The 53,198-nt window shown below is 42.2% G+C and carries 41 protein-coding genes, 1 tRNA gene and 1 pseudogene; 18 read left to right on the top strand and 25 right to left on the bottom strand.

Annotation, left to right across the window (positions count from 1 at the left end; translation table 11 throughout):
- Positions 1–35: 35 nt before the first annotated feature.
- Entirely contained in the window at positions 36–2,249 is a 2,214-nt protein-coding gene (locus OSCI_RS22045) for a molybdopterin oxidoreductase family protein (protein WP_007357373.1), read from the top strand.
- A gap of 229 nt (positions 2,250–2,478) precedes the next feature.
- Here OSCI_RS22045 and OSCI_RS22040 read toward each other — a convergent pair whose 3' ends face one another.
- Positions 2,479–2,904 (bottom strand): DUF4351 domain-containing protein, encoded by a 426-nt coding sequence (locus tag OSCI_RS22040; protein ID WP_007357372.1) that lies wholly within the window; start codon positions 2,902–2,904, stop codon positions 2,479–2,481.
- A 44-nt stretch (positions 2,905–2,948) separates the two neighbouring features.
- Positions 2,949–4,364: an NB-ARC domain-containing protein gene (locus OSCI_RS22035; protein ID WP_007357371.1), complete on the bottom strand. Its 1,416-nt coding sequence runs from the start codon at positions 4,362–4,364 to the stop codon at positions 2,949–2,951.
- Positions 4,365–4,588: 224 nt separating this feature from the next.
- Between OSCI_RS22035 and OSCI_RS22030 the strand changes: the two genes are divergently transcribed.
- Together OSCI_RS22030 and OSCI_RS22025 are read left to right on the top strand one after the other, a co-directional pair.
- Complete coding sequence (locus tag OSCI_RS22030; RefSeq protein ID WP_007357370.1) at positions 4,589–5,680, top strand: hypothetical protein; 1,092 nt, start codon at positions 4,589–4,591, stop codon at positions 5,678–5,680.
- A gap of 7 nt (positions 5,681–5,687) precedes the next feature.
- Positions 5,688–7,205: a WD40 repeat domain-containing protein gene (locus tag OSCI_RS22025; RefSeq protein ID WP_019487901.1), complete on the top strand. Its 1,518-nt coding sequence runs from the start codon at positions 5,688–5,690 to the stop codon at positions 7,203–7,205.
- A gap of 113 nt (positions 7,206–7,318) precedes the next feature.
- On the opposite strand, the gene OSCI_RS22020 is transcribed toward OSCI_RS22025, so the two are convergent.
- A complete protein-coding gene (locus OSCI_RS22020) occupies positions 7,319–7,630 on the bottom strand; it encodes a DUF4926 domain-containing protein (protein ID WP_007357368.1) in 312 nt (103 codons plus the stop codon).
- Between the two features lie 131 nt (positions 7,631–7,761).
- On the opposite strand from OSCI_RS22020, the gene OSCI_RS22015 reads away from it, so the two are divergent.
- Positions 7,762–8,097, top strand: a complete 336-nt coding sequence (locus tag OSCI_RS22015) for a DUF6883 domain-containing protein (RefSeq protein ID WP_007357367.1) — start codon at positions 7,762–7,764, stop codon at positions 8,095–8,097.
- Between the two features lie 8 nt (positions 8,098–8,105).
- Positions 8,106–8,330 (top strand): DUF4926 domain-containing protein, encoded by a 225-nt coding sequence (locus OSCI_RS22010; RefSeq protein WP_007357366.1) that lies wholly within the window; start codon positions 8,106–8,108, stop codon positions 8,328–8,330.
- 78 nt (positions 8,331–8,408) lie between these two features.
- Here OSCI_RS22010 and OSCI_RS22005 read toward each other — a convergent pair whose 3' ends face one another.
- On the bottom strand, positions 8,409–8,678 hold the full coding sequence (locus tag OSCI_RS22005; RefSeq protein ID WP_007357365.1) for a hypothetical protein: 270 nt from the start codon (positions 8,676–8,678) through the stop codon (positions 8,409–8,411).
- Positions 8,626–8,964, bottom strand: a complete 339-nt coding sequence (locus OSCI_RS22000; protein WP_007357364.1) for a DUF6972 family protein — start codon at positions 8,962–8,964, stop codon at positions 8,626–8,628. The genes OSCI_RS22005 and OSCI_RS22000 overlap by 53 nt, the downstream gene beginning before the upstream one ends.
- Positions 8,965–9,196: 232 nt before the next feature.
- Between OSCI_RS22000 and OSCI_RS21995 the strand changes: the two genes are divergently transcribed.
- The 3 genes from OSCI_RS21995 to OSCI_RS21985 all read left to right on the top strand — a co-directional run bounded on the left by OSCI_RS21995 (position 9,197) and on the right by OSCI_RS21985 (position 14,304).
- On the top strand, positions 9,197–10,885 hold the full coding sequence (locus OSCI_RS21995; RefSeq protein ID WP_007357363.1) for a potassium channel family protein: 1,689 nt from the start codon (positions 9,197–9,199) through the stop codon (positions 10,883–10,885).
- Positions 10,886–11,184: 299 nt separating this feature from the next.
- Positions 11,185–12,963 (top strand): N-acetylmuramoyl-L-alanine amidase, encoded by a 1,779-nt coding sequence (locus OSCI_RS21990; RefSeq protein WP_007357362.1) that lies wholly within the window; start codon positions 11,185–11,187, stop codon positions 12,961–12,963.
- A 153-nt stretch (positions 12,964–13,116) separates the two neighbouring features.
- Positions 13,117–14,304 carry a CapA family protein gene (locus tag OSCI_RS21985; protein ID WP_007357361.1) on the top strand — a complete coding sequence of 396 codons (1,188 nt, stop codon included), beginning with the start codon at positions 13,117–13,119 and terminating at the stop codon, positions 14,302–14,304.
- 2 nt (positions 14,305–14,306) lie between these two features.
- Here the strand turns inward: OSCI_RS21985 and OSCI_RS21980 are convergent, their stop codons facing one another.
- The 5 genes from OSCI_RS21980 to OSCI_RS21965 form a co-directional block, all read right to left on the bottom strand.
- Positions 14,307–14,822, bottom strand: a complete 516-nt coding sequence (locus OSCI_RS21980) for a DUF29 family protein (RefSeq protein ID WP_007357360.1) — start codon at positions 14,820–14,822, stop codon at positions 14,307–14,309.
- A 63-nt stretch (positions 14,823–14,885) separates the two neighbouring features.
- Positions 14,886–15,110: a hypothetical protein gene (locus tag OSCI_RS21975; protein WP_007357359.1), complete on the bottom strand. Its 225-nt coding sequence runs from the start codon at positions 15,108–15,110 to the stop codon at positions 14,886–14,888.
- Complete coding sequence (locus OSCI_RS29210) at positions 15,103–15,297, bottom strand: hypothetical protein (protein WP_148288938.1); 195 nt, start codon at positions 15,295–15,297, stop codon at positions 15,103–15,105. Before OSCI_RS29210 ends, OSCI_RS21975 begins: the two co-directional genes overlap by 8 nt.
- Before the next feature lie 69 nt (positions 15,298–15,366).
- Positions 15,367–15,591, bottom strand: a complete 225-nt coding sequence (locus OSCI_RS21970) for a hypothetical protein (protein WP_007357357.1) — start codon at positions 15,589–15,591, stop codon at positions 15,367–15,369.
- Between the two features lie 259 nt (positions 15,592–15,850).
- Entirely contained in the window at positions 15,851–17,965 is a 2,115-nt protein-coding gene (locus OSCI_RS21965) for a TIGR00300 family protein (RefSeq protein WP_007357355.1), read from the bottom strand.
- A gap of 438 nt (positions 17,966–18,403) precedes the next feature.
- On the opposite strand from OSCI_RS21965, the gene OSCI_RS21960 reads away from it, so the two are divergent.
- The 3 genes from OSCI_RS21960 (at position 18,404) to rplC (ending at position 19,953) form a co-directional block, all read left to right on the top strand.
- Positions 18,404–18,475: transfer RNA gene (locus OSCI_RS21960), tRNA-Gly, on the top strand.
- Between the two features lie 147 nt (positions 18,476–18,622).
- On the top strand, positions 18,623–18,769 hold the full coding sequence (locus OSCI_RS30270) for a hypothetical protein (RefSeq protein WP_155523436.1): 147 nt from the start codon (positions 18,623–18,625) through the stop codon (positions 18,767–18,769).
- A gap of 548 nt (positions 18,770–19,317) precedes the next feature.
- A complete protein-coding gene (gene rplC / locus OSCI_RS21950; RefSeq protein WP_007357352.1) occupies positions 19,318–19,953 on the top strand; it encodes a 50S ribosomal protein L3 in 636 nt (211 codons plus the stop codon).
- Positions 19,954–20,144: 191 nt separating this feature from the next.
- Here the strand turns inward: rplC and OSCI_RS21945 are convergent, their stop codons facing one another.
- From OSCI_RS21945 to OSCI_RS21935, 3 genes and pseudogenes are all read right to left on the bottom strand, one after another.
- Positions 20,145–20,447: a hypothetical protein gene (locus OSCI_RS21945; RefSeq protein ID WP_007357351.1), complete on the bottom strand. Its 303-nt coding sequence runs from the start codon at positions 20,445–20,447 to the stop codon at positions 20,145–20,147.
- A gap of 938 nt (positions 20,448–21,385) precedes the next feature.
- Complete coding sequence (locus OSCI_RS21940) at positions 21,386–22,453, bottom strand: DUF6745 domain-containing protein (protein ID WP_007357349.1); 1,068 nt, start codon at positions 22,451–22,453, stop codon at positions 21,386–21,388.
- Positions 22,454–22,660: 207 nt separating this feature from the next.
- Positions 22,661–23,973 (bottom strand): annotated as a pseudogene (locus OSCI_RS21935) (valine--pyruvate transaminase).
- Between the two features lie 470 nt (positions 23,974–24,443).
- Between OSCI_RS21935 and OSCI_RS21930 the strand changes: the two are divergent.
- Positions 24,444–25,712: an ATP-grasp domain-containing protein gene (locus OSCI_RS21930; protein WP_007357348.1), complete on the top strand. Its 1,269-nt coding sequence runs from the start codon at positions 24,444–24,446 to the stop codon at positions 25,710–25,712.
- An 80-nt stretch (positions 25,713–25,792) separates the two neighbouring features.
- Here the strand turns inward: OSCI_RS21930 and OSCI_RS21925 are convergent, their stop codons facing one another.
- The 4 genes from OSCI_RS21925 to OSCI_RS21910 all read right to left on the bottom strand — a co-directional run bounded on the left by OSCI_RS21925 (position 25,793) and on the right by OSCI_RS21910 (position 30,544).
- Positions 25,793–27,190, bottom strand: a complete 1,398-nt coding sequence (locus OSCI_RS21925) for an MATE family efflux transporter (protein WP_007357347.1) — start codon at positions 27,188–27,190, stop codon at positions 25,793–25,795.
- Positions 27,191–27,328: 138 nt separating this feature from the next.
- On the bottom strand, positions 27,329–28,033 hold the full coding sequence (locus tag OSCI_RS21920; RefSeq protein ID WP_007357346.1) for a Coq4 family protein: 705 nt from the start codon (positions 28,031–28,033) through the stop codon (positions 27,329–27,331).
- A 200-nt stretch (positions 28,034–28,233) separates the two neighbouring features.
- Positions 28,234–29,154, bottom strand: a complete 921-nt coding sequence (locus tag OSCI_RS21915) for a zinc-dependent alcohol dehydrogenase (RefSeq protein WP_007357344.1) — start codon at positions 29,152–29,154, stop codon at positions 28,234–28,236.
- 1,006 nt (positions 29,155–30,160) lie between these two features.
- Positions 30,161–30,544: a hypothetical protein gene (locus OSCI_RS21910; RefSeq protein WP_007357342.1), complete on the bottom strand. Its 384-nt coding sequence runs from the start codon at positions 30,542–30,544 to the stop codon at positions 30,161–30,163.
- Positions 30,545–31,063: 519 nt separating this feature from the next.
- Here OSCI_RS21910 and OSCI_RS21905 point away from each other — a divergent pair.
- Positions 31,064–31,612 carry an NYN domain-containing protein gene (locus OSCI_RS21905; RefSeq protein WP_007357340.1) on the top strand — a complete coding sequence of 183 codons (549 nt, stop codon included), beginning with the start codon at positions 31,064–31,066 and terminating at the stop codon, positions 31,610–31,612.
- Positions 31,613–32,289: 677 nt separating this feature from the next.
- On the opposite strand, the gene OSCI_RS21900 is transcribed toward OSCI_RS21905, so the two are convergent.
- From OSCI_RS21900 to OSCI_RS21890, 3 genes are all read right to left on the bottom strand, one after another.
- The gene (locus tag OSCI_RS21900; protein WP_019487216.1) at positions 32,290–34,074 is read right to left on the bottom strand and encodes a mechanosensitive ion channel family protein; all 1,785 of its coding nucleotides are present in this window, start codon (positions 34,072–34,074) and stop codon (positions 32,290–32,292) included.
- Between the two features lie 30 nt (positions 34,075–34,104).
- A complete protein-coding gene (locus OSCI_RS21895) occupies positions 34,105–34,524 on the bottom strand; it encodes a ketosteroid isomerase family protein (RefSeq protein WP_007357338.1) in 420 nt (139 codons plus the stop codon).
- A gap of 353 nt (positions 34,525–34,877) precedes the next feature.
- Entirely contained in the window at positions 34,878–35,837 is a 960-nt protein-coding gene (locus OSCI_RS21890; protein WP_007357337.1) for an orange carotenoid protein N-terminal domain-containing protein, read from the bottom strand.
- Positions 35,838–36,109: 272 nt separating this feature from the next.
- Here OSCI_RS21890 and queG point away from each other — a divergent pair, with 272 nt between their 5' ends.
- Together queG and OSCI_RS21880 are read left to right on the top strand one after the other, a co-directional pair.
- The gene (queG, locus tag OSCI_RS21885; protein ID WP_007357336.1) at positions 36,110–37,063 is read left to right on the top strand and encodes a tRNA epoxyqueuosine(34) reductase QueG; all 954 of its coding nucleotides are present in this window, start codon (positions 36,110–36,112) and stop codon (positions 37,061–37,063) included.
- A 196-nt stretch (positions 37,064–37,259) separates the two neighbouring features.
- Positions 37,260–37,892 (top strand): HAD-IA family hydrolase, encoded by a 633-nt coding sequence (locus OSCI_RS21880; protein ID WP_007357335.1) that lies wholly within the window; start codon positions 37,260–37,262, stop codon positions 37,890–37,892.
- Between the two features lie 7 nt (positions 37,893–37,899).
- On the opposite strand, the gene OSCI_RS21875 is transcribed toward OSCI_RS21880, so the two are convergent.
- Complete coding sequence (locus OSCI_RS21875) at positions 37,900–38,745, bottom strand: SWIM zinc finger family protein (protein ID WP_007357334.1); 846 nt, start codon at positions 38,743–38,745, stop codon at positions 37,900–37,902.
- A 163-nt stretch (positions 38,746–38,908) separates the two neighbouring features.
- Positions 38,909–42,238 (bottom strand): DEAD/DEAH box helicase, encoded by a 3,330-nt coding sequence (locus OSCI_RS21870; protein ID WP_007357333.1) that lies wholly within the window; start codon positions 42,236–42,238, stop codon positions 38,909–38,911.
- Positions 42,239–42,551: 313 nt separating this feature from the next.
- Between OSCI_RS21870 and OSCI_RS21865 the strand changes: the two genes are divergently transcribed.
- From OSCI_RS21865 to OSCI_RS21855, 3 genes are all read left to right on the top strand, one after another.
- Positions 42,552–44,696 (top strand): polyribonucleotide nucleotidyltransferase, encoded by a 2,145-nt coding sequence (locus OSCI_RS21865; protein ID WP_007357332.1) that lies wholly within the window; start codon positions 42,552–42,554, stop codon positions 44,694–44,696.
- A 247-nt stretch (positions 44,697–44,943) separates the two neighbouring features.
- Positions 44,944–47,199, top strand: a complete 2,256-nt coding sequence (locus OSCI_RS21860; protein ID WP_007357331.1) for a hypothetical protein — start codon at positions 44,944–44,946, stop codon at positions 47,197–47,199.
- Between the two features lie 82 nt (positions 47,200–47,281).
- On the top strand, positions 47,282–48,256 hold the full coding sequence (locus OSCI_RS21855; protein ID WP_007357330.1) for a glycosyltransferase: 975 nt from the start codon (positions 47,282–47,284) through the stop codon (positions 48,254–48,256).
- Positions 48,257–48,388: 132 nt separating this feature from the next.
- Here the strand turns inward: OSCI_RS21855 and OSCI_RS21850 are convergent, their stop codons facing one another.
- From OSCI_RS21850 to OSCI_RS21840, 3 genes are all read right to left on the bottom strand, one after another.
- Positions 48,389–50,476 carry a HEAT repeat domain-containing protein gene (locus OSCI_RS21850; RefSeq protein ID WP_007357329.1) on the bottom strand — a complete coding sequence of 696 codons (2,088 nt, stop codon included), beginning with the start codon at positions 50,474–50,476 and terminating at the stop codon, positions 48,389–48,391.
- Positions 50,477–50,826: 350 nt separating this feature from the next.
- Complete coding sequence (locus OSCI_RS21845; protein WP_007357328.1) at positions 50,827–51,720, bottom strand: hypothetical protein; 894 nt, start codon at positions 51,718–51,720, stop codon at positions 50,827–50,829.
- A 700-nt stretch (positions 51,721–52,420) separates the two neighbouring features.
- On the bottom strand, positions 52,421–53,198 hold a 778-nt coding region (locus tag OSCI_RS21840), incomplete at its 5' end, for a response regulator (RefSeq protein WP_157135585.1).

Raw genomic sequence — 53,198 nt, 5'->3', positions numbered from 1 at the left:
TACCAATTACCAATTACCAATTACCAAATTAGAATATGGAAAGTATTAAAACTCTATGTCCCTATTGTGGTGTGGGCTGTGGTTTAGAGGTGTCGTCGCCAACAAAACCAGGTCAGAGTTGGAAGGTGAAAGGCGATCGCGAACATCCCTCTAGTATGGGTATGGTTTGCGTCAAGGGAGCAACAGTCACAGAATCTATTCAGCGCGATCGCCTGCTTTATCCGATGATGCGTGACTCCCTAGATGAACCTTTCCGCCGCGCTAGCTGGGATGAGGCTTTAAATGCAATTGTTAACCGCATTCAAACTGTACGCGCTACTAGCGGCCCAGATGCTCTTTGTATGTATGGTTCGGGTCAATTTGTGACTGAGGACTATTATGTTGCTCAGAAACTAATCAAAGGTTGTCTGGGAACTAATAATTTTGATGCCAATTCTCGGCTCTGTATGTCTTCAGCGGTTGCTGGTTATGTGCAGAGTTTTGGTGCTGATGGCCCGCCTTGTTGCTATGACGATCTAGAGTTAACTGATTGTGCTTTTATCATTGGTAGCAATACCGCAGAATGCCACCCAATTATTTTTAATCGACTGGCAAAATACCATAAGAAAAATGCCGATGTTAAAATGATTGTGGTCGATCCGAGGCGGACTCCTACCGCTGAAGCGGCGGATTTGCACTTAGCAATTAAACCGGGAACGGATATTGATTTGCTGAATGGGATTGCTTATATATTACTACAATGGGGTGATGTTCACGCTCCGTTTATTGATGAATGTACGACTAATTTTGCGGCTTTTACGGAGGTAATTAAATATTATCCACCGCAATTTGTAGCGGACAGATGCGGCATTTCTGTGGATGAATTGAAGACGGCGGCCCGCTATTGGCAAGAATCCAAGCGAATTTTATCGCTGTGGTCGATGGGGATGAATCAGTCTTCTGAGGGGACGGCGAAGGTGCGATCGCTAATTAATTTGCACTTGATGACTGGTCAAATTGGTAAGCCGGGATGCGGCCCTTTTTCTCTTACTGGCCAACCAAACGCGATGGGGGGACGGGAAGCGGGGGGATTATCTCACATATTACCGGGATATAGGTTTGTGAGAAGCGAGAAACATCGAGCCGAAGTTGAGGAGTTTTGGGGGTTGCCGGCGGGGAGTATTTCACCGATTCCGGGCCGCACGGCTTGGGATATGATGACGGGTTTAGAAACGGGGGAAGTTGAGTTTCTATGGATTGCAGCCACTAATCCGGCGGTGAGTATGCCAGATTTGGAGCGGACTAAGGCGGCTTTGAGGCGATCGCCTTTCACGGTGTATCAAGAGGCTTATTATCCAACGGAAACAGCACCTTTTGCTCACATACTGTTACCAGCGACGCAGTGGAGTGAGAAGACGGGAGTAATGACTAATTCCGAACGCCGAGTAACTTTGTGTCCTGCTTTCCAGCAACCGCAGGGAGAAGCTTTGCAGGATTGGCAGATTTTTGCTGAGGTGGGCCGTCGCTTGGGTTTTGGGGATCAGTTTACTTTCCAGACTTCCGCTGAGGTACATAGTGAGTTCGTGCAGTTGACGCGGGGGCAGCCTTGCGATATGTCTGGGATGAGTCACGATCGCCTACGTGCGGAAGGGCCAATGCAGTGGCCGCTTTCGGAGAAGGAAGAAGGAAGAAGGAAGAAGGAAGAAGGAAGAGGGGAGAAGGAAGAAGGGAAAGAAGATAGCGATCGCAAGTTGGCTGCAAGTGAGAGACTTTACACGGATTGGCGTTTTCATACGCCTGATGGGAAGGCGAGATTTGCAGCTTGTCATTCGCGAGGGTTGGCGGAACCACCCGATCCGAATTATCCTTTGGTGTTAACTACTGGCCGACTTTACGGACACTGGCACACATTGACGCGGACGGGTAGAACTGAGAAGATTAATCAAATGCACCCCGATCCGTTTATTGAGATTCATCCCAGGGATGCGGAGGAATTGGGGATTGAGAATGGGGTGATGGTGGAAGTGCGATCGCGCCGAGGAGTTTGTCGGTTTCCTGCTAAGATTACGAAAGCGATCGCGCCTGGGACGGTGTTTGTACCGATGCACTGGGGTAGTTTGTGGGCCGATGGTGCCGAAGCAAATACTCTCATGCACCATGAGAGTTGTCCCGATTCTAAACAGCCAGAGTTAAAAGCTTGTGCCGTTCAATTAGTACCAATTCCAGTGGAAGTTGTAGGGGAGAAATCGTTGTTAATGGTGAGTGATTAAATAAGAAAGTCAGGACTTATGCAAAGAAACCGGGTTTCTATGAAAAATCTCCGTTTCTCAACTAGAAATCTCCGAAGAAACCCGGTTTCTGACTTAGCCTGTGTGCGTATTTGAAACTTTTGGATCGGGGAAATGGGGTCGCGGCAATCCTCCTGCCTCTACCGTTGTATAACTTTGGAGAATTGGTATAAGGTGGGATTCCCACCTTACAAATTATATCGGTCTGTGTCTATTGGTTTTGCCGCTCTAACCAAGTAGTTAAATCTGTGAGTTGAGAGAAGTCTAAAAGTGCCTCAGCTAGTTCTTCCAATTCAGTTAGGGATAATGATTGAATTTGAGTTTGGAGCTCAGGTGCGATCGCGCCTAAACGTCTAGTGAGTAAGCGCATAATCAGCGATAAGGCCTCCTCTTGCTTTCCTTGTGGAATTCCTTGTTGAATTCCTTGTTGAACTCCTTGTTGAACCCCTCGTTCCAATCCTTCTTCAAGGATTGCTTGATAAGTTACAGATTCCCGCATAAGATCGTTCCTAAATAGTTGGCGAATCAAATCTCTTTCAAACCGCAGACCGGCGAGAATATCGGCACAGGTTAACAGATTCCGCCGCTCATCGATTGGCTCAATTTTAGCAACTTCTTGGGCAACTTGTGCGAGCAAGGATGCCGGGGAGTCGCTGCGATTGCAAGCCTCTGGTATTGTTATTATTTTGATAACATTAGGTTTTTAATGTACTCCCTAAATACAGGTTGAAGTGTGAAAAGTGTTCGCTCACCTTGTTTGATTTTTTTTATCAAGCAACGCCGTCCCAAGGATTGCACATTTTTTAATAATTCCGATGGGGATAATTCCAAATTTACTGTACTTTTTGATATTTCAATTGGTTCGACTTCGCTAGCTAGCCAAGACATCACCTTTTTTTCTGAGTCAGATAAGCGATGGAAATGCTGCTGCAATAGGGGTTCTAAATCGCCTAAAAATAGTGTATCGTAAGATAATAACTCTGAAACGCTGCCGTTAAATAAGTCTTGAATCATAGCGCCCACTATATTTAACCAGGATGGATTACCTTGATAAATGTCAATCAATTCTAACCATCTCTCCGGTTCTAGTAAACCTTTTTCTCTGAGAATTTCTTGAGCTTCGGTTCCTAAACCATTCAATTGTAATGTCCTACAGGCTTGGTTTTGGCTTTCTAAGGCCACTATTTCTCTGGGTTTTTCCCAACTTAATAATATTAAGCAACTGTGGTGGGATGATTCTGCTAGTTGTTTGAAGAATGTGCCGTAATTTTCATATCCAGGTTGGTAATTGCCTGCGAGTTGTCCGCTGCTGAAAATCATTTGTACGTCATCGAGTATTACAAGACAGCGGTATGAACGTAAATATTCTAGTAGGGGCAATCCCCCTGTGGTTGCCCTTTCTTCTGGGGCGGGCACGGGGGCACCGCCCCTACTGAGGAATTGAATTAGGTTTGTTTCGAGTGTTTGGAGGGTTGGGGTGTTGTGGAGGCTGCGGTAAATAATATAATCAAATTCAGTTTTTATCTGTTCTATTAGTTGGATGGCGAGGGCAGTTTTGCCAATTCCGCTTAATCCTAATATGGTGATGAGACGAGTACGATCTTCTACAATCCATTGTTTGAGTGTGGTAAGTTCGGATGTGCGGTTATAGAATATGTTTGAATCTGGTGCATCGGATAAGTCTATGTGAAGTTGTTTAGGAGTTTGTTGGGAGTTTTGGGGAGAGGTGGGCGATCGCTCTTTTGTTACCTCTGAATGACATCGATCGCTACAAACATTAATTTTGCTATTATTAATACTATTAACAATATGATTATTAGAAAATTCTATTCGTTTCAAAAACGATCTAAAATTAGATTGACTAACATTTTCTCCTAACACATCTGACAGCAGTTTCCATAACTTCCAAGCAGCTTTTCTGACATGATCGTTACTAAATTTATAGTCTTCTGCTATTTCTGGATACTTTTTACCTTGCGAAGTAGCTTCTAATATAGATATTTGTAGAGAGTCAAGACGTTTTCCTGTTTTAGCAAATATTTCGTCATCGATCCATTTTACCGATTCTTCAAGCTCCATAAATTTAGGTGCAGTCATATTTGGGTCTAACACAGTACCAGTTTACCACACTTTTTGATATTTGAGGAACTAAATACCACTTTTTCCTATTAACTCCCATTAAATCCCAAATTTTATCTTGGCAAATTACCCATTAAATTCAATTGTTATATCGAAAGTATTTGATAACATTGATTAAGATATATGCAGCTCAGCTAAAAACAACAGCTATCCGCAAATAAACTTATTAGGCAGTAAAATCCATGCAGATTTATCGAATTATTATGTTGGGGCCTCGCGGTTCTGGCAAGACCGTGTATTTGGGAAGTATGTTTCAGAAGCTGTCCAGTCAAGGGGAATGGGGATTTTTCCTAGAGATTGGTGCTGAAAATCGCAAGAAACTGACTGAAATCTACACCGAAGTTGCTACACAAACGAAATGGCCTCGAGGGACGCTTCGGGAGGAAGTCTTAGAATGGGTTTTTACCTGCTCCATCAACAGAAATAGAACTAAATACTCAGCTTGCCAGTTTATCTATCTCGATTACGCAGGCGGTAGAATTACTGAAGCCGATATGGAAGATGGTTCTGATTTTAATCGAAAGATAGAAAGTGCTGATATTCTACTGGGATTGTTAGACGGAGCTAAAATTTGTGCTCTGATGCGTCAAGAACAGGAAGGAGTAGTATGGGTTATCAATGAGTTAAAAAATATACTTGATATAATGACGGGAGGTATTGCAAAACCAGTTCATTTTGTCATTAGCAAGTGGGATATTGTTGAAAGTAGTGGATATTCTTTGAAACAAGTACGAGAGAAATTATTAGAATCTAGTGACGCATTTCAGAATCTAGTTACCACCCGTAAACAAGATGGATTTCTAACCAGATTGATTCCTGTTAGTTCCGTTGGGAAAGATTTCGCTAAACCTGTACCTGGTGGCGGTATGGAAAAAATTCCCGGAAAACTGCCTAAACCATTTCAGGTAGAAGTTCCCTTAGCTTGTGTTTTACCGGATTTGATCCTGAATCAAAAAAGAGAACTTGATAAAAGGGCTTCAGAAGAAAGGAAGCGATCGACTAAAGTTGAAGCAGACCTTTCTGGTGTGGAAAAATTCAGTCAAAATTTGCCAGGATTCTTAAGAGGTTTTCCTGGGATTAAAAATTGGGCAGGATCTGCCGAACAAAAGAAAAGAGAAGCGGCTGAAAGAAGTGAGGAATTACGTCAGCAACAAAAAGCTGCCTTGGACAAAATAGGCGATGAAAGAAGCGCTCTTGAATCTGTTGTCAACAGCTTTATCTTGATCCAAAACCAACTTTATATAAGTTTCCCCGATTCCGATCTATCTTCGTAATATCTTTATGAAAAATTTAGATTGTTGGCCTTTTTTAGTTAGCGCTAATCGCCACCTTGACTATAGAACAATAGTTGCCCCTGACTTTATGTGTAAAGTTGGTGATGCCAATACTATTGCCAACACAGCAGGCGGTAATCTAACAGCAGAAAATGTGTCTTTCTACCGAGAAATACATAAATCTAAAGTTGGAAAATTAACCATAGTATTTCGAGTGATTGAAACAACCTTTGAAGACATGGGCATTGAAGGGAGTGGAGTTTTAAAAGATTCATTTGGTCGAGAAATTTTGTTAATTGAAGGAATTGTTATTAAGGGATTACTCCCAGATGTGATAGTTTCCAAAGATACTATCGAAATGGCTCACGGAATGATTATTCAACCTTATCGTGAATTTTGGGAATGTACAAGGGTTGAACCTGCTACAGCTTCAGTATGTTTTAGCCTACCACAAGATAGTTCTGAATCTTGCCTACAATATCAGAAACTAGATCCTTATGGTGTTGATATCCAGAAACCAGAGGAACCAGACAAACCTAAAGCGCCAGTTTTTCCAGAGGTAGATCCGCAGAAAAAAAGCAGTAAAAGTCAAGGCTGGAGAAACCAAAGGACTAATTATCTTGATGGTGAAGTTACATCAGTGACATTTTTACCCAAAGGCAATTCTATTGCGATTAGATACGAACACCAACAAACAATTATTATCAAAAATTTAGGGACTAACCAAGATACTTTTTCTGCCAAAGAAGATATTATTGGATTCGGCTATCCTCATCCTATTGCAATTAGTCCTAATGGTCAGTATATGGCTACTGGAATCATTCAAAAAATCGGATATGGTGTCATAAAATTATGGAATATTGAAGAAAAAAAAGAGCATAAAGAAATTCATGGACATAAAAACATTGAGTTCAGTAGAATTATACCCGTAGCTTTTACTCCAGATAGCGAAATGCTAATTAGTGGCAGTAAAGATAAAATAATTTTTTTCTGGGATGTTAAAACCGGTGGCAAAAGAGGCCAACCAATTGAGAACTTTGTAAGTGAGATTAGGGCTATAGCTGTTAGCCCAGACGAACATAGCTCTATTTTTGTCATTGGGGATGGTGAGGGAAATATTCAGTCTTATAATTGGAACAGTAGAAAAAAGATTAAAAGTTTTCCAGCGCAGGGTTTGTCTAATGGCTTACCTATTAATTCATTAGCTTTTAGTCCTGATGGTAGAATACTTGTCAGCGGTGGCGATGACAATAGTATCAAACTTTGGGATGTCGATAGTGGTAAAGAATTGAATAGCGGAAAACACTCAGCTAGAGTCAGAACAGTTGCTTTTAGCCCTGATGGTAAATTAATTGCTAGTGGAGACGATAGCGGTATAATTGAAACTTGGGATGTTAAAACTATGGAAAATGTAGTTTTACCTAAACATCATAATGTAGTAACATCACTTACTTTTAGTCCTGATGGTAAAACTTTAGCAAGCGGTAGTAAGGATAGAACAGTTAGGTTTTGGGAAAGAGTTTAGAAAAGAGTCATAGTGTATCCCTACGAATCTATCTCAAATTACACTTTTATGTAAGCGATCGCCCCTCCCATTCCAACTTATGAAAAAGTGCGATCGCGCTTTCTCCAAACAAACTACCGCCGATACAAAGAACAAGCAAATTCTAACACTTCTTCCTGAGAGCGATCGGGTAAATGATTAATAATTGCTGTAATTTTCTCCGAACTTGACAGCCAGCTTTTTGTACTAGCTTTCCAAACCACAATAAATTGCTCCTCTGATAACGTACACAAAGCTAAAGTTTCTCCTTCATTATTGGTAAACTCCACTTCATAATTGCCATCATAGTAGCACTCTACTATTGCCCCTTGATTTCCTGAATAGACACGATCTTCAGGCAAATCTACTAACAATTCAACAACATCAAAAAGTTCAGGCTGTATCATTTCCGCTTCCTTAGATATAAAGTTGTCAATCTAGCAATATTACTATTTATCCCCAAGCGCGATCGCTCCCATCCTTGACCGATCGCCTCAAATCTGGTTAACATAGACATAATCAGCTCTGGAGAGAGTCATTGAAACTGCCCAATTATGAAAGAGCAGTGGCTCCTCAAAAGAAAATTACCGAATATCTGCTCTCACTTACCCACCGGGACGGGAAAAGCAAAGCCAAATTTTTTTTGCGGTTTGGCTTCTCCGTCGATGCTTGGGAAATCATGGCAACTGCCTTGCTGCGTCATGCTGCTGAGCATGAATTAGCTAAAATTGAAGAATCGCCTTTTGGCACTCGGTACGTTGTTGAAGGAGAAATCCTCGCAGCAGATGGCAGAAAACCCTTTGTGCGTTCTGTCTGGTTTATTGAAACCGGAGGCGAAATTCCCAGGCTAATAAGTGCCTATCCACCAGATTAAAAAAGAAAATGATTCAAGAACTTGACAGCGTTGTTTTAACAACTGACATCCCAGAACAAAACTTAAGCCAAGGCGATATTGGCACCGTTGTTTTAGTACATCAAGGTGGCGTAGGATATGAAGTAGAATTTGTTACTTTGACCGGGAAAACAGTAGCTATTGTCTCACTCTTTAGTTCACAAGTCCGTCTGATCCGTGACAGAGAAATCGCTCACGCTCGAATGTTAGCTTGAAAATTATCTAAATTTCACCTCATCCCCAAGCGCCGCAGCTACGCCAGCCGCAGGCATCGCACCTTCAACACCAATTATTCAAACTAACTCCGACACTCTCAATCGCCCTTCTATCGGTTCATATTCATCCTCCAAAAGCCAATACTGTGCCTCATCATAACTCTGACTAGAAAACACAACTTTATAACCCTCAGCCGGATCGTAGATTCGACAATTTCCCTCAGCATCACTTAGTAACAAAAGCAGATAAGGCGGTGAAAGGTTTGGATCGATCCATACCTCTGTAAACTCCCAATTATTCTTCACTAGGTCGGCTTCGAGGGGTAACGTGATATCGGTTTTCAGCATCGACTTTTATCTCTCCATAATAAAGTAAAAGGCGGCTACTATTCGGGTCAACTCTATAACCAATTGATTCAACAAAAAACATACCATAACGATCGTAGCCCCGAATCGTACCTGTAAATTCTCCATCTTCTATTATGGCTTGAGCTACCTGATTCATAGTAGCCTCATCATTAAAAATATGGGCAGCACGTCCTTTATTAAGCAATCTTCTCATTTGTGGCGTGTCTGGCAAGTGTTTAGCAATGTGCCTGCTGTCAAGAGTGATTTGGCGATTAATTCCGCTCATTAATTAATTGCTGAACATACAAGTATCATTAAATCACGCGATCGCGCCGCAAAACTTTTAGCGAAAAACTACTTAAAATCATCACTTGAGCTCCTATTAAAATCAGCCCACCGCCATTTTGAATCAAAATGTCTAATAGTATTTTTAGCTACAATCTTCCAAGTACCAACACTGGATAATAGTAAATTGCACAATCTAGGCAACTCCTAGATTGTATTGCAACGAACTTTCTATGAAACCTCGAATCATAGTTTGCGGCTTAGGTCGCACAGGGTACAAGATTTTCTGTTTGTTGAGACAGCAAGGAGCGATCGTTGTTGGTATCAGCGATCGCCCTTTGAGATGTGAAGGTTCCGATGTCGTAGTAGGCAACTTACAAGCAGCCTCAAGTTTATTGGCCGCCGGCATTCAAAACGCTCACACCCTCGTTTTAGCGGGAGATGACGATGCCGTAAATTTGGCAATTTTGATGCAAGCAAGGATTCTCAATCCTAAAATTCGCATCATTAACCGCCTCTTCAATACCAGCCTGGGCGATCGCCTAGACCATACCCTGCCGGAGCATACCACAATGAGCGTTTCCTCCTTAGCCGCTCCCGTGTTTTCCTTTGCAGCTCTTGGCAATCAAGCAATTGGACAGTTGCGCCTATTTAACCAGACTTGGCCGATTCACGAAGAATATATCGATGAAAATCATGCCTGGAAAGGTCGAAAACTGAGGGATTTATGGGAAGATCGATCGCGAATGCTGATCTATTATCTGCCAGCGGATAATAAAATTGACCTAGTATCGGCGGTTCTAGCTCATGGATATTTACAGCAAGGCGATCGCCTAATTATTGCCACTCAACCCAGCGTGCGATCGCGCCGCAAAACTTTTACTCAAAAACTACTTAAAATCATCACTAATATACGGCGACTTCAGCAGCAAACTCAATCAGCCGTCAGCGTCAGCATCACTCTTTTACTAATAATTCTAGCAGCCACATTCACATATACAACTGTAAATTTTCATGTTTCCATAGTTGATGCTTTCTATTTTTCCGTCGGCATGATTACCGGAGCTGGCGGCAACGATAAAGTAGTAGAAAATGCCCCAGATAGTATTAAAATATTCACGGTAATCATGATGTTAGTTGGGGCAGGAATGATCGGCCTCTTCTACGCACTCCTCAACGATTTTATATTAGGAACCCGCTTAAGAGAATATTGGGATGCTGCGCGAATTCCCCAACGAAATCACTATATAATCTGTGGTTTGGGAGGGATAGGAGTACAGATTGCTAAACAACTACAAGCCAACGGCCATGAAGTTGCAGTCATAGACAGCGACTCTAACAATAGATTCCTCAGCACTGCTCGCTCCTTAAAAATTCCCGTAATTCAAGGAGATGCAAGTTTATCTTCAATCCTAGAAGAAGCTAATATTAAACAAGCTGAAGCTTTATTAGCAGTTACTAGCAGCGATATGTCAAATTTAGAAATTGCCTTAAGCGCTAAAGGATTAGCTCCCAAACTGCCAGTTATTGTTCGCAATCAAGACCCACATTTTGCACTCATGGTGCAACAAGTCTTTGAATTTGAAGCCGTATTAAGTCCGACAGAAATAGCCGCTCCTGCCTTCGCTGCGGCAGCAATTGGAGGGCGGATTTTTGGTAATGGGATGACATTAGATAGTCTCTGGGTTGCCTTAGCAACATTAATTACACCAGGGCATCCCTTTTGCGGCCAACGCATTCAAGATGCTGCTATGTCTGCTGATTTTGTACCTTTGTATGCCGAAACTAATTGCCAAACAATTCACGGCTGGGATTTGCTAAACTTTTATCTTAGTGCTGGGGATGTCTTGTATTTGACTATGCCAGCTAATAGACTAGAGCAATTGTGGAGATCCGTTTCTACGGAATTAATTAGAAATTGAAAAAGAAGGGAAAAAATAGGGTATTTTAGTAGGAATTACACAAAGAAACCGGGTTTGTGTGAAAAATCCTTGGTTTCTTAACGAGAGTTTACAAAGAAACCCGTTACACAAAGAAACCGGGTTTGTGTGAAAAATTCTTGGTTTCTCAACGAGAGATTTACAAAGAAACCCGGTTTCTGACCTCAATGTGTGTAAATCCTGTGTAGAATTCTTTAAGAACACGAGGGAATAAATTCCCTTGCGTCGTTTTTCCTCTCAGGTCTGAAGACACTGAGTTTCCAAACTCCCATCCTTTTTTTATGAGAAAAATTTTAGGATTATTGGTATTGGCAATAATTGTGGCGATCGCATCCGTAGCCGTAGCCGCGCAACCTTTATTTGTCGCCTATCCTCCAGCTAATCACGAAACGACTGCCGATCGCATTTTCTTAATCGGCACAGCACCAGCACAAGGACAGGTATTTGTCAATGGTAAACCCATCGAAAACCGCAGTCCAGCAGGACATTTTGCTCCGACTTTCCCCTTGCAGGCGGGACAAAATAGCTTTAGTTTGCGCTATGAAAATCAGGAAGTAAAAATCAAGGTAACGCGCAAGTCAAATCAGCCAGAAGTGCCTGTAGGTGCGACGTTTGCCCAAGCTTCGCTGATGCCATCACAGGATATAGCGAGAATGCCTGGAGAGTTAATTTGCTTTAGCGCGATCGCACCTCCTAACGCGCAGGTTTCAGTAAAATTGGCGGGTGACACGATTCCTTTAATGGCGCGATCGCAAGTGGATTTGCCAGATAATAAGGCTGTATTAGTTGGGGGGAATTCCCCCGAAAAAAGCGCGATCGGACAGTATCAAGGTTGCGCTCAAATATCCTTAGAAACGGGAGAAAAAGCTAAACTAGATTTAGGATTACCCCAATTTCAACTAACAGTAAACGGTCAAACTGTGACTCAACAAGGTACTGGCAAGATTACAATTTTGTCTCCGACTCAATTTGAAGTAGCGGAAGTAACCGCAGATGCAGGTGTCGCTAGAACGGGCCCCAGTACGGATTTTTCGCGCTTGACACCCCTGCCCAAGGGAACTAGGGCCGCGATCGTATCCCGCGAGGGAGAGTGGCTACGATTGGATTATGGAGCCTGGATTAAAGCCTCAGAAGTGCGGATTCTCAAAGATGCAGTGCCAGTGCGATCGCTAATTCGGAGTGCCAGTGCGCGTCAAGTTGGCGAGTGGACAGAGGTGCGATTCCCCTTAGAAGTAGCAGTGCCAGTAGCCGTGCAACAGGGAGAAAGAACCTTTATCCTAACATTATATAATACCACCGCTCAAACTGACATTATTCGCCTCGATGATGACCCAGTAATTTCGCGCTTAGACTGGCAACAAATATCTCCCCAACAAGTACAATATACTTTCAATCTCAAATCTGCTCAACATTGGGGTTATAAGTTGAGATATGAGGGGACAACTTTAATCCTATCTCTGAAACATCCACCTGTAGGGGCGAAAATTAGTACAACAGAAAAGCCACTAGCAGGAATTAAAATACTCCTCGATCCGGGACATGGCGGCCCGCAAGATATGGGGGGTATCGGGCCAACAGGTTATCGTGAAAAAAGTGTGGCTTTGATTATCTCAAAGTTGGTACGAGAACAATTAGTAAATCGGGGTGCGAATGTGATTATGACGCGCGAGGAAGATATCGATTTAGATTTGCCGCCAAGGGTAGAAATGATTAATAAACAAGAACCTGCGATTGCCATTTCTTTGCATTATAATGCTTTACCAGATAACGGCGATGCGATTAAAACTAAAGGAATTGGAGCTTTTTGGTTTCATCCCCAAGCGCACAGTTTAGCAATATTTTTGCACAACTATTTAGTTGAAAAATTAGATCGCCCGACCTATGGCGTATTCTGGAATAATTTAGCAATGACTCGTCCCGCTGTCGCTCCATCTGTATTAATGGAATTAGGATTTATGATTAATCCAGTAGAGTTTGAATGGATTGTAAACCCGACAGAACAGAAAAAGTTAGCAAATGCGATCGCGCAAGGAATTACCGAATGGTTTGCTACTCGATAAAAAATAGGAATTATGCAAGCTTTACGTAACGCCACTATCTTGGCGATTATTTTACTACAAGTGAGAACGGCGTTACGTAAGTTCTCAAAAAAATAAAATTTTCCTAATAATCTTGGCGATTGCTATACAATTCCTAAAACTGCTAAAAATAAGATGAAACTCAGATATTCATTATTAATAATTGCCATTCTTTTTCTTCCCGGATGCAATCTCTCCCAAAATTCCGATCGCACACCAATCTCAAAGAATAGTCCATCCTCTCAACCTTCCGTTCCCGTCAAACCGCAATCTTATACCAAAGAAGCTAAACTAATTGCTGTTGGCGACATTATGATGCACAAAAGTCAAACGCAATCGGGTTATGATTCGCAGAATAAAACTTATAAATTCGATAGCTTTTTCACAGAAGTCAAGAAAATTCTATTAACTGGAGATTGGGTAATTGGCAATTTAGAGACAACCTTAGCGGGTGAAGATGCAGGAGGATATACGGGATATCCACTGTTTAATGCACCCTCACAATTGGCAGATGCTATCAAAAATGCAGGTTTTAATATTTTGACAACCGCTAATAATCATTCCTTAGATAGAGGAGAAAAGGGAGTAATTAATACTATAAAAAATGTGCGCGATCGCGAACTTGACTCAACAGGTACAGCCGCATCTGCCAAGGAAGCAGAGAAAATTTTAATAGTTACTAAAAATAATATTTCAATGGCAATATTAGCCTATACTTACGGAACTAATGGCATCCCCATTCCCAAAGGTAAAAACTATCTTGTCTCTCTAATCGATGAACATAAAATCGTTAAAGATATTGCCAAAGCGCGAAAGCAGGGAGCCGATTTAGTTACAATTAGTTTGCATTTTGGCGAAGAATATCAGCGTCAACCAAATGCTCAACAAAAAAAACTCGTTGATAGCTTAGTAAAAGCTGGTGCGGATATTATTCTCGGTAGTCATCCCCACGTTGTCCAGCCTTATAAAATCTTTGAATTACCTAGAAAAGATGGTAGTATTAGAAAAGCAGTGGTAATTTATTCAATGGGTAATTTTATTTCTGGTCAAATTGGGAATTATAAAGATTTGGGAGTGATTTTTACCGTAAATATCCGCAAAAAATTCCCAGAGAAAACCATAGAAATTGGGAAAGTGGAAGCAATTCCTACTTGGGTACATCGTTACAGCCAAAATGGAAAATTGAATTATCGGGTTTTGCCATTAGAAGCTGTTGTGAATAATAAGAACGATAAACTTCTTGCAAAGACAGAATATGCAGCTTTAGAGAAAAATTTGCGGACAATGAACAGTCATCTTGAGTCTGGGAGTAGCAAAAAATAATATTAACTCTCTAAATTCCAATCTTCACCCCCAGGCAAATGCGACAAATATTCATCGATCGCATCTTCCAATTCCTGTCTAGAATAAGAGTAGGTCAAATCAAGAAACTTATTAGCAATCAAAATAATTTGCCCTCTATCAACTCTTTGAGAAAGTTGAACGCGGCTTAATTTCCCTTCTAGCACTTCCCTACTAGCCTCGCGAATTGCTGCTTCTAGTTCATCTTCTAGAAAAGGCTGCCACTCATCCACGTTGATGTAGTAAGATGTTTTATTATCCTTAAGATTTAGCTTTTTAATACCTCTAACAGAATTAGCAATAGAAGCAGCCCAAGAATTTGTTAACCGCTGTTCAACTTGGTTCTTAATTAAATGAATTAGTAAAATTAGTAAAAAAGACCCAATATTCCGCAAAGTTGCCTGTTTACTCATTCCCTCTAACTCATCAACAATTGCTAAAGCATCGTCATAGCGACTTTCTAAAATACAATTTTTGAGGTCTATTAATTCCTGTACCATTATTTTTCACCATCAATAATTTTAGTGATTTTGTAAAGTGGGCAATGCCCACCTTACTTTTACTTATTGCCTTGCTTTATCCATGATCTGAGCCAACTTCACTTTCAAGTTTTTAAATTCTCCTGCTCGATCTCTTAATGTATTTGGATCGTCTTTAATTCTCTCATAGTGTTCCATCATAGCTAAGTGCCGTACATATTCATTTTCCTCACCCAAATGTTCTAGAGCAAAATCAATCAATTCATCATTTGTTAGCTGTTTGAGTTGTTCTTTAATATCTTCAGACATATTCTATATCTCCATTAGGATTGATGTAAACAATCATACGTTGGTCTGGGAATTGCCGGGGTTGAATCACCATGTACAATTTTCCATTGGGGAAGATATCAACTAACCGAATAAAGCATTTTAGCTGTACAGTTAATTGGTGTGTAGTCACATATAGTGTGCGAAGTTGTTCTGGTGTTGGCTCCATTATAATCAAGTTGATTTCAAAAAGACAATATCACGAGTGTAAGGTGGGTAATTCCCACCTTACTATTAGTTATTGCTTTGCTTTTTCCATTATCTGAGCCAACTTCAATCGCAAACCTTTATCTTCTCCAGGCAGATCGGTTATTGTGTTTGGATCGTCTTTAGTTCTCTCATAGTGTTCCATCATTGCTAATTGCCGTACATATTCATTCTCCTCTCCTAAATGTTCTAGGGCAAAATCAATTAATTCATCATTTGTTAGCTGTTTGAATTGCTCTTTAATATCTTCAGACATATCGCTTACCTCCATTAGGATCGATGTACAGAATTATGCGTTGGTCTGCGAATTGCCGGGGTTGAATCACAATGTACAAGTTCCCATTGGGGAAAATGTCAATTAACCTAATCAAACATTTGAAATCTGCTGTTAATTCGCGTCCCTTCAGATATAGCCATCGAAGTTGCTCTGGTGTTGGCTCCATTATAATGCAGTCGATTTCACAAAGACAATATCACGAGTGTAAGGTGGGTAATTCCCACCTTACTAACTCAATCTACATAGTTTGAGCTACATGATAACGACTGGTCAATTTATCCAATTGATTCACCAACAAACTGAGGAATAATCCGACATCCGTCACCACACCAATTGACTCAATGGAACCGCGATCGCTTAATTTTGTAACTACCGCTGGGTTAATATCAACACACACCATCTTCACTCCTGCTGGTGTCATATTCCCCACACCAATTGAGTGCAACATTGATGACAACATCAAAATCATGTCCGCACCACGCAATAACTCAGCATATTCTTCCTGAGCCTTAATTAAGTCCATTTGAGTATCAGGAAGTGGCCCATCATCGCGAATAGAACCTGCCAGAGAAAATGGCACATTATTCTTGATACATTCGTACATCACACCGCTAGTAATAAATCCGGCTTCAACAGCTTTGGCAATACTGCCATAACGCCGGATCGAATTAATTAGTTTCAGGTGGTGTCTGTGTCCGCCGCGAACAGCAATGCCGCGCTTCATATCAACACCTAAAGATGTACCCATCGTGGATTGTTCCATGTCATGAACTGCGATCGCATTTCCACCTAACAATGCTTGCACGTAACCTTCACGAATTAAATGTGTTAAGTGTTCGCTACCGCCAGTGTGAATTACCACTGGCCCTGCTGTCACGACAACTTTACCGCCGCGATCGCGAATTTGCCGCAATTCCCACGCTACTTGTTCCACTACCAATTCTACGCGGCGTTCGCTAGAAACGCTGCCCGACATAAAGCTAAATTCTTGAGAGTTTCGTTGTTCCCGCGATTCAGCTTTGCGGATTGTGCGGATACCAACAACATCAACAACTACTTTTTCACCTACTTTTAAATCCCGCAAAATTTTACACTTCGCAGTAATTCCATTTGGGGTTTCAGTAATGGCAATTGCGCCATCCATCCGCTGATTTCCAACTCTGATCCACTCACCGTTTACCCGCACCTCAGTCGGATAAATTGTACTAACATAAAAGTCATCTGGCCCTACGCCATCTTGGATAACAGGCTCTAAATTGGCATCGCAAACTTCTTGCGGTGGTGGTACTGCACCTAAGTCAATTAATAGGCTGATAATTTCTTCCATCACCTCGTGGGAAGGAGCCGAAACTTTAACGTCAGCCGATGAAGTGCTTTGACGTTGCTCTCCCAGATTGAAATTCAAGACTTGGAAACTGCCGCCATTTTCGACAACTAAATCTAAGGCTTGGCTAATTAATCCAGAGTCTAGTAAGTGACCTTCCATGCGAATTGTGCGGCTTTCTACCATCACATTTGCGGAGCGATCTTCCTGTACTGGTTCTGTTACCCGTAGTGTCAAGCACTTAGCCGCACCGCCAGCTTTTAGAAATTCTGTCAATGGGGTTTCAATTACTTTAAAACCTGCATTTCCTATGCGGTTCTTCAGAGATTCGCTCACCTTATTCATTACTACAACTTTGTCAATGTTGACAGCATTGCAGGCGAAGTTAATGGCATCTGCTTCTTCAATAGCAATTAACTTTTCTGGTGTTACCCGCATTTCAATTACTTTGTTAGAGTAGGAATCAAATGCAGGTGGGTAGTAAAGTAAATAGCCACCACTAAGGGGACAAAAACAGGTATCTAAGTGATAGAATCTTTCATCACTTAAACGCAGTGAGATTACTTCGATGTTCAGCCATTTTGCCAAGTAGGGATGGGAGTCGAGCTCGGAACGGAAGCCGTATCCGGCCCACAACCAGCGGCCTTCGCGATCGAGTAAAGCGTCACCTGCACCTTCAAAGGGTAGGTCTTTGGGGAGTTCGTGGACGGTGTAGCCTTTGCTTTGGAACCATTCTTTGAAGTAGGGTTCTTCGCCTTGGCGTTCCTTGTGGTAGAAGCGACTGAGGACGAATGTGTCCCCTAAGACGAGGCCGGCGTTGGCGGTGAAGACCATATCGGGCCAACCTTTTTGGGGGGTTACAAGGTCTACGATCGCATTTTCTTTGAGAATGTGGTACAGTTTTTCCCACTGCTCGACGGCGCGATCGCGCGATGATTTATGGACGTTCCCCTCCATCCAAGGGTTAATCACATAATCCACGTCGTAGTGGTCGGGGGCGCACATGAGGAAACGAATTGAATCTGTCATAATCTGGTTAAGGTGAGGTAGACGCTACAGACGGATGTTGGCAGAACTTTGTATAAAGACTACGCGCATCACTCCTAGCTTTAGGGGTGCAAAGTCTGGCGGCAGAAAGGCTAACTTTCTACTATATCATGCCAGAGGATCGTGGCACAAGATGGCTTGGTAGGTGAAGGCATAAACGAAAATGCTTATACAGCAAGCTTTTTAGTCATTGGTGTTTTACTTTTTTAAGTGAATTTACTTAATTTAGGGCTTACGCATTATTTGCGTAACGCCACCATCCTGGCGGTTGATTTAGCACCAGGATAGCGGCCTAACTATTGCGTAAGTCGTGTTAATATAAGTTGCCAGCCAGCCATTAGATGTAAAGCATAATATTTTTTAATCTACTTGTATTACGTTCAGGCAATCAGGTAAAATCAAATAATCTAAGAGGTGAGCGCGGATGTAATTCAGTGGTAGAATGTCAGCTTCCCATGCTGAACGTCGTGGGTTCGAGTCCCATCGTCCGCTTATTTAATTAGGGTTTCGCGGGGTGCGGATTTTTTTGATCTGAACTTACGCAAAATATTTGTAACGCCGCCATCCTGGCGGTAAATAAACCGCCAGGATGGCGGCGTTACAGAGAAAGCTTAACAAGCTGATAGAGGATTTGTGAGAATGGGAGAAACATCTGAAGTTGCGATCGCCTGGTGGTCAAGTCAAACACTCAGTATCATTAAAAGTTTCTTGCAAGATGCGATCGCATCCCAGCATAGTCTTAATCCTAGTCATTGCGAACGTAGTAAAGCAATCCCAAGGCATTGAGATTGCTTCGCGGAGTTCGCAATGACCGGAAATTGCTACGTTAAAATAATAGTTACTCCAGCCAGCACCCTTCACCTACAAGCGATCGCACCCTTCAAAAAAGATTTACAAAAGGCTAGACAAAACTTAAGATCGCATATATAATCAGAAATTGTCGCCAAAAAACAAAAGCTGCCAACTTCCAAAGCGAGTCAAAAGCTCAAAGCCAGGAAACACAAGCAAACCGGAGCGAACCAGCTTGCGAGCTGACTCCCATTGTGAAAGCAGACCAAATTTAGGATACTGAACAGCTTGCTGCTCAAGTCCAGGCACCAACAGACAGCACCGAAGTAAACCTCGGTCACAAAACACCTTAAGCGTTGCTAGTCTAAAACCTTGCAAGACTTCCATTAAGATTGACCCCAAAAAAAATTAGGGTCAAACATTTGGTTGAGTTAATAACTTGTAGACATATTCTCAGTAATATTTCTACATCAGAGCAAGCGGACTCGTGGAACACTACCAGTCCGAAACTGTTGTACTGCGTAAAAAAAATAGGGAGACAAACCGTGTCTGTCGGTATTCTCGGCACAAAACTAGGCATGACTCAAGTATTTGACGAACAGGGAAGAGCCATTCCCGTCACCGTCATTCAAGCAGGGCCATGTACAGTAACTCAAATTAAAACAAAACAGACCGATGGCTATGCTGCCATCCAAGTCGGTTACGGCGACGTGAAAGCCAAGGCCCTCAACAAGCCAGAACTAGGACACCTAGCCAAATCAGGAGCAACCCCAGTTCGCCACCTGCAAGAATACCGCTTGGAAGATATCGGTGAATTTCAACTAGGCCAACAAGTAAAAGCCGACCTATTTACACCAGGTCAAATCGTCGATGTCATCGGTACTAGCATCGGTAAAGGCTTTGCCGGCTTCCAAAAACGGCATAACTTCAAACGCGGGCCAATGGCTCACGGTTCCAAAAACCACCGTCAACCAGGTTCCATCGGGCCCGGAACCACACCTGGTCGCGTCTATCCCGGAAAAAGGATGGCAGGACGCTTAGGTAACGTGCAAATCACCGTCCGCAAACTCACAGTATTGCGAGTAGATACCGAGCGCAACTTATTGCTCATCAAAGGAGCAGTTCCCGGCAAAGCAGGCGCATTAGTCAATGTAGTCCCTGAGAAAAAAGTAGGTCGGTAATCGTTAGTAGTTGGTTGTTAGTAGTTAGTTGTTAGTGGTCACTTGTTAGCGGTTAGTTGGTTAATTAATTACCAATTACCAATTACCAATTACCAATTAGCCAATTACCAATTACCAATTACCAATTACCAATTACCAATTACCAATTACCAAAAACCAATTACCAAGTACCAATTACCAACTAACAAACGCTATCTTCGTGTTTGATTTTGTCTGACTTTCAACAATGTTTCGTTGTAAACTGTTCCCCGGAGGGCATTATTTACCAACTCTTGATCGTGAGGTGCTAAAGTCAAAACTAACTCGTACTCTTGCGTAGCAATTTCATACTCCTCTAGCCCATAGCCATAGATATAACCCCGGAATAAATGCACCGACGGGCAATCAGGAAATTTTTCTGCTAACAGGTCAATAATTGCCACTGCTTGTGCATATTCCCCTTGCATATAAGCTCTTTCTGCTTTAATGTAATCGGCTTCTATTTCTTCTTTCATCGTTAATTTCCCTGAAGTTTTGATGCAGTTAACTGAAAATCAACTAAAAAGGTGGGTTGTTCTAAGTAAATCGATTTAATTAAATTAAACGTAAGATCGGAATATGTAAAAAGCTGGCTGTATAAGCATTCTTCCGTTGGGTTGATGCGGACAGTAAGCTTGTGGAACTGCACAGCTAAGCCATCTTCTTTCTTACTTCTTCTTTTCCTCCTACTTACCAATTCAGCTTAAGAATGATACTGATACTTTTTCAGGTAGGGACTGATTCAATACCCAGACCAGTTTTTTCCTCAAGGCAATAAGCCGTTATCTTTCGTTACATCTCAACGCCTGAAAATCCCATTCTCTCGTTAGCAGGCACCTTATTTCGCAATTTTGTCCTTAACCTCACTCTATAAGTATACCTTTTGATAGATGAAAGAATGTTTCTTTTCATTTCCTAATCTCCGAGCCTACCAGCAGTTGACTGGGAAGGCTGAGACTGCTTTGAGTCTATATACAGCCAACTTTTGTTTATTCACCTCCACCTGTGGAGACTAACTGAGTTCAAAATTTGTCGGTCTATAGCGTGGAAGTTGAAAGGTTAAAATTTACAAGCCTTGGTCTTTAGGAGATTTAGGAATATGAAAAAATGTTGCGATCGCTCTTTCTGACTGTCTATGCCTCTCAAGTTTGAGAGGTTATGCAGTACAACAGATCTCGCTCTTTTTGAGAGTCAATATTTCTCAAAGGTAAAATAATCTTGTTCTTTTCCATCGCTTGCCTGTGATTTCTGATGTTCTATCTTTTTATCTGTTTCCTCTCCCAGTTTTTATGCGAAATTGCGAATTATGTTATATTTCTTTACAAATCTGCCAGATTGCTGAGGTTGGCAATTGGTTGAATAATGATGTCTTTTTAACTTTAAATTTCCAGTTTTATCGCTCGACTTATTTGACTTAAGTTTGTACCGCAAATTCTTCTGGCGCAATTCCCCAATTTACCCAGGTAATAGCATCTCGTGCTGTTGCCAGATCGGGCGGTACTCGCAAAGCATGAATGTATCCCGTACTCGGACAAGTCATCTTTAACAGATAAATCGGCTCTACATCAATATTTGAATCAATTCTTAACAGAGTGTATTCTTGCCAGCTATCTAATTCTATTGCTTGTAACTCTTGACAGATGCGCTCGTAACCAATTCCTTGAATTAAAACTCGTTTTAGTTCGGCATTATCTTCTTCTAATAACCATTGAGATTGCCATTGTTCCGGGTGAATTGCTCCATATTTTTCAGGTAATCTTACCCCATGATAGGCGTAGACATTGAAGCCTTGATAAGCAACTGCTGGCACTCCTTCACCGTGCAATCTACCTCGCTCGTCTAAGCGAATTGCCGAGGGTTTGGGAATGGCAACAGCTACATCCTTAAATGCCCACCACCAGCCACAATGCTTTGCAGTTGCAAATAAACCTTTTGCCTTTGAACAGTCAAAACCAAGGGCTTCAAAGTAGGCAAAATAGGCAAACCATTCAGCTTGCATTATACAATCGGGAAAATGAGCGTTGATTTTGAGATCCTCAACATCCCAGAGAGCCTCAATGATAGGATCTCCAAAAGTATTTTCGACAGTATCTCCGACAATCTGCCAAACAGTATCACAAACAAGAGCATCGACAAAATCTCCGAAAGTATCTCTGATATTATCTTTTAAAGATTCTATGACACCAACTCTGACAGCATCCGCTACAACACAAGTAGAAAGTACATAATTTGCCACATCTAGGGGATTATCAAACCACAATATTTCTTTAGGCGGTTCCAATTCAGCGCATTCGTAAGCAAGGCAAATCGCTGCTTCTGCCTTTTGTTTATCTATTGGCGTTGTATCTAAGGCAATTCTTATCCACTCGTCCCGAATAATTGGCATGAGGGCAAGTTGTTCTGGAGTAAGTTCTTCAAGATATATAGAAGATATAACTTTGACTAAGTGGGTAAAATCCGATAAAAATACAGGTGTAGCCATTTAATTATACCTATAGCTAGGAATTAGGGGTTCTCTTGCTACGATGCTCAGGGAAGAAGGGAATAGAATAAGCGGGGTTTAGCAATGAGCGAGTTTCTTAAACGACGACAGCGGTTGCTATATTACAAACATACCTAAAACTTCATCTTCATGGTAGGTAGTTGGGCTTTAGCCCTCTTAGGGAGGGCTAAAGCCCAACTACCTAACCTATACTGCTGACAACTGATAAACCTGTTCAGAAATCTTAGCTAACCGCTGCATTCCCACTTCAATCTCAGCATCAGTAGCGGTCAAACTAATCCGCAAACACTCCTGTTTATGCCGCCAATCTTCTCGCAAACCGGGGAAGAAAGAACTACCAGGAACTACAATCACGCCGACTTGTTTCAACTGCTGATAAAATTCCCAATCAGTAATCGGTAAATCCTTCAACCACAACCAGGCAAAAATTGCTCCTTCGCCGCGATGTAAGAACCAAGGCAAATCTTTAGGCATGAATTTATCGAGGGTGGTTTCTAAAATCTTAAATTTCTTCTGATAGTGCGGCCGAATTACATTCTCCGCAATATTAGCCAGAGCTCCAGAAGCGATCGCGCGAGATGCGATCGCCTGTCCATACCTCGGTGAATGAATGCACATATTAGTCTGGAAACATTCTAATACCTGAATCATCCTTTCTTCACCGATCGCAATCCCAATGCGCTCTCCAGGCAAACCCGCCTTAGACAAACTCATACAATGTATGATATTCCCCCCAAAAATCGGCTTCATCTCGGTAAAATTCAACGCTGGGAAAGGAGGGCCATAGGCAGAATCAATCAACACGGGCACATTGTAGGGAGCAGCCATTGCCGCAATTTTATCAACTTCATCGTCAGTAAGTACGTTACCAGTGGGGTTGCAGGGGCGGGAAAATATCACGCAGCCAGTAGTCTCATCAATTACTAATTGGCTGAAATCCGGGCGGTATTTGAAGCGGTGAGCCTTTGCGTCAATATCCAAAGTCGGCTTGTAAGCAACAACTGCCTCTGGCACTAAGCTAACGCCACCATAACCAGTGTAATCGGGGCTCAGGGGTAAAACGATATGTTTGAGTTCACCCTCCCTAGCCCCCCCTTGGTAAGGGGGGGTTTGGGGGGTGCAGTGTAGCCGCCAAAGGCATTGGCGGCGTAGAAATAGATAGATTGGCTACCGGGAGTGATTAAGATGTTGCGATCGCTCAATCTTAAGCCGTAGCGATCGTTAAAATCCTCAAGCACAGCATCGATAAACGGCTGATAGCCTTGGCTGGAACCGTACCGACAAACCACCTCGCCGTATTCGGAACTAGCCAGCAGATCCGCCGTGCAATCCCGCCATAATTGCTCAACTTCCGGCAAAATTACCGGATTTCCCGCGCTTAAATTGATAAACTCCTGCCCTTGGCCTGCTCTAAGGGTTTCAATAATGTCTTTCATAATCGCTCTAACGCCCGTGAGGTTGGACATCTGAGCACCAAATTTAGTGAGGGCAGGGTTCATAGGTAATGCTGGGAATGAAATAGAGGTTAATACTTTAATTTATCTTAGACTTATGCAGAAGAGATCCGCTGACTACCTCAAAAAGCGGCTTTTGAGATCCTTTCAGGGGTAGGTTTTGATAATTTAAGCGGTATCAAGCTTTGTCTGGGAGGGTCAAGCATCCAAGACAAACTCACCACAGGTCAAAAGCTACCCTCAAAGTAAAGCAACTACGATCGCGATCGAACCCCGTCAAAAACAACTCGATTGATGGCGCGTTGTTGGGTTTGGTTTAGCTGCTAGTAAGCCTTTTGGATAAATTATTACTGGCGCTGGGAATAAAATTACTTTCCATAGCTGCGATCGCAGATAGCCTGTTTCCCCTCATAGACAGATGAACTAAACCTGAACCTAACATCATCATTGGAGCATGGGATTAACTTCTTATTGTGCAGCTTTCTTTTGCTGTTGCTCCATTGAGGTAGTTTTCTATGAACTCAACATCAGATTTTCAGTATTTTCAGGGTAATTCATTTTCCGATCTGTTTGGTCAAGACATCAGAGATGCACGTTATGCCTTCCTTTTAAATTATCCAGCTACTGCTAGTTGGGCAGCTTACCCTAATAGGAAAAAATACTTTATTCAAGATGGTAGCAGTGAGGCCACCAAAACTTCCTTCGACAAGATTTGTCAAAAAGAACCTTGGAAAAATCTGGCTGTGCTAGGCGATGGGATTCCAGGAATTGTCATCACTCAACCGCCCAATTCGCTAATTGACTACTGGCGAGATCATTTCGGCTTTAGCTACTCGAATATGGAGATGATAGACTGCTCCACTTATCTGGACGATATCAGTCAGAGTTCGCATTTTGACCAACTTATTACTCTATTTCCTTTTGATAATCTTAAACCTGAAAAACACGCCATTAATCCAGATAGCCACTATCACTTACTCAGCAAAGCAACGCTAGCACAACTAGGGGTACAATGCCCAAAATATGAGAGCTACAATCTACACGAAGTTAGTCTTAGCGACATTAAGTTACCACAGAAATTTCCATACTTGATCAAAACTTCGCACGGACTTTCAGGAGAAGGCACTTATATTATCAAAAGCGCCAGCGATCTAAACTACTGCTTGAAAGAAATCAGGAAATATCTCGATATTAAGTTACTGGATACCATTATTGTCTCTGAGTTCGTCAAGAATACTGTGGAAAACTATTGCGTACAGTTCTATGTTAACAAGGCGGGAGAAATAACACTGATCGGCACTACGGGTCAACTTGTCACCCCAGAAGGCCACTATTTAGGGGGAGTAATTCACTACCGCCAAACCGATATGAGCAGATTTTTTGATATGATTGCTGCTGTCGGTGGATACGCTCATCAACACGGTTATTTTGGAGCGATTGGCTTCGACGTACTGGAAGATAAAGACGGACAACTGTACGCGATCGATGCTAATTTCCGAGTTAATGGCTCAACTCCCCTTTGCTTGCAGCGCCATACCCTATTAGCTTTAGGAAAAGAGGTCGCTAAATATTCCAGCGACTACCGCATGGATGGGACATTGGACTCGATTCTAGTTACCTTGAAACCCGAACTCGATCGCAAGGACTTTATTATCTTGTCGGCTCTAGAGAAAGTCAAATACGGAAAAATTTACACCGAAATTTACGGGATTGTGAGTGGAGAAACGATTGAGGAGATGCAGCACATTGAGCAGAAGTTACAGAATAAGGGATTAGTTATGTAATTAACAATTAGCAATTAGCCATGATTGAAGATGTAGCTCACAGATATGCAATCTGCTTTAACTATACTTTAAGAATTATTTTAATGCTTTAACACGCTAAGTGTGGAAGAAACAGGCAACATATGAGTCGTCTTAGCATAGAATCGTAAAGGGAAAACAACAGCTTGTATAAAAACACCAAAATGCAGACCAATCATTACACCACTAGCTCCAAGATGGAATTTAAATAACATTAGACAAATGCTTCCCAGACCAAGCCCCCAATATCCCAATAATCCAATTAACATAGGTTGAAATGTATCTTTAATTCCTAATAATGCACCTGTAGCCGCTGTGTCAATTTCATTGAATAGCTGCATGGAAGCAACAATTAGCAGCAGACTCATAGATAGATCGAACACTTCTAAATCTATTGTTGATTCAGGTTTTAAAAAGAGCGAAACGATATATGTTCTCCCAAGAGCTACTAGCAACAGAAAGGTCAGGGCAAATAGTACGCTTATCATCATCCCAACAAATCCAGATATTCTAACTTTTTCAACATCCTCTTCTCCATACATTTGTGCGACTCTAGCAGTTATTGACTGCGCTAGTCCAACCGTAAAAGCTCTAATCATACTCCTAACCTGATTAGCAATTTGAAAAGCTGCTAGTGGAACAGTTCCTAAAGAACCCATTAAGTAGGTTGAAACTACAGCCAGACCACCTGCTGAAATATATAGCAATCCACTGGCCGATCCAACGCGAATGAGTTCCTGAAAAATTGAAGGGTCTGATTTGATATTGTGGCTCAATAGTTTGTAAGATTTGAGTTTTGGGCTAAGGTAAGTAAAACTTAGTATTACTAGCAGTTGTATCCACAATACAAGTGCTGTTGACCAGCCAATTCCAGCTATCCCTAATTCTGGAAACCCTAGCTTGCCAAATGCAAAAATATAGTTCCCGACAGCATTGATCGGAATGCTAGATACTAAAATTATTGGGATAATAACTGAAGAGTTAACAGCGATTAATACATTGCGTAACACCTCAAAACAAAATAGGGCAGGTAGTCCCCAAAGAACTGCTTTGAGATAGGACTGAGATTGATAAATCACCATTTTTTCCTGGTGGAGGAAGTTCATCCAGAGCGGCGCTGAACTGAGAATAAGCATCATGGGCAAGGCAAGTAATAGTGCTAAATAAAAACCCTGTGTCGTTATGCCTTTCAACTTATCAAATTGCCTAGAGCCAAAAGCAATAGATGCAATGGTATTAACTGCGGAGAGAGTATATATACCAAGGGTGAATAGAAACCGGAATGTCATATATCCCAATGCACCACCGGCAAGCGCCTTACTTCCAAGCATTCCCATAGTCCAAGTATCTACTGATAACATACTGATTTCCAGTAGTTGAGCAAGGCTTAAGGGAATGGCTAAAGTTAGGCACGCCCTAGCTTCTTGAAGGATGGTTGAATAGAAGGAGCGGGTGTTCATAGGCAATATAAATTTGCGAAGAGGGGGCAAGCGATGTCTAATCTGAAGTTCAGTCTATAGCAAATTTATATGAATTTCTACTTCCAACAAGCGATCGCTCTTTCCCTATCAAAAGAGCGATCGCTTAATTGATGTTCCTTACACCGTTTTGTCTTGCTCCGCTAGCTTCTGCTCTAGCCCTTCTTCAGACACAACAATTCTTAACTTATTTCTCAGTATTTTTATATCTTCCCAAAACATATCTTCCCATCTCAAACCCAGAACTTTTTTAGCTTTTTTACCCATCTGGAAACCTTTAGTTACAGTTTCTAAATAGAGCTGACCGTCAAAAATTTTCTCGTCTAACAATATATGAGACATTCGAGCCATCATTAAATAGTATACATTAGGTAGCATTGCTTGAGCTATATAAAAACCCTCTAAACCTATTTCTCCTAAATTATCTGTTTGAAACCCTGTAATTGCATGAAGAATATCGTGAGTTTCTCTGAGCCTTCTAAAAAAAAACTGATAGCGATCGCACTCTTTAACTTGATAATTTAAAGTTTGCAAATTGTTCCGATTCATATGTGTGGCATAAGTATAGCCGAGAGTGTTGGCTGGTATTGTGCTTAACTCTTCCAGAGAGTAGCGAGGACAGTAACCTTCTTGGAATAATTCTTCTAAGCCTGGAGCGCTATCGTATATAAGTTTTACCGCTTTCTCTTTGTTTCTTTCAATCAAAGTGCTATTGACGGTGTTGCCAATCTCAAAAACATTGTTTAAGCGACTGGGATTAATAGCTAAATCAAGCATATTCACTAAAATTTGAGCAAATTCAGCGCCGCTATAGCCAGTAAACATTTTTATTCCCCTTTAGTTGATTGCTGAATTTGATAAATTACATTGCTCTAAACATTGCCCGACACATACCTACAGAGTTTAAATACTTCAGAATAACCTAAATCGCTATGTCGAGGGGCAATTTTGGCAAACCGATTGGGTTTTAATGATTTCTTGTCTTGCATTTCGATAACTGAATCTGTATTCTAGAAAAACTTTTATCAGAATCGGAAGAAAAGTTTGCGGGATTCTCCTTGCTTGGCAGCAGAAAAAACTGTCTCAAAGTCCTCTAACTCGAACTCTTCTCCCAAAATATCGTCCAAATCGATTTGCCCGGAAGCCATCAAATAAAGTGCTTCTTCAAAAGAACCGTAGTTTACGGCATGAAATATCGGTTCTTTCTTCAGAATTTGATTTACATTCAGCGCAACAGGCTGATGCTGGCGGCTTTTTAAAATTATTTTTCCTCCCGGCCGAAGTGCTTGTAACATTGCATTTAGGGCTTCACTGGTTACTAGAGTTTCGATGATAAAGTCATAGTAATCTGGCTTTAACTCTCGATCGCTCGCAGCATCATAAATGGTTACATCCTCAAAACCATAAGCTTTGAGAATCTTGTGCGTCAGTTGAGAAATGCGGTTATCGCCATAGATTAACCCTGTTTCATGGGGTGCGATATTGGCTTTGAGAACAGCAAGAGAAGCCGCTATAGGTTCGGTATAGGCTCCCATCTTGAAGTCCACATTTTCAGGTAATAAATGAACCGCAGACGCAGGCACTGTTGCGTACTCTGCAAAAGCCCCTTGAAGGTGAATGCCGAGAAAAGAAGTATTTTGACAGTATGCTGTTTTGCCACTGGTACAGATATGACATTTGCTACAGGGAATTTGTGGATTTACAGTTACTCGGTTTCCCGATCGCAAGTTGCTGACATTCTTGCCAATTTCCTGAATAATCCCGGCAAATTCATGACCTAAAATCAGCGGATCGATCGATTTAACTTTGCCTTCAGCCACATAAATGTCGGTGCGACATAACCCTGCGGTTTTAACCTCGATCAGCACATCGTTATCCGAGTACGATTTAGGTTTTGGAATTGATTCTAGAGAGACTTTACCGTTTTTTTTGAGTAGTGCTTTCATAAGCTTTTTGTTTTAAAAATAGCAACGACCCTGACTTTTCTGAATTAGGTTGAAGCAGAATGAGGTACGATTTGCTTTGCTTTACTCGCTTCGCTATCGCCTTTTCATGAAGTTATAAGCACAATCTCCTATGAATTGGGTTTGAGGGTAAGGGGGTGCGGTGCTTGGTGTGTGATGAGCGGGTTCGAAAATCAAGCTCGCGATCGCCTCATAAGTATTGTCTATACCAAAAAGCGAGATCTCAATGAGCCTAACACACTTTCAGAAATTCTTGATCGCCTCATGGTTGATTTAGTTTTGCATAGCGACAAATAAAAAGTCACTGTACAAAATGGAAAATGACCAGTTGCGATCGCGCGCTATTTCCTCTTGAGCGTTGGCTGGAACGGATTGACGAGAGAAAGGGCGATCGCGATTTCGGATAGGGGAAAAGCGATCGCCCTTTCTTTACAAACTAAAAATAAGGGCGATATGCTCCTTATTTAAGTTGCATTTATTGTAAGTAAGAACGGGCTGCGTTAGATAGTTGCTCGTCCTACTTTGTGCCAATACGCCACAATTTGCGGTCATTTTTCGCTCATTTCCCAAAGCCTTGAGCCTGTCCCCCTTTTTTTGCCTGAAACCAGAAAGCCCTAATGCACCTCGAACCTGGTAAGTTTACAAATCGCTACTCGCTGTCCCGCTCTCAAAAGCTTAGTGCTTTGTCTCTAGAATGACAAGAGCTTGCAAAAACTCTAACTTTTAGAGATTTACGCCCCGACCTCAATATCTCAACTTGATATCTTGCACCATTGTCAATAAAAGGCTCCCTAGCTGGGTGGGGGGCGGGTTTATATAGGACTTGCGGAATAAGTCTGCGATCGCAAAGGCCAGAATTAAAGATGGAATGAAGCAGGCGGATAGATAAGTCTATCTGATCTATTATGCACCCAAAAACAACTTTTGATAATGGGTGAGGCAAACAAAGAGGTGTTTTAGAAAATTGACCTGGCTTATTCAGCAAGCCCTAATTAGAGGAATTTTTGCTCGTTGGTGCGGTATCATCCTTTAATGCACGAATGCTAGTTTTAGCAGTCTCTGGGTACAAAGATCCAAATTCTTTCAAGGCTTGTCCTGACTCTTCGGCAATATTTTTCAACCTTTCCCCAGGAGCATCTTCTGTTTCGCGAGCTTCTTCATACCACTCATTTGTGGTTTTAGGTCTTACGGAGTCAATCTCATGTAATTTGTCGCGACCTTCATTGTTTGAGGCTATGTTATTGCGTCCATAATCAACATTTGTTGTCAGCAGTATAAAACCGACTAGGGCAACAGCAAAAAACCGCTTTACCTGAAATACATTAAGTAGAGAACTGATGCCAGCGATCGCACTAGAAACCAAATTTGTCATGACTATACTCCACGAGTTAATTCTTGAATTTTTTGAACTTTTGGCATATCCTTAGCTCTCTCCAAACTTAGCTACTGTATTTTCAGCCGAACTTAGCTTTAACCTGTAACTAGCCTGATGAATAGAGCGATAGATTGGCGACGATCTGTGTAAAAAACCAACCTATTTTCAAGCCATTAGCTTTTTTGAGTTCAAATATAAGAATAACGGCAGCAAACATGATTCTTCCTCTAACAGAAGTCATAGCTTGGTGATGAAAAAGATTATTTTTTCACAGGCTATTGTATAGCTGGAAACAATAAATTACTTCTTATGACAGAGGTTAGGGGCTACGATGCTCAGGAAAGAAGGGGAAGAAGGGAATAGAATCTGCGATCGCCTCTACGGGGAGCGGTTTCTGAGTGCTAAACTGGCAATTTGACAAAAATTGTAATAAAATGCAACAAAGTGTGCTATAATTGTGAATGTGTCAAAATGTAATGCCCCGTATATGCTGGAGCCTTTGAGCCCTGAACAACCATGTCAGCCTCTTTATCCCAAGCCGTCTTACTTGTAGACGGCTATAACATGATTGGACTTTGGCCGCGCCTTAGTGACAAGCGCGATCGCGATGGTTTGGAGATGGCAAGGCGGCATTTAATCGAGGAATTAGTTAACTACAGCGCTTTTCTGGGTTTAGACGCAAGATTGGTATTCGACGCTTACTATCAAGACACTCCCTGCGTTAAAGAAATTATTACTAAGAATTTATCAGTCTACTACACTGAATTTGGTCAGACAGCAGATACTTATATTGAAAAATCCTGTGCAGTCCTCCGCTACGAGTTGCGATCGCTTAAGCGGCGGCTAATAGTAGCTACCTCAGACAGAGCTCAACAATTGACAGTCGTCGGCTATGGCGCTGAATGGATGTCCGCCCTGCAACTCGCCCGCGATGTCGAATCTACCTGTCGCCAGCGCGAAGGTAGGCATAACCCCCGCAAGCAATCCTCTAGCCGTTTTCTTGCGAGTTCTCTCAATCCTGAATCGCAAAAGCGTTTGGCACAATTAAGAATGGGACTGGATTAATTAAAAATTAAAAATTAAAAATTAAAAATTATTTTAAATCCTATTTAGGGGCAGTTATAGCAACCGCTTTCGTCATTTAGGAAATTCGCTCATAGCTGAAACCATTGACTCTCTTCCGCTCTTTCCCTAGCCCCTAGCCCCTAGCCCCTAGCCCCTAACCGCCCTGGCGGTTGCTAAAAAAAAAGTTTGTAAAAGGCCTTGCCAAATCCAATTTTTATCGCTACTATTAGTAAATGTGGCTAGTAAAAAAGGCTGCGATCCTCGGTAGCTCAGTGGCAGAGCGGTCGGCTGTAATGAACACCAGCAAAGGAGAAATCCAAAAGCTGAGATGACATAGCAGCTTTATCCGGTAACGGATACTGAAAAATCGGGTGAATTCAAGGAAGCCGCAGCACTTCGGGTGGCGGTAATCTTGAGCCAAGTCTGGCGAAAGGCAGTGGTTTCCACAAGTAGCCAGAAAGGTGCAGAGACTAGAGATGAGGAGCCTATCCAATAAATCTCACAGCGCCCGACATCCCGGAATGGGGATGATGAAATAGTCCACGCCTTACGGAAACGTTGGGATAAGTGTAACCGATTGGTCGTAGGTTCAAATCCTACCCGGGGAGTTAAAAAAAGCCGGAAGTTAGAAATTTCTAACTTCCGGCTTTTTTGCTAAATTTCTTTCTTCCTTCTTCTTAATCTTGACTATCCTGCGAAATCGGCGTTTCCCCAGTGCCATTATTCGCTCCATCTAACTCAACCTTATGCCCATTTACCTGATTTTGCAACAACTGCAACAGCATTGCTTCCAACTGCGATGATATTTCAACTTGCAGATTACCCGTGCGAATATTCAAATCTCGCTGGGGGAAAGGAATCTCAATCTTATGCTGCCGCAAATTTGCCTCTATTCGGTAATACAAATCGCTTTTAATTAAGAATTGCTTACTCGGTTGCGCCGTCCAAACTCGTAATTCAAAATTTAGGGCACTATCACCAAATCCCTTAAATAAAACTTGCGGTGGTGGAACTGAAAGCACGTCAGGATGACCAGTTCCCGCTTCCAATAAAGCGGTTTTTACTGCATTAACATCAGAATTATAAGATACTCCAATTGGCAGTCGTACTCCCGAAACAGGATTGTCATGGTTCCAGTTAATTAACTCTGTTTCCAAAAAGCGGGAATTAGGCACAATAATCGAAACTCGATCGAGAGTTCTAATCACTGTACTGCGACCGCCAATTCGCTCTACTATGCCTTTATATTCCCCAACTTCTACAAAATCGCCGATTTGAATTGGACGCTCCAAAATTATCACAAGTCCGCTGCCAAAGTTTTTGGCAATATCTTGCAAACCAAACCCAATCCCGACACCGAGAACACTAGCTAAAATAGTTAAGGAACTTAAATCTAGTCCCCAAATTTGTAACAAGACAATAGTGCCGATTGCAATTAAACTATATTTGGTAATAATCGCGATCGCTTCCTGGGCTCCGCGATTGATTCCTGCTACCTCCAAAATGCGCGCTCGCAAAACAGTAGTAGCTGTATGGGCAACAACTATCAACCCCCACAGAAAACCGCACAGAATCAATAAATCCGTGACAGAGTAAGCCTTTTCACCGACAGTAAAAATCTTGGAAATGAAGCTAGCAATCAGAATATTCGCGATTTTATAACTCCATCTCCGCGTCAGTGGAAATAGATTAGTAATGTAAAGCAGCGTAGCTACCCATAAACCGAATCGCGTACTAGCGAGGGTGAGATTGAGCAATAAATCAAAACTGCGCGGCGGATTTGGCTGAGATGGATTGGGTTCTGGAAAGAACATTCGTAACCCTCGGCGCAGGGTACGCGGCCAAAACCAACCTAAAACAATGTGAAATGCGATCGCACCCATCAAAATCGCGATCGCATTCACCACCGCATCTCGAATATACTTACCGCTACGTTGTTGTTGAGCTTCATTCACCGCTTGCTGAATTTGCGCCGCCCAAGTTCCCGCCTGTTCCCCTGGACTGCTACCTGCTGGTGCATCTAGTTGTGTCACCGTCAACAAGTATCTAGCAGATGTATCTGGAGGAGAAGAATTTGCTTTTAAATCTTTATTCGAGACAGAAACTAATAATATCGTTGGTAATAGATTGCGTTCCTCTACCTTTACCTGTACGGGTTCAGAAGATGAGACAGCATCTTTTAGTTGCGAATTAATTAAATTTGCCCGTTCCTTAGCTGTAAACTGTCCTGAACTGCTAACTTGAAAAATTTGCCTCCCATCTAAAATTACTGGCGCTAAGTCAAATTTGGTGCTAACTTGTGCTAATGCTGGAAAAGCCAGGAAAATGCAGGCAAGGGCGAGAATTACCCCAGCGATGCACCTTCCTGAGAAAACCATGAATTTATTGCGGTTTTTCTTCTCGATCGCTTTCACCCTGCTAGTACAGCCATTTCCATTTCCATTACTTTTTGCCTTGAGCATAAGTTCAAATACAAATTACCGCCAACTACTCTAAAATTTAGTTGAAGAGCGCAGATTTAACAATTCTTGGGTCGAAGCCAAAAGTTTAACAGTAACAGCCACAATTTCAACTTCGGGATTTAGTATAAACCGCCAACCAACCTTAACTCCAAATACCGGAGTTTGTACCTTACCGCTTACGTGAATTTCCCGATTCCCATCTTCTAAAGTTTCGATAACAGCCTGTTGCGGTTCCAGTTGCATCCCTTTAGCTTCGGCTTTGAGGTAGAGTGCGATCGCATCTCTGCCCACAATCGGATCTTCAAATGGAGCATAGAGCACACCGTCCGCAGCAAACAGATTAGCTGTAGCCTCAAAGTCGCTACAGTTGAAAGTTTGAAAATAGCTATGCACCACTGGATCTAGGGGATTAGTTGTACCAGGATTAGCTATCAAAATTGTTTCAGTCATGAAAAGTCTCGATAATTTAGTTATTTGAGTTTTACAGGATTTACGTATTCACTACCACCCTCTCTAGGTAGATTAAGTAGTCGGACATAAATAAACGCAGCCATGTCATTGCGAGCGAAGCGAAGCAATCGCAGGGGTTTGGGATTGCTTCGCTTTGCTCGCAATGACATCATTTATTTTTGTCCAACTACTTAGTAGTTACAAGGGCCAAGCTTTTCTCTTACCAGACGATCTCTAGCCCTGTCTAAGTCCCGATAAAAAACCTGGTTTCATAGAAGAATCCAGGTAGTTTAAAATATGCTAACAGTGGAAACTTAAACTCTATAATCAGAGAAAGTTCTTAGCCTTTTGCTTTACTTAGCCATCAAGTTAAGTAACTCTTGAGGAGATGCGAGCAAGTCGATCGCCACAAAGAAAATCTTGCCTTGAGGATCTATTAAAAACCGCCAAGCAATGTTCATACCAACACTCGCGCCAAACCAAGGAGTTTGAACTTTTCCTGTCACTTTAATCTGCGTGTAGCCATCGACAACCTCAGATACGCCGCGCTCTGGCATCATTTTCAAGCCAACACACTCTTCGCGCATATAGGCCAAAATTGCCTCTTGACCGACGATCGGCTTCTGGAAAGGTGGTTGTAGAGCACCCTTGGGAGCAAATAGACCAACAGCAGCCTCAAAGTCAAAGGCGTTCATGTTGTTAATGTAGCCAAGTACTGTCGGGTTTGTAACGCCTTCGATCGTGACTTGAGTCCGTTGCGCGATCTCAGTTGGGGGCACTACGGGATCTGCAACTTTAGCATAGCTGCCAGGAGCATTCGGATCGAAGCCCATGTTGACTACAGCATTACGCAGCACGGTGATTTGCTGACCACCATCAAGTTGCCGGATTGTTTGCAGCACTGCTGAGGCATTAGAAGAAAGCTTATAACCAGGTGGGATCGGAGCTACGAGTCCCTGAGCCATCCATTCTCCTAACTGATACCAGAAGCCCAATTTAATGTTCATGCTGAAGGAAGCATAGGAACGGTTAAGAGGAGTGTCAACACGGTTAGCTAAATCGCACATGACCTGTGTTTGAGCCAAAGGAGGCATCTGCTTAATTTGGGCTAGCAAACCATCGGCGATGACCATGCTGGCGGCTCCTGGGGCAGCAGGAGTAATTGTGATCCCCATTTCGGTGTAGGCAAACCAGAGTAATGCTAGTTGATCTTCAGCGCTGAGCTGGGCAAACTTGGCGATCGTGTCTGGGACAGCACTCGCAACCTGAGTGTTAGAGAAAATACCCTGAGCGGTCTCAATAGTAAACGGCATATGTAAATAGAGATTTTTGTTGTTAAGTTGCGAATCCAGTATCTGGGCTTCGTGAATCTCTTCTCCTTGTTTACACTATGTAACGATTTATTACATTTTGTCAACATACTTTGCAAATTCAGTAGTTTTAAAATTAAGATTATAAGTTTGCGTTATTTATCTCATCCTAAATAATCGCCCATATCATATAAGCGCTAAAATATCAAGAGATAATCCCAGAAAAAACTAAAGCCATAACTGGGAAAGATTTCTGAAACCTTGAGAGGCATCCAATGAAATCCCCAATTACCAGCACTCAGATTAAGCAGAAAGCTTTAGAATTGGGATTCCACAAGGTGGGGATAGCGCAGGCAGATGATGCCCCTTATTCAGAGGTAGAAAGGTTGCAGGGTTGGTTGAAGGCTGGATATCAAGCAGATATGGCATGGATGGCTAATCCAAAGCGCCAGGATATTCGTCTAGTGATGCCAGAGGTACAGTCATTAATATGTATTGCCCTCAATTACTATACTCCTCACCAGCGCCCACAAGGGTCAGAATATGCGAAAATTTCTCGCTATGGTTGGGGGCGGGATTACCACAAGGTGATGCACAAAAAGCTGAAGGTGTTAACTAACTGGCTGCGATCGCAAGGTGAGGGAATTGAAGCGCGATATTATGCAGATACTGGGCCAGTACAAGATAAAGTTTGGGCCGAGCGGGCCGGTATTGGGTGGATTGCGAAGAATGGCAATGTAATTTCGCGGGAGTATGGTTCTTGGATATTTTTGGGGGAAGTATTAACGAATTTGGAGTTAATGCCTGATACTCCTCACGCCGAACATTGTGGCACTTGTACTCGCTGTATTGATGCTTGTCCTACTGGGGCAATTACTCAGTCTTTTGTGGTGGATGCTAATCGGTGTATTGCTTATCATACGATTGAGAATCGAGATGAGAAGTTGCCTGATGCCATTACTTCTCATTTACAGAATTGGGTTGCAGGTTGTGATATTTGTCAAGATGTTTGCCCTTGGAATCAACGTTTTGCTAAGGAAACGGATATGGTGGAGTTTCAGCCTTATCCTGAAAATATAGCGCCGACTCTCACAGAACTAGCGGAAATATCAGATGATGAATGGAATCGGAGGTTTACTGCTTCGGCTTTGCGGCGGATTAAGCCAGAGATGTGGCGAAGAAATGCTAGGTTGAACCAGGAAAGGAATAAAAGTGAATTAAATGATTAATAATTAGTTAGTTGCTTATTGCTAATGGCTAATGGCTAATTGCTAATTGCTAATTGCTAATTGCTAATTGCTAACTAAAGGTAAGGTGGGTGTTCGTCAGAAAGCGATTTTTTTCATAGCAATAGGTGGTTGTCGGCGAGCGCCCACCCTACAAGTCAACAACTAACAACTAACAAATAACTACTAACAATTAAAAATGACTAAAGTAATTATTTTTGATTTTGACGGTACTTTGGCTGATACCTTAAATGCGATTGTGACTATTACTAACCGCTTATCTGTGGAATTTGGTTATAAACCCGCTACTAAAGACGAACTTGCAGAAATTAGAAACTTAAATTCTTGGGAAATTATCAAGCATTCAGGGATTTCTATGTTTAAACTGCCATTTCTAGTGAGAAGAGTAAGAAAAGAGTTGAGAAATGAAATTCAAGAAATTAGATTGTTTCCCGGAATTAAAGAAGCTCTACTAGAGTTAAAAAATCAAGGTAATCAACTGGGGATTATTACTTCTAACTCTAAAGAAAATGTTTTAGCATTGATGGAGAGAAACGGGTTGGAAGAAATATTTGATTTTATTTACACGGGAACGACGCTATTTGGCAAACACAAAGTGATTAACAATTGGCTAAAGCAAGCTGCTGTCAAGCCAGAAGAGGTTGTTTATGTAGGAGATGAAACGAGGGATATAGAGGCGGCTAAAAAAGCTAAAATTAAAATAATTGCTGTGAGTTGGGGATTTAATGCAAAAGCAGCTTTGGCAGAACATAAACCTGATTTTTTGATCGAACACCCCCATCAATTAATTGAAGTTATAAAAAACTGGTGATCGGGGATTAATCTGTTTCGCCTCGGTTTAATGCTGTTAGCACTGCTTGCTGGCTAACATCCTGGTAAACTTTACGTAAATACTGCATAGCGGCCTCCATTGGAGAAGTTGATTTGTTACTTTTATCTCCATCAGTTGCTAGAATTAGTGGCCCTAAAATATCTAAAACTGTTTCGCTGGCTGGCGGCGGTACTATTACTACTAGAGATGATTCTAGCTTTTGGTTATATTCCCAAAACTGGTAAACTTTTGGTAATTGGTAATTGGTAATTGGTAATTGGTAATTGGTAATCGTGGAATTTTCCTCTGAGTCAACTTTAGCACTGTTTTCCTCTCCTTTTCCTCGCAATTGTCGCAGTTTTGTCAAAATTTGTTCTTTGGTTCGTCCTCGGAGTTGAAAGAGTACAAATGGGTCTTCGCTGAAGCGTTCTCCTAACAAGTAGTAAACTGCACTAATGTGTTTACAAGGATTGGCTTTATCGGGACAACTACATTGGGAATGAACATCGGACAAGTTAAAGGGAAATAGTCTCTTACCAGCAACGGCAAATACATCTTCAATATTTTGGGGCATTTCTCCTGCTAATAGTTTGGCAGAAAAAACTGCTCTTTGAGCCATATTTTCAGTGATATAACCCCAATCTTCGTCGCTGAAAGTATCTAGCCAAAGAGAAATTTGATATGGTTCTGGTTCTGTGCCTCTAACTTGGGCAATTACCTTTTGACCTTGAAACTCAATGCTCAGAACGTTACCCTCTCTTGCATACTTCCAGCCTCGTTCTAAACGCTTTTTAAAACGATAGGAATTGATCAAATCAAGCCATTGTTCTGTCCACCATTGTTTGTCGCTCATAGGTATTTTAGGTTTTAGTTTTTGAATTTAAAGTTGTACAATCAATGTAGGGGCAATTCCCCTGTGGTTGCCCGTATCAATGCCTGCGGCTGGCTACGCCTACGGGGGTAGGCACGGGGGCACTACCCCTACAAATCTGTATGAATGATTTAAGCTTGCTATATTACTCTCCTTCTTCTTCAATGATAGCATTGCGGTCTAGTATTAGTAAATTACGTAATTGGTCTGTATCAAGTTCTGTAAGCCAATTTTCGCCACCGCCAACTACTTGCTCAGCTAGAGCTTTTTTACTTTCTATCATGTCATGAATTTTCTCTTCTAAAGTACCCGTGCAAACGAATTTATGTACTTGCACATTGCGCGTTTGACCGATACGAAAAACGCGGTCTGTTGCCTGATTTTCTACTGCTGGATTCCACCATCTGTCATAGTGGAAAACGTGGGTAGCTCGCGTTAAGTTCAGACCAGTACCGCCAGCTTTTAAGGATAAAATCATAATCGGGGGCCCTTGAGGGTCATGCTGGAAACGGTCGATCATTTCTTCTCGTTGCTGTTGGCGAGTGCCACCATATAGGAATAATATTTCTCTACCTAAGTGTTTTTCTAAATGGGCTTTGAGTAGATGTCCCCATTCGGCAAATTGGGTAAAGATTAAGGCCCGGTCTTCGGCTGATAAAACCTCTTCTAACATTTCATCAAGTCGCTGTAACTTTCCTGATTCTTGAGAGTTAATTTCTAATTTTTTACTCTTCCCTTCTTCCTTCGATAAAATTGGATAGTTACAGATTTGCTTGAGCTTAACTAGCAAGGCAAGTATCATTCCTCGCCGCTGGATGCCATCAGCAGATTCAATAGCTGCTAATGACTCTTCAACAACTTTTTGATAAATGTCAGCTTGGTCAAGTGACAGAGGACAAAATACTGTCATTTCTTGTTTTTCTGGCAAGTCTTGGATAATGGTTTTGTCCGTTTTAAGGCGACGCAAAATAAAGGGTTGAACAAGGGAGCGCAAAGTCTGTAAAGAGTCTTTATCCCCATATTTCTCAATCGGTATTGCAAATCGTCTCTGGAAGAAATTACGCTGTCCTAAATAACCAGGATTAAGAAACTCTAAGATTGACCACAATTCTTGCAGTCTATTCTCTACGGGTGTACCCGTTAGAGCAATTTTAAATGAAGCTTCTATCTGTCGCACTGCTTGCGATTGTTTTGCCTCTGAGTTCTTAATATTTTGAGCTTCATCTAAGACTACACCTTGCCATTTAATGCTCTGAAGTTCTTTCGCATCTCGGTAAACTAGCGGATAGCTGGTAATTATCAAATCCTTGCCTTTAATTGCAGTAGCAAAGGCTTTACCTTTAGGTCGTTTATTGCCGTAATGTTGTAAAACTTTCAGGCTAGGCCCGAATTTCTTGACTTCACGCTCCCAGTTGCCTAATACTGAGGTCGGACAAACGAGTAAGGTAGGACTTTCTAGTAATTCTTGTTCTTGCAGGTGCAGCAGAAAAGCGATGAGCTCTGCGGTTTTTCCCATCCCCATATCGTCCGCTAAACAAGCCCCCAACCCCCATTTTTCTAAGAAAGATAACCAGCCAACTCCTCGTGCTTGATATGGGCGCAATTCTCCCTGAAAACTCTTAGGATTGATGGCATTTACTGATTCATTGTTACTGAGAGTATTGAGTAATTCCTGAAGTTGACCTGTGGCTTCAAAGCTAACTACTGGAAGTTTTTCTATTGTCTGAGTGTCGCCGGAAGCTAAACGCAAAGCATCTTCTAAAGAAAGTGTCATTTGATCTTTGCGACTGGCAAAAAAAGCTTGAGCAGCTTTGACATCGGGAGCTCGTAATTCTACCCACTCGCCGTTTATTTCTACTAAAGGCGAATTAAGAGCGATTAGTCTGTCAAATTCTGCTTTGGAAATTTGTTGTCCGCCGATGGTTAATTTCCACTTGAAATTTAGTAGGCTTTGTAAGCCTATCCGGTTGTCAGCAGTTTTTAATGAGGTAGTCGGCGTTTCTGCTTGAATACTTAATCCTAAACGACTTGCCCATCCTTCCCTATTCGTTAAACTCGGCGGCAAAATTACACCTAATCCGGTGTCAGTAAATCGCCACGCAAATGACTTGATAAATTCGTAAGCTTGCAGCGGGTTAAGGTGACAATATTGAGGGCTTTGCTGTTGTAATGTTGGTTCGATTAAGGGATAAAGTTTTGAAGCTAAACCCAAGCCACTTAGGAGGTTTTCTTGAGGAAATTCTAATGTCCTTCCTCGATAATTTAAACGCTCTACTGGGTGATTCCAGATAGTTGTTGCATCTACTAAAAATTGTGGGTCATCGGCTGCTTGCAGACAGTAATTTAAAGTCCAGTCTCTTTTGCCTGATGAGGGTGGAATTAGGTGAAATCCAGTGCGAAATTGATTTTGTTCTGCGAGGGCTAAAAGTGGGGATTTCCAAGCGGCGATCGCATTTTCTAAACGTTCTAAGTTATCTGGTTCTAATTCTACAATATTGGACTCTTGTTTTAAGGCTTTTAGCCATCCGCGTACAGGGTTTATTGCTGCGATTTCTAAATTTTCATGGCAGGATATTCGCACTTGAGTATCGATGATTCTGCTCAAAAAGCCTTTCAGCAATTCTTGAGAAGTTGGTGGCAAATCTATTGATTTTGGTAATTGGTAATTGGTAATTGGTGATTGGTAAATTTCTTCTTGGTTGTCCCCTCTTCCTTCTTCCTTCTTCCTTCTTCCTTCTTCCTTCTGGTAAGTACGGCAAGCAGTTGGCATTTGTTTGGCAAAATTTGCGAGGCGAATTCGATCTGTTTCGCTGTCGAGTAAGGGCTGCCAAATTGCTATTTTAGAACCGTTTAAGCTTTCTAATGCTGGTAAGAATTTACCTCTAGCTAGTAAATCTAAACTCCATCTACTGACGTGCGACCAAAAACGTAAGTCCGAGCCGACAAAAGATTCTGCATCTGCACCAAGGGGGAGTGCTTGTAAGAAGGTAAATGCTTCTAGGGGATGAAGATAGAATCCTTCTATTTGCCAGGGGTAAAGGTACTGCGATTCTGTTTCTGTACTTTCTAAAGATGTGGTTGCGGAATGCAGGGGGATGAGATTTTCAGTGGATGCTAATATCTGGGTGGGGAGTGCGATCGCGCGATTTTCCCACCGATTTGATAATTTTGAGGTGGTAATTTCTGGGTCTTTAATTTTCTGGGATGTCTTCGACTTACCTTTTTTTTGCTTTTGGGTTTCCGGGTGATTTTTTTGTGGCTTTTCGTCGATTTCTGGTAAGAGCCGATTTAGTTTTTTTGATTGGTGTAACGATATTAAGAAATTATTTAATTCTGCTTCCCCCATTGTATATGGATTGTGCAAATATTCGCTAGTTTCAGGGGTAGAGCTTGGGGTAATTCTCCGCCAAGTTTCTCCCCAAATAAATAAATAACCGCCGCGCTCTAGTAGCCAAGTACCGTGTAAAATTGCCATTTATTTTATCCTTATACTCTCCGATTATTTGGAAGAGCTATCTATATTTAGTGCTATTGATTCAATTATTGTAAGTAGTAAGCTCATAATATCATCTTAGGACTTACGCACCGATCGCGTAGCGCCGCCCAGAGAGCGGTGTTACGGCATTAACTTTTAATTTTTAATTTTTAATTTTTAATTTCCTGCGGCGTTACGGTATTAATTTTTAATTTTTAATTTTTAATTTTTAATTCCCTCTCGCACTCTAGCTGTTCTAATGTTACGATTGCCACAGAGAAAGAACTGTGGTAGATAAAGGAAAGACGACTACATGGTAGATATAGACAGGTCAATATCCTTTGATGGACGGGATATTAGGCTGAAGATTGGCTTACTAGCACCGCAGGCAGGAGGTGCTGTTTTGATCCAGTCGGGAGACACCTCGGTTTTAGTCACAGCTACCCGCGCACAGGGTCGAGAAGGGATTGATTTCTTGCCCCTGCTGGTAGATTACGAAGAGAGATTATATGCCGGAGGTAAAATTCCGGGTGGTTTTTTGCGGCGGGAAGGTCGTCCGCCAGAAAAAGTAACTCTCACGGGTCGTTTGATTGACCGTCCGCTGCGGCCGCTGTTTCCAAGCTGGTTGCGGGACGACATTCAGGTTGTGGCTACAACGCTCTCGATGGACGAGGAAGTGCCGCCGGATGTGCTGGCGGTGACGGGGGCTTCAGTGGCGGTGCTGCTGGCAAAGATGCCGTTTTACGGCCCGATGGCGGCGGTGCGCGTAGGTTTGGTGGGTGATGATTTTATTATCAACCCAACCTATAAGGAGATTAAGACGGGTGAATTGGATCTGGTGGTAGCGGGTTCCCCCGACGGGGTGATCATGGTGGAAGCGGGTGCTAACCAGTTACCAGAGCGGGATATTATTGAGGCCATTGATTTTGGTTACGAGGCTGCGTCTGATTTGATTCAGGCTCAGCGGGAAATCATGGCGGAGTTGGGGATTGAGTTGATACGGGAGGAGAGGCCGGAAACAGACCCGACGCTGGAGAATTTTATCCGCGATCGCGCCGAAGCTCCGATCAAACAAATTCTATCTCAATTTGAGTTAGATAAAAAAGCTCGCGATACCGCCTTAGATGAGGTGAAGGCAGCAGCGGTGGTAGCTGCGATCGCAGAACTTGCCGAAGACGATCCCGTGCGCGTAGCCGCAGGTGTTGATAGCAAAGCGATCGCTAATGTCTTCAAAGATGTCACCAAAAAGCTGATGCGCCGCCAAATCGTCGAAGACGGCGTGCGCGTGGACGGCCGCAAGCTAGACGAAGTGCGCCCAGTGTCCTGTCGCGTCAGCGTATTGCCCTCACGAGTTCACGGGAGTTCGCTGTTTAATCGCGGCTTAACTCAAGTGATGTCTGCTGTCACTCTCGGAACTCCGGGAGATGCCCAGGACTTGGGAGATGACTTACACCCCCAAGACGAAAAGCGCTATTTGCATCACTATAACTTCCCCCCTTACTCTGTCGGAGAAACCAGACCGATGCGATCGCCCGGACGACGGGAAATCGGTCACGGAGCCCTAGCAGAACGGGCAATCCTCCCCGTATTGCCTCCGCAAGCAGATTTCCCCTATGTAATCCGGGTAGTTTCAGAAGTCCTTTCCTCCAACGGTTCCACCTCAATGGGTTCCGTTTGCGCCTCGACGCTAGCATTAATGGACGCAGGCGTTCCCCTGATCCAACCTGTAAGCGGCGCGGCGATGGGATTAATTAAAGAAGGCGATGAAGTCCGCATCCTCACAGACATTCAGGGGATTGAAGACTTCTTAGGCGACATGGACTTTAAAGTAGCGGGCACCGATACCGGGATTACAGCTTTGCAGATGGACATGAAAATATCTGGTTTACCCTTACAGGTAATCGCAGAAGCCATCCACAAAGCCAAACCCGCGCGGCTGCACATTTTAGAGAAAATGCTCTCTACCATTGACAAACCGCGCACAACGATGTCACCCTTCGCGCCTCGCCTGCTGACGCTGAAGATTGAACCCGAATTCATCGGTTTAGTTATCGGCCCAGGTGGTAAAACCATTAAAGCCATCACCGAAGAAACAGGCGTAAAAATTGACATTGACGACGACGGCACTGTAACGATCGCAGGTAACGATAGTGAAAGAGCCGCTCGCGCCTACAATATTATCCAAGGCATGACGCGCAAGCTAAATGCTGGAGATGTCTACGTTGGTCGCGTCACCAGGATTATTCCGATCGGTGCTTTTGTCGAGATTTTACCTGGAAAAGAGGGAATGATTCATATTTCCCAATTAGCGGATTACCGCGTAGGTAAAGTCGAAGATGAGTTGGCTGTTGCCGATGAAGTGATCGTGAAAGTGCGGGAGATTGACAACAAAGGCCGGATTAATTTAACGCGCTTGAACATTCACCCAGATGAAGCCGCCGCCGCCCGCGAGCGATAAACTGATAACGAGGAATGGCTAATTGGTAATTGGTAATAGGTAATTGCAGATTACTAATTGCCGATTAGCAATTACCTAGTTCCCCACAGTTAACTGTTAACTGTTAACTGTTAAAACCAGTAAAAAAAATATATATAAGTCTTTTTTTGATAAATTCTGCCCTTATAAATAACTTTATAGATAACTAAATTATTCTGCCTTTATATATTTTCTGTCTTCTGCCTTCTGCCTTCTGCTTTGAGGAATCATGGTAATACTACAACATCTGTGGGAGTTAATATTATTTCTAGTGATTTTATTGGGGCCATTGCCTTTATGTTTATGTTTTGCTCTGATTAATCAAACCGACAATATTAAATCTTCCTTACCCCATTTTTTATTAGTAATATTAACAGCATGGAGTATTATTCAAGTTAGTCTAGGTCTAATTTTAGGAACCTTTGAAAAACTAACTCTAACTCCAGTTATTTTTACAGAACTTATTATTTCTATTATCGGTTTTTGTCTGATTTATTTAAAAAAATATACTTTTTCATTTGTGCTTGCAAAGCTACCAAAGCTCAAACAACCACTCAATAAAATTGAACTACTAATTATTAGTTCTGCGGCTGCTGTGGCGCTGGTTCTCTTGTTGATAATAGCAACCAAGCCAATCACTAACTACGATTCTTTGTGGTTTCACTTACCCGCCATCTCTCGCTGGTACCAAACAGGTGCTTTAACTTTATTAGACTCAACAGGAAATTGGATCTTCGATCACCAAGATGCCATAGTTTACCCTTATAATTGGCACATTTTAAATTTTCTATCCGTTCTCCCTTTTGGCGAAGATTTCCTCGTAGCTTTTCCTCAGCTAATTGCTTGGATAATCCAGGGAATTTCCGTCTATCTTTTGAGCATTTATTTTGGTGCAAGTCGCATCAATAGCATGGCAGCTTCATCTTTATTGTTGACTGTGCCGATGATGATTAACCAGGTTAATACTATTCATATAGATTTACCATTGTCTGCATTGTTTACTGTAAGTCTATATTTTGGCTTATCTTATTATAGCCGCAGAATTATATCTGATTTTGCTCTATTTTTGGCTGCCTTGGGACTGTTTACAGGCATTAAAATCACCGCCATTATTTATGGGGCTTTTATTTTGGGGGGATTGGCAATATTAGAACTTAAAAAAATCTGGTTAAGACCCAAAAATACACAATTTAATTTTCAGCTAAAATCACCCCTACTATTCTTAGGAATAGCCCTATTATTGTTTCTAGGAGGATTTTGGTATGTGCGAAACCTTCTGCACATCAATCATCCAATTCAGAATTTTACTGTACTTTCGCCAAGTCTGCCTGTATCTCCACCGCCGAAAAATTTAGAATCACCCGAATATTTAAAGATTTGGAAAAGCACTTTATTGAATCAATTTGACATCACAAAAATATCTAATTGGCAAATTTTTATCTCCCAAATAATTGCTAGATTGCAGTTGCCATTCATCGCCATGTCATGCCAGATATTAGCATGGCTAGTTTTCGCCAGCTTTAAGAAGCGAATACCCCCAATAAATGAGAAATTTGTTTCTTTGATTATTTTACTTGTTGGCACAGGTTTTTTGTATTTTATTACACCATTTAGTTCTGGTACTGGAGGCGAAATAGTTGGTCAGCTAGGCCCTTTGTTAGGATTTAATCTAAGATATGGATTTCCATTTTTAAGCACGATCGCTGTCACCGCAGCCGTGAGTGCTACCTTAGTCAGAACTACAGATAAATTAATTGTATTAACTGTTTTAATTAGCAGTATTGTAGGTATTTTTAGCAGTGAGATTTTTGATGCTATCAAGAATGCCTCTTTTACGGGAAATAGTATAATTTGGGGTAGTAAACTGATTGACCAGTTTAAATCTTCTCCGATAGAAGCTAGTAAAACAGTAATCGCAATACTGGGCCCTAACCTGATTGATATATGCAAATATGTAGGAATTTATTTGATTTATTTATTGTTTATTTATCTCCTGACTTGGCAATTATCTCAGAGTAGATTTCTAACAACACTATTACCTCCCTTTCAGCGTTTAAGTCAGACAATTGTGATTTGTAGTTGTATAGCGTTAATAGCTAGTACAACTTGGGTGTGGCGAGAAAAACGAGAGGTAAATCGGACTGAAATTTATCAAGGAATGTATGACTATCTTGAAAAGAATACACTTCCTGGTGAAAAAATTGGATTCTTTTTAAGTCACCGCAGTTACCTTTTTTACGGAAAAAACCTAAATCGGCAAGTTTTATATATTCCCTTGAAAGAAAAATTTAATCAGAGTACTAAATGGGCTGATAATTTGCGGCAAAATGGCGTTAAAATAGTTGCATTAGGGCCTTTGACTTCCCTTGATGAAAATACGAAGAAAACTGTATCTTGGTTAACGAGTGATGATGGGTATTTGGAATCTGTTTGGGGTGAAAATGTTAGTCAAAAGTCTGTGTTATATCGATTGAAAAGTAAATAATTGCACTCGGTAAAACCGTTCTCTGGGCGGTATATTACCACCCAAAGGGCGGCGTTACAAACCACTAACAATTAACAAAATAATGCTTAATAAAGAACCACCTTTATTTTCTGTAATTATTCCTACTTATAACCGTCCCGATCGGTTATGTATTTGTCTTCAGGCGTTAGTTAAAGTTGATTATCCCCGCGATTATTTTGAGGTGATTGTTGTCGATGATGGTAGTAAAATGCCACTAGAAAATTATGTGATTCCCTTTGAAAAGTGGCTGAATATATCACTACTAACACAACCAAATTCAGGGCCGGCAAAAGCTCGAAATATGGGTGCAATGGCGGCAAAAGGTAAGTTTTTGGTATTTACTGATGATGATTGTACGTCGGCTGCTGATTGGCTGAAAAATTTAGAAATTAGAGTTACGGCTATACCCGATTGTTTAGTGGGTGGTAAAACTGTTAACGCTTTGCCCGATAATCTTTATTCTACTGCTAGTCAACAACTCATCGATTATCTTTATAGTTATTATAATGCTAATCCCGATCGAGCGCGATTTTTTGCTTCTAATAATTTTGCCATATCAACAGCTTATTTTCAAAGTATAGGCGGGTTTGATACTACTTTTCCTCTGGCTGCTGGTGAAGACCGGGAATTTTGCGATCGCTTGCTCGATCGAGGCTACTGTATGATCTATGCTCCTGAAGTTGTAGTTTATCATGCTCACGAACTGACGCTGAGTAAATTTTGGCAGCAGCAATTCAATTATGGTCGCGGTGCTTTCCGTTTTCAGCAAATCAGCGCTGAACGTGGTAGTAGGCAAATGCAGCATCCCTCATTTTATCTCAATTTACTAACTTATCCTTTTTCCCAGCCATCAGGTATAAAAATGCTGTTAATTGCAGGATTATTTATACTTTCGCAAGTGGGAATTGCAGCCGGATTGTTTTGGGAGAAGGGAGAAGGGAAATGGGGGAGATGGGGGGATGGGGGGGGTGGGGAAGATAGAGGAGATGGGGGAGATGGGGAAGATAGGGGAGATGGGAAATTAGCAATTAAGTAGAAGGAAGAAGGATTTAGTTATCTAGGAGAGAAGGAAGAATGTTTATACATTCAGCTTTTTAGCCATCCTTATCTTATGTTTAATTAGGTGGATTTACTTGGCAATTAGCAATTAGCAATTAGCAATTAGTAATTAGTAATTATTATTGAGCTTGCGACTTGCTAAACCCCTTACTTGTTCGTCAGAATCGTGGAGCGATCGCGCTTGCAAAAGAGACAGTGCTCCGGGATGATGGGGATAGTGTTCGATAATTGCCTCCAAAGCTGTAAAGCGAGGATTGTAAGGGAAAGAACCTTTCTGGTTATAAGGGTCATTGATAGCGCGATCGCACAAAAATTCAAACATTCCTGGTTCTTCTTTCCACCCCCGCATCAATTCCAAGACTGCAATTACTCGCACATGAGAGTCAGGATCGCTTTCTGCTCTACTTTTGAGCCATGCTAAAGTTTCCGAGTCATTCTTCCAACCCCGTGCTAATTTTTGTACGGCGGCTTGTCTGACACTTGGGCTCTCGTCGCACTCAGCCTGGGCCTTCAACAAAGCCAAGGTTTCAGCATCGCCAGGCCACCTGGAAGCAAGTTCTTGTACGGCTGTCTGCCTTAGCGCTACATCATTTGAGTGAACTAGAGATTTCAGCCAAGCTAAAGTTTCCGGTTGGTTTGACCATCCTTGGGCGATTTCTTGGACGAGTACAGTTCGCAGGTAGGAATCGGGTTCTGAATCAGCTAAAGTTTGGAGGAAAGACAAGGTTTCAGACTCCTGCGGCCAACCCCTGGCTATTCCTCTGAGTGCAGCTTCTCGCACGTTCAAATGAGTATTTGACTCGGCTAGATTTCTTAGCCAGTGGAAGATTTCTGGATGTGAAGATCGCAGTTTAGCTATCTCTTGGACGGCCGCTTGTTGGACAATCCAATAATCATCCGATTCAGCTAATGTTTTTAATAGGGTTAATGTTTCTGGACTTTGCGGCCAACCTCTTGCTATTTCTTGAAGGGCGATTTCCCGTACTTCTACGTCGCGATCGCTCTCGGCTACAATTTTCACAAAAGTCCAAGTTTCCGGGAAATCTTGCCATCCTCTAGCTATTGCTTGTACAGCCACTTCTCGGACTGCGGAATTAGCCTCAGATTCGGCTATGGTTTTCAGTAACAGATAAATATCGCGATCGCCCCCCCAACCCTTCCCCAACTCTTCTAATGCAGCTTTTCGCACTTCCTTACTCTCGTCAGACTGGGCTAACCCCCTCAGCAAAGACAAAGTATCTCGATCGTCTCGCCAACCCCGCGCCAATTCTCGCAGCGCCACTATTCGCAGAGTTAAACTGCTTGTCTGGGTTAGTTTTTTGATTTGGGACAAAGTTTCAGCATCCTCCGACCACCCCCTGGCGATCGCTTCCCAAGCTGCTACTCGCACCGTTAAACTTTCGTCAGTTTCAGCAATTTTTCTCAGTAAAACCAAGATATTCGTTTGATTTGGCCAATTTTTAGCTAATTCCTGCACCCCTACAGTGCGGACTGCGGGACTGCTATCTAACTCCGCGAGGTGTAACAGCAAAGGTAATGTACCTGTCGCTTCCCGCCAACCCCTTGCCAACTCTTGAGCTGCTGCCGATCGCACGGCCCAACTGCCATCAGATTGAGCTAAGTTTTTGAGCAGGAACTCCATATCTCCCACTTGAGACCAACCCCGTGCCAATTCTTGAGCGGCGGCGGCGCGGACTTCCCCAGTGTCGTTGGACTCAAGCAGATTCAACAGCCAAGTATAGGTTTCCGATTGGTGTTTCCAAGTAGTCGCGATCGCTCTAATTGCCTGCGATCGTACTTGATAAGTTTCCTGCAACTCTTGAGCGCTTTGATATAAAATCAGAAAGCCAGTACCGTACTGAGATAAACTCTTAAAAGAATTGAGCAATCTAGTATCAACTGTTACTTTATCCCGATTTTTTGTTTCTAACAGACATTGAGCTGCCAAAAACAGATTGATAAATCTTTCTTCTTGACCGTTTTGGTCAATCAAATACTCAATAATTTCTGATACACCCTGTTCATCCAAGCCTCCTGCAACCAGCCGTAGGACTTCATGCCAGGATGCTTCCCGCCAGTGTCCCCCGAAAATTTGTGTTTTGAGTTCGGCTGTAGTCAGCTTGCCAGATTGAACTTGTTCTACGATTAACTCCGCCGCAGTCCGGGCATTATTGTCGGCAATAAGTTTTTGTAACATAGGTGTCGAGGCAGTTTCCAGGTAGCTGGCACGAATCTGATTGCTATTTTTATAGATTAAGGCATTTTTGCCCTTCTAGATAACTATAATGTTTCTACCCTTAGACCTTGTACCTTCTGCTATATTACCATTCCCCTCGAACCCTAAAAGCCGCCCAATAATAATAGGACTTACACTCATAGCTCTAGAAACCGGGTTTTTGAGAGCATCTGTGGGTCACGCAGAAGGCAGGAGGCAGGAGGCAGGAGGCAGGAGGCAGAAAGTAGAAGTAACAATGAAGTATTTTCGTAAAAAAACCCGGTTTATGAGGTTGGTGCGTAAGTCATGTAAGAATTACTATAGATATGATTTCATTGCAAAGAATTCCCTAAAATTATCGTAGTAGTAAATACGAAATCAGCCTTTTTTTTATACCTCATATCGCTTTTAAGAAGTTCTAGAAACTCTTGATGTCCCGCACTTGTCCGACCCACTAAACAACCCGCGCCATAAAAACCAATATCATCAAGCGGCAAATTATTGCCGTGATGTTGGTTAATATCATATAAGCCAGTATAGATTTTACCTTCTCTCTTGTACGTCTTGTACAAATCTCTGTATCCTGAGATTTGTTTTGTCTGTACTAAGGCTTCCTGAGCATCACCACCATTTCCCCAATGATAGCCTATTTCCCAAGCTGTATATTGACCCGGCTTGATACGGAAAGCTCCCATAACATCTTGAGGATGATCTGTGTAATAAATTCCGGGTTCTGTGGTTGCTTCCCACTTTTTTACGAGCCGAGGCTTACCATCAATCACTTCGATCGCTAATCGTAAGTCATTAAATTTATTCGGTTCGTTCTTGTTTAGTTTTCCATCTAGATTCATGCCCTCAATATACACAATGTTGTAATTTCCTTCGCCTGTAAACACTTGATATCCTTGACTTTTCATATAGCGGATAACTCGCTCGGCAAGAGAAGTCTTACGGTTCGGTTTTATGGCAGTTGGAGGTTTGTTCACCACATTAACTGCATAGGACGCAGAAACATCTAAAATAGAATTGGGAAATTCGTTAAAAGCTTTATTGATTAGTGACTCGCCCAAAGTCATCTTGTTAGTTGGCAATAGCAAAAACGAGATTGCACTCAAACAAAAAGCTAGAGGAATAGTCAAACTCCGCCGATTTTCGGGTTCATCAAAAATATGTTGACAATCAACTATACAAGATGTATTTTTTGTGAATTTAGCAGATTTTTTCATAACCTTAATCGCACCCTGAATAGACAACAACAATCTGCTAAATATTTTTGTACTTAACTTTGTACTTAAAGCAGACAAGACTTACGCTCATGGCCATAGAAACCGGCTTTTTCAGAGAATCTGTGGGTCACGCAGGAGGCAGAAGGCTGCTATGCAGAACGAAGTATTTTCGTAAAAAAACCCGGTTTCTTTGGTTGGGTGCGTAAGTCCTAGCAGAGTAAAACTAATCATTGTAATTTTCATATAAAAAAGTCAATACCTGTAAATAGGACATTGACAAATAACTTCATTTGTCCATTGCTGGTGTTGACACTATATAGCAACCGCCACAACGGTTACGACACTCGCTCATGGCCCAAACTATTGACTTTCTTCCCTTCTTTCCCTTCTTTCCCTTCTTTCCCTAGTCCCTAGCCCCTAGCCCCTAGCCCCTAACCGCCCTGGCGGTTGCTATATCTCTCAAAGCTCTTTCAGTAGCAGACGATGCAGGGTTTTTACCCTCCCTGCCGCGATCGCCCACCCTACGTTTAATTATGTCCGACCACTTAATAGTAAATATGATTTAAGATAGCAACCGCTTTCGTTAGTGAAGACACTCGCTCAGGGCTAAAACCATTAACTCTCTTCCCCTCTTTCCGTCCTTCGCCTCTTCCCCTTCTTCCCTTCTTTCCCTAGCCCTGAGCATCGTAGCCCCTAGCCCCTAGCGGTTGCTATAGTTAACAACCAAATTAGCTAAGGCTACTAGCAATTGCTTGGGTTCAATTGGTTTGGCGATGTGAGCATCAAAGCCTGCTTCCAAAGCTTGCGCTCGGTCTTGTTCCCTAGCATAGGCAGTTAGAGCTAAAGCAGGCAAATGTTCTCCCTGGAAAGCTTCTGAAGCTCTCACCTTGCGGATTAGTGAGTAGCCATCCTCAAGAGGTATCCCAATGTCGCTGACTAAAATATCTGGCTGCCAATGCTCCAAAGCTGCGATCGCTTCTTCCACTGAAGCCACCGCGATCGCAGTTGCTTCATACTCTTCTAGCAAAGCGACCAAAAACTCGCGAGTGTCTGACTCATCTTCGACTACCAAAACTTGGAGACCCGAAAGTTCGTTAGGGGGTGGAGCTTCGATACTAGGTAGAGATGGGACTGTTGGCGAAATTCCCAATCCGCGACTGTCAATACTCTGTTTGAGGGGCAGCCTGACTATAAAAGTCGAACCTTTGCCTTCTCCCTCACTATGAGCGTTAATGGTACCACCGTGCAGTTCCACTAAGTGGCGAGCGATCGCTAATCCTAATCCTAATCCGCCATAAGTCCTAGTTACAGAGCCATCTGCTTGTCGGAAGCGTTCAAAAACATAAGGCAAAAACTCAGCAGCAATACCTTTTCCAGTATCACGCACGGTGATTTCCACGTAGGAGTTTGATTCGGGACGAGGGGAGTGGGGAGCGGGGGGGCTGGGGGGCTGGGGAGCGGGGGGGCTGGGGAGCGAG

Origin of the sequence: Kamptonema sp. PCC 6506, assembly GCF_000180455.1 — a bacterium.
Taxonomy (GTDB): Bacteria; Cyanobacteriota; Cyanobacteriia; order Cyanobacteriales; family Microcoleaceae; genus Kamptonema; species Kamptonema formosum.
The sequence above is the reverse complement of the archived record's forward strand: the minus strand, read 5'-3'. Positions and strand labels throughout refer to the sequence as shown.

What these genes read in the sequence shown, in the direction of transcription:
- OSCI_RS21880 (WP_007357335.1), top strand. Translation starts at nt 37,260, where the DNA reads ATGACTAAAGTAATTATTTTTGATTTTGACGGTACTTTGGCTGATACC.
- OSCI_RS21875 (WP_007357334.1), bottom strand. Translation starts at nt 38,745, where the DNA reads ATGAGCGACAAACAATGGTGGACAGAACAATGGCTTGATTTGATCAAT.
- OSCI_RS22020 (WP_007357368.1), bottom strand. Translation starts at nt 7,630, where the DNA reads ATGATACAGCCTGAACTTTTTGATGTTGTTGAATTGTTAGTAGATTTG.
- OSCI_RS22030 (WP_007357370.1), top strand. Translation starts at nt 4,589, where the DNA reads ATGCAGATTTATCGAATTATTATGTTGGGGCCTCGCGGTTCTGGCAAG.
- OSCI_RS21905 (WP_007357340.1), top strand. Translation starts at nt 31,064, where the DNA reads ATGTCAGCCTCTTTATCCCAAGCCGTCTTACTTGTAGACGGCTATAAC.
- OSCI_RS21865 (WP_007357332.1), top strand. Translation starts at nt 42,552, where the DNA reads ATGGTAGATATAGACAGGTCAATATCCTTTGATGGACGGGATATTAGG.
- OSCI_RS21965 (WP_007357355.1), bottom strand. Translation starts at nt 17,965, where the DNA reads ATGACAGATTCAATTCGTTTCCTCATGTGCGCCCCCGACCACTACGAC.
- OSCI_RS29210 (WP_148288938.1), bottom strand. Translation starts at nt 15,297, where the DNA reads ATGGAGCCAACACCAGAACAACTTCGCACACTATATGTGACTACACAC.
- OSCI_RS21995 (WP_007357363.1), top strand. Translation starts at nt 9,197, where the DNA reads ATGAAACCTCGAATCATAGTTTGCGGCTTAGGTCGCACAGGGTACAAG.
- OSCI_RS22025 (WP_019487901.1), top strand. Translation starts at nt 5,688, where the DNA reads ATGAAAAATTTAGATTGTTGGCCTTTTTTAGTTAGCGCTAATCGCCAC.
- OSCI_RS21920 (WP_007357346.1), bottom strand. Translation starts at nt 28,033, where the DNA reads ATGTTTACTGGCTATAGCGGCGCTGAATTTGCTCAAATTTTAGTGAAT.
- OSCI_RS21925 (WP_007357347.1), bottom strand. Translation starts at nt 27,190, where the DNA reads ATGAACACCCGCTCCTTCTATTCAACCATCCTTCAAGAAGCTAGGGCG.
- queG (WP_007357336.1), top strand. Translation starts at nt 36,110, where the DNA reads ATGAAATCCCCAATTACCAGCACTCAGATTAAGCAGAAAGCTTTAGAA.
- OSCI_RS22035 (WP_007357371.1), bottom strand. Translation starts at nt 4,364, where the DNA reads ATGACTGCACCTAAATTTATGGAGCTTGAAGAATCGGTAAAATGGATC.
- OSCI_RS21855 (WP_007357330.1), top strand. Translation starts at nt 47,282, where the DNA reads ATGCTTAATAAAGAACCACCTTTATTTTCTGTAATTATTCCTACTTAT.
- OSCI_RS30270 (WP_155523436.1), top strand. Translation starts at nt 18,623, where the DNA reads ATGGGAGAAACATCTGAAGTTGCGATCGCCTGGTGGTCAAGTCAAACA.
- OSCI_RS21940 (WP_007357349.1), bottom strand. Translation starts at nt 22,453, where the DNA reads ATGGCTACACCTGTATTTTTATCGGATTTTACCCACTTAGTCAAAGTT.
- OSCI_RS22045 (WP_007357373.1), top strand. Translation starts at nt 36, where the DNA reads ATGGAAAGTATTAAAACTCTATGTCCCTATTGTGGTGTGGGCTGTGGT.
- OSCI_RS21970 (WP_007357357.1), bottom strand. Translation starts at nt 15,591, where the DNA reads ATGTCTGAAGATATTAAAGAGCAATTCAAACAGCTAACAAATGATGAA.
- OSCI_RS21860 (WP_007357331.1), top strand. Translation starts at nt 44,944, where the DNA reads ATGGTAATACTACAACATCTGTGGGAGTTAATATTATTTCTAGTGATT.
- OSCI_RS21975 (WP_007357359.1), bottom strand. Translation starts at nt 15,110, where the DNA reads ATGTCTGAAGATATTAAAGAACAACTCAAACAGCTAACAAATGATGAA.
- OSCI_RS21890 (WP_007357337.1), bottom strand. Translation starts at nt 35,837, where the DNA reads ATGCCGTTTACTATTGAGACCGCTCAGGGTATTTTCTCTAACACTCAG.
- OSCI_RS21915 (WP_007357344.1), bottom strand. Translation starts at nt 29,154, where the DNA reads ATGAAAGCACTACTCAAAAAAAACGGTAAAGTCTCTCTAGAATCAATT.
- OSCI_RS21990 (WP_007357362.1), top strand. Translation starts at nt 11,185, where the DNA reads ATGAGAAAAATTTTAGGATTATTGGTATTGGCAATAATTGTGGCGATC.
- OSCI_RS21845 (WP_007357328.1), bottom strand. Translation starts at nt 51,720, where the DNA reads ATGAAAAAATCTGCTAAATTCACAAAAAATACATCTTGTATAGTTGAT.
- OSCI_RS21945 (WP_007357351.1), bottom strand. Translation starts at nt 20,447, where the DNA reads ATGAAAGAAGAAATAGAAGCCGATTACATTAAAGCAGAAAGAGCTTAT.
- OSCI_RS21930 (WP_007357348.1), top strand. Translation starts at nt 24,444, where the DNA reads ATGAACTCAACATCAGATTTTCAGTATTTTCAGGGTAATTCATTTTCC.
- OSCI_RS21900 (WP_019487216.1), bottom strand. Translation starts at nt 34,074, where the DNA reads ATGCTCAAGGCAAAAAGTAATGGAAATGGAAATGGCTGTACTAGCAGG.
- OSCI_RS22005 (WP_007357365.1), bottom strand. Translation starts at nt 8,678, where the DNA reads ATGCTGAAAACCGATATCACGTTACCCCTCGAAGCCGACCTAGTGAAG.
- OSCI_RS22000 (WP_007357364.1), bottom strand. Translation starts at nt 8,964, where the DNA reads ATGAGCGGAATTAATCGCCAAATCACTCTTGACAGCAGGCACATTGCT.
- OSCI_RS21985 (WP_007357361.1), top strand. Translation starts at nt 13,117, where the DNA reads ATGAAACTCAGATATTCATTATTAATAATTGCCATTCTTTTTCTTCCC.
- OSCI_RS21980 (WP_007357360.1), bottom strand. Translation starts at nt 14,822, where the DNA reads ATGGTACAGGAATTAATAGACCTCAAAAATTGTATTTTAGAAAGTCGC.
- OSCI_RS21895 (WP_007357338.1), bottom strand. Translation starts at nt 34,524, where the DNA reads ATGACTGAAACAATTTTGATAGCTAATCCTGGTACAACTAATCCCCTA.
- OSCI_RS22010 (WP_007357366.1), top strand. Translation starts at nt 8,106, where the DNA reads ATGATTCAAGAACTTGACAGCGTTGTTTTAACAACTGACATCCCAGAA.
- OSCI_RS21910 (WP_007357342.1), bottom strand. Translation starts at nt 30,544, where the DNA reads ATGACAAATTTGGTTTCTAGTGCGATCGCTGGCATCAGTTCTCTACTT.
- OSCI_RS21850 (WP_007357329.1), bottom strand. Translation starts at nt 50,476, where the DNA reads ATGTTACAAAAACTTATTGCCGACAATAATGCCCGGACTGCGGCGGAG.
- OSCI_RS21870 (WP_007357333.1), bottom strand. Translation starts at nt 42,238, where the DNA reads ATGGCAATTTTACACGGTACTTGGCTACTAGAGCGCGGCGGTTATTTA.